This is a genomic window from Amycolatopsis sp. NPDC114503 (assembly GCF_055633655.1).
Genome location: NZ_JBVKDT010000003.1, coordinates 1 through 55,257, shown reverse-complemented (window position 1 = coordinate 55,257; position 55,257 = coordinate 1). Strand labels below are relative to the sequence as shown.

56 protein-coding genes and 1 pseudogene (1 of these 57 only partly in view) are annotated in these 55,257 nt (G+C 69.2%); 33 read left to right on the top strand and 24 right to left on the bottom strand.

Annotation, left to right across the window (positions count from 1 at the left end):
• The 4 genes from ACZ7OI_RS12930 to ACZ7OI_RS12915 form a co-directional block, all read left to right on the top strand.
• A protein-coding gene (locus tag ACZ7OI_RS12930; RefSeq protein WP_470264374.1) for a CocE/NonD family hydrolase crosses the window boundary here: on the top strand, positions 1-221 show its 3' portion. 1,291 nt of this gene lie to the left of the window's left edge; only the last 221 of its 1,512 coding nucleotides appear in the window; the start codon falls outside the window, past its left edge; it ends in the stop codon at positions 219-221.
• 16 nt (positions 222-237) lie between these two features.
• Positions 238-1,020: a cyclase family protein gene (locus ACZ7OI_RS12925; protein ID WP_470264373.1), complete on the top strand. Its 783-nt coding sequence runs from the start codon at positions 238-240 to the stop codon at positions 1,018-1,020.
• Positions 1,017-1,955 (top strand): fumarylacetoacetate hydrolase family protein, encoded by a 939-nt coding sequence (locus ACZ7OI_RS12920; protein WP_470264372.1) that lies wholly within the window; start codon positions 1,017-1,019, stop codon positions 1,953-1,955. Before ACZ7OI_RS12925 ends, ACZ7OI_RS12920 begins: the two co-directional genes overlap by 4 nt.
• A gap of 190 nt (positions 1,956-2,145) precedes the next feature.
• On the top strand, positions 2,146-2,919 hold the full coding sequence (locus ACZ7OI_RS12915) for a PE-PPE domain-containing protein (protein ID WP_470264371.1): 774 nt from the start codon (positions 2,146-2,148) through the stop codon (positions 2,917-2,919).
• A gap of 69 nt (positions 2,920-2,988) precedes the next feature.
• On the opposite strand, the gene rox is transcribed toward ACZ7OI_RS12915, so the two are convergent.
• The 4 genes from rox to ACZ7OI_RS12895 all read right to left on the bottom strand — a co-directional run bounded on the left by rox (position 2,989) and on the right by ACZ7OI_RS12895 (position 7,493).
• Entirely contained in the window at positions 2,989-4,416 is a 1,428-nt protein-coding gene (rox, locus tag ACZ7OI_RS12910; RefSeq protein WP_470264370.1) for a rifampin monooxygenase, read from the bottom strand.
• Positions 4,417-4,590: 174 nt separating this feature from the next.
• Entirely contained in the window at positions 4,591-5,235 is a 645-nt protein-coding gene (locus tag ACZ7OI_RS12905; protein ID WP_470264369.1) for a class I SAM-dependent DNA methyltransferase, read from the bottom strand.
• A 52-nt stretch (positions 5,236-5,287) separates the two neighbouring features.
• The gene (locus tag ACZ7OI_RS12900; protein WP_470264368.1) at positions 5,288-6,904 is read right to left on the bottom strand and encodes an acyl-CoA dehydrogenase family protein; all 1,617 of its coding nucleotides are present in this window, start codon (positions 6,902-6,904) and stop codon (positions 5,288-5,290) included.
• Positions 6,888-7,493, bottom strand: coding sequence for a TetR/AcrR family transcriptional regulator (locus ACZ7OI_RS12895; RefSeq protein ID WP_470264367.1), 606 nt, complete (start codon positions 7,491-7,493; stop codon positions 6,888-6,890). The genes ACZ7OI_RS12900 and ACZ7OI_RS12895 overlap by 17 nt, the downstream gene beginning before the upstream one ends.
• Positions 7,494-7,698: 205 nt before the next feature.
• Here ACZ7OI_RS12895 and ACZ7OI_RS12890 point away from each other — a divergent pair, with 205 nt between their 5' ends.
• Together ACZ7OI_RS12890 and ACZ7OI_RS12885 are read left to right on the top strand one after the other, a co-directional pair.
• A complete protein-coding gene (locus ACZ7OI_RS12890) occupies positions 7,699-8,679 on the top strand; it encodes an EamA family transporter (RefSeq protein WP_470264366.1) in 981 nt (326 codons plus the stop codon).
• 54 nt (positions 8,680-8,733) lie between these two features.
• Positions 8,734-9,600 (top strand): LLM class flavin-dependent oxidoreductase, encoded by an 867-nt coding sequence (locus tag ACZ7OI_RS12885; RefSeq protein ID WP_470264365.1) that lies wholly within the window; start codon positions 8,734-8,736, stop codon positions 9,598-9,600.
• Here ACZ7OI_RS12885 and ACZ7OI_RS12880 read toward each other — a convergent pair.
• Entirely contained in the window at positions 9,597-10,190 is a 594-nt protein-coding gene (locus ACZ7OI_RS12880; RefSeq protein WP_470264364.1) for a hypothetical protein, read from the bottom strand. The genes ACZ7OI_RS12885 and ACZ7OI_RS12880 overlap by 4 nt on opposite strands.
• A 59-nt stretch (positions 10,191-10,249) precedes the next feature.
• Here ACZ7OI_RS12880 and ACZ7OI_RS12875 point away from each other — a divergent pair, with 59 nt between their 5' ends.
• From ACZ7OI_RS12875 to ACZ7OI_RS12865, 3 genes are all read left to right on the top strand, one after another.
• Positions 10,250-10,960: an SDR family NAD(P)-dependent oxidoreductase gene (locus ACZ7OI_RS12875; protein WP_470264363.1), complete on the top strand. Its 711-nt coding sequence runs from the start codon at positions 10,250-10,252 to the stop codon at positions 10,958-10,960.
• Between the two features lie 657 nt (positions 10,961-11,617).
• Complete coding sequence (locus tag ACZ7OI_RS12870; protein ID WP_470264362.1) at positions 11,618-12,643, top strand: tyrosine-type recombinase/integrase; 1,026 nt, start codon at positions 11,618-11,620, stop codon at positions 12,641-12,643.
• A 4-nt stretch (positions 12,644-12,647) separates the two neighbouring features.
• The gene (locus ACZ7OI_RS12865) at positions 12,648-13,112 is read left to right on the top strand and encodes an SRPBCC family protein (protein WP_470264361.1); all 465 of its coding nucleotides are present in this window, start codon (positions 12,648-12,650) and stop codon (positions 13,110-13,112) included.
• Positions 13,113-13,346: 234 nt separating this feature from the next.
• Here the strand turns inward: ACZ7OI_RS12865 and ACZ7OI_RS12860 are convergent, their stop codons facing one another.
• Both ACZ7OI_RS12860 and ACZ7OI_RS12855 read right to left on the bottom strand, forming a co-directional pair.
• The gene (locus ACZ7OI_RS12860; RefSeq protein WP_470264360.1) at positions 13,347-14,249 is read right to left on the bottom strand and encodes a helix-turn-helix domain-containing protein; all 903 of its coding nucleotides are present in this window, start codon (positions 14,247-14,249) and stop codon (positions 13,347-13,349) included.
• Positions 14,250-14,321: 72 nt separating this feature from the next.
• Entirely contained in the window at positions 14,322-14,702 is a 381-nt protein-coding gene (locus tag ACZ7OI_RS12855; protein WP_101440048.1) for a hypothetical protein, read from the bottom strand.
• A gap of 66 nt (positions 14,703-14,768) precedes the next feature.
• On the opposite strand from ACZ7OI_RS12855, the gene ACZ7OI_RS12850 reads away from it, so the two are divergent.
• Both ACZ7OI_RS12850 and ACZ7OI_RS12845 read left to right on the top strand, forming a co-directional pair.
• A complete protein-coding gene (locus tag ACZ7OI_RS12850) occupies positions 14,769-15,545 on the top strand; it encodes a glycerophosphodiester phosphodiesterase (RefSeq protein WP_470264359.1) in 777 nt (258 codons plus the stop codon).
• A gap of 40 nt (positions 15,546-15,585) precedes the next feature.
• Positions 15,586-16,584 (top strand): helix-turn-helix transcriptional regulator, encoded by a 999-nt coding sequence (locus ACZ7OI_RS12845; RefSeq protein WP_470264358.1) that lies wholly within the window; start codon positions 15,586-15,588, stop codon positions 16,582-16,584.
• On the opposite strand, the gene ACZ7OI_RS12840 is transcribed toward ACZ7OI_RS12845, so the two are convergent.
• Positions 16,517-17,221 carry a transglycosylase family protein gene (locus ACZ7OI_RS12840; protein WP_470264357.1) on the bottom strand — a complete coding sequence of 235 codons (705 nt, stop codon included), beginning with the start codon at positions 17,219-17,221 and terminating at the stop codon, positions 16,517-16,519. The genes ACZ7OI_RS12845 and ACZ7OI_RS12840 overlap by 68 nt on opposite strands.
• Positions 17,222-17,471: 250 nt before the next feature.
• Between ACZ7OI_RS12840 and ACZ7OI_RS12835 the strand changes: the two genes are divergently transcribed.
• The 3 genes from ACZ7OI_RS12835 (at position 17,472) to ACZ7OI_RS12825 (ending at position 20,230) form a co-directional block, all read left to right on the top strand.
• On the top strand, positions 17,472-18,872 hold the full coding sequence (locus tag ACZ7OI_RS12835) for an MFS transporter (RefSeq protein WP_470264356.1): 1,401 nt from the start codon (positions 17,472-17,474) through the stop codon (positions 18,870-18,872).
• A gap of 22 nt (positions 18,873-18,894) precedes the next feature.
• A complete protein-coding gene (locus tag ACZ7OI_RS12830) occupies positions 18,895-19,656 on the top strand; it encodes a thymidine kinase (protein WP_470264355.1) in 762 nt (253 codons plus the stop codon).
• A 226-nt stretch (positions 19,657-19,882) separates the two neighbouring features.
• Complete coding sequence (locus ACZ7OI_RS12825; protein WP_009078445.1) at positions 19,883-20,230, top strand: RNA polymerase-binding protein RbpA; 348 nt, start codon at positions 19,883-19,885, stop codon at positions 20,228-20,230.
• A 234-nt stretch (positions 20,231-20,464) separates the two neighbouring features.
• Here the strand turns inward: ACZ7OI_RS12825 and ACZ7OI_RS12820 are convergent, their stop codons facing one another.
• Entirely contained in the window at positions 20,465-20,953 is a 489-nt protein-coding gene (locus ACZ7OI_RS12820) for a cupin domain-containing protein (RefSeq protein ID WP_470264354.1), read from the bottom strand.
• A gap of 110 nt (positions 20,954-21,063) precedes the next feature.
• Between ACZ7OI_RS12820 and ACZ7OI_RS12815 the strand changes: the two genes are divergently transcribed.
• On the top strand, positions 21,064-21,948 hold the full coding sequence (locus ACZ7OI_RS12815) for a LysR family transcriptional regulator (RefSeq protein WP_470264353.1): 885 nt from the start codon (positions 21,064-21,066) through the stop codon (positions 21,946-21,948).
• Here the strand turns inward: ACZ7OI_RS12815 and ACZ7OI_RS12810 are convergent.
• Positions 21,908-23,080 carry an MFS transporter gene (locus ACZ7OI_RS12810; protein ID WP_470264352.1) on the bottom strand — a complete coding sequence of 391 codons (1,173 nt, stop codon included), beginning with the start codon at positions 23,078-23,080 and terminating at the stop codon, positions 21,908-21,910. The genes ACZ7OI_RS12815 and ACZ7OI_RS12810 overlap by 41 nt on opposite strands.
• Before the next feature lie 49 nt (positions 23,081-23,129).
• On the opposite strand from ACZ7OI_RS12810, the gene ACZ7OI_RS12805 reads away from it, so the two are divergent.
• The 3 genes from ACZ7OI_RS12805 (at position 23,130) to ACZ7OI_RS12795 (ending at position 25,109) form a co-directional block, all read left to right on the top strand.
• A complete protein-coding gene (locus ACZ7OI_RS12805) occupies positions 23,130-23,606 on the top strand; it encodes a winged helix-turn-helix transcriptional regulator (protein ID WP_470264351.1) in 477 nt (158 codons plus the stop codon).
• Positions 23,607-23,685: 79 nt separating this feature from the next.
• Positions 23,686-24,030, top strand: coding sequence for an ArsR/SmtB family transcription factor (locus ACZ7OI_RS12800; RefSeq protein ID WP_470264350.1), 345 nt, complete (start codon positions 23,686-23,688; stop codon positions 24,028-24,030).
• A complete protein-coding gene (locus ACZ7OI_RS12795) occupies positions 24,027-25,109 on the top strand; it encodes an SRPBCC domain-containing protein (RefSeq protein ID WP_470264349.1) in 1,083 nt (360 codons plus the stop codon). The genes ACZ7OI_RS12800 and ACZ7OI_RS12795 overlap by 4 nt, the downstream gene beginning before the upstream one ends.
• A gap of 7 nt (positions 25,110-25,116) precedes the next feature.
• Here ACZ7OI_RS12795 and ACZ7OI_RS12790 read toward each other — a convergent pair whose 3' ends face one another.
• From ACZ7OI_RS12790 to ACZ7OI_RS12780, 3 genes are read right to left on the bottom strand one after another with little or no spacing between them, the layout of a single operon-like run.
• Positions 25,117-25,884, bottom strand: a complete 768-nt coding sequence (locus ACZ7OI_RS12790) for a polyprenol monophosphomannose synthase (RefSeq protein WP_370937058.1) — start codon at positions 25,882-25,884, stop codon at positions 25,117-25,119.
• A 23-nt stretch (positions 25,885-25,907) separates the two neighbouring features.
• Positions 25,908-27,536, bottom strand: a complete 1,629-nt coding sequence (gene lnt, locus ACZ7OI_RS12785; RefSeq protein WP_470264348.1) for an apolipoprotein N-acyltransferase — start codon at positions 27,534-27,536, stop codon at positions 25,908-25,910.
• A 10-nt stretch (positions 27,537-27,546) separates the two neighbouring features.
• On the bottom strand, positions 27,547-29,148 hold the full coding sequence (locus tag ACZ7OI_RS12780; RefSeq protein ID WP_470264347.1) for an amidohydrolase: 1,602 nt from the start codon (positions 29,146-29,148) through the stop codon (positions 27,547-27,549).
• Positions 29,149-29,269: 121 nt separating this feature from the next.
• Between ACZ7OI_RS12780 and ACZ7OI_RS12775 the strand changes: the two genes are divergently transcribed.
• The 9 genes and pseudogenes from ACZ7OI_RS12775 (at position 29,270) to ACZ7OI_RS12735 (ending at position 37,157) form a co-directional block, all read left to right on the top strand.
• Positions 29,270-30,661 carry a KamA family radical SAM protein gene (locus ACZ7OI_RS12775; protein WP_470264346.1) on the top strand — a complete coding sequence of 464 codons (1,392 nt, stop codon included), beginning with the start codon at positions 29,270-29,272 and terminating at the stop codon, positions 30,659-30,661.
• Between the two features lie 159 nt (positions 30,662-30,820).
• Positions 30,821-30,976, top strand: coding sequence for a hypothetical protein (locus ACZ7OI_RS12770; RefSeq protein WP_470264345.1), 156 nt, complete (start codon positions 30,821-30,823; stop codon positions 30,974-30,976).
• A 194-nt stretch (positions 30,977-31,170) separates the two neighbouring features.
• Positions 31,171-31,956 carry a polyprenyl diphosphate synthase gene (uppS, locus tag ACZ7OI_RS12765; protein WP_470265167.1) on the top strand — a complete coding sequence of 262 codons (786 nt, stop codon included), beginning with the start codon at positions 31,171-31,173 and terminating at the stop codon, positions 31,954-31,956.
• A 74-nt stretch (positions 31,957-32,030) separates the two neighbouring features.
• Positions 32,031-32,327, top strand: a complete 297-nt coding sequence (locus tag ACZ7OI_RS12760; RefSeq protein WP_470264344.1) for a DUF1905 domain-containing protein — start codon at positions 32,031-32,033, stop codon at positions 32,325-32,327.
• Positions 32,328-33,442: 1,115 nt separating this feature from the next.
• A complete protein-coding gene (locus ACZ7OI_RS12755; RefSeq protein ID WP_470264343.1) occupies positions 33,443-35,227 on the top strand; it encodes a hypothetical protein in 1,785 nt (594 codons plus the stop codon).
• Positions 35,228-35,606: 379 nt separating this feature from the next.
• Positions 35,607-35,774 (top strand): hypothetical protein, encoded by a 168-nt coding sequence (locus ACZ7OI_RS12750; protein ID WP_470264342.1) that lies wholly within the window; start codon positions 35,607-35,609, stop codon positions 35,772-35,774.
• Positions 35,767-36,386, top strand: a pseudogene (locus tag ACZ7OI_RS12745) (putative T7SS-secreted protein). Before ACZ7OI_RS12750 ends, ACZ7OI_RS12745 begins: the two are co-directional and overlap by 8 nt.
• Positions 36,383-36,841: a hypothetical protein gene (locus tag ACZ7OI_RS12740; RefSeq protein WP_470264341.1), complete on the top strand. Its 459-nt coding sequence runs from the start codon at positions 36,383-36,385 to the stop codon at positions 36,839-36,841. Before ACZ7OI_RS12745 ends, ACZ7OI_RS12740 begins: the two are co-directional and overlap by 4 nt.
• Positions 36,842-36,887: 46 nt before the next feature.
• Complete coding sequence (locus ACZ7OI_RS12735) at positions 36,888-37,157, top strand: hypothetical protein (protein ID WP_470264340.1); 270 nt, start codon at positions 36,888-36,890, stop codon at positions 37,155-37,157.
• A 445-nt stretch (positions 37,158-37,602) separates the two neighbouring features.
• Here the strand turns inward: ACZ7OI_RS12735 and ACZ7OI_RS12730 are convergent, their stop codons facing one another.
• From ACZ7OI_RS12730 to ACZ7OI_RS12690, 9 genes are all read right to left on the bottom strand, one after another.
• Positions 37,603-38,013: a VOC family protein gene (locus ACZ7OI_RS12730; protein WP_470264339.1), complete on the bottom strand. Its 411-nt coding sequence runs from the start codon at positions 38,011-38,013 to the stop codon at positions 37,603-37,605.
• A gap of 47 nt (positions 38,014-38,060) precedes the next feature.
• Entirely contained in the window at positions 38,061-38,825 is a 765-nt protein-coding gene (locus tag ACZ7OI_RS12725; protein ID WP_470264338.1) for a helix-turn-helix domain-containing protein, read from the bottom strand.
• A gap of 559 nt (positions 38,826-39,384) precedes the next feature.
• Positions 39,385-39,696 carry a hypothetical protein gene (locus ACZ7OI_RS12720; protein WP_470264337.1) on the bottom strand — a complete coding sequence of 104 codons (312 nt, stop codon included), beginning with the start codon at positions 39,694-39,696 and terminating at the stop codon, positions 39,385-39,387.
• A 239-nt stretch (positions 39,697-39,935) separates the two neighbouring features.
• On the bottom strand, positions 39,936-40,490 hold the full coding sequence (locus tag ACZ7OI_RS12715) for a VanZ family protein (RefSeq protein WP_470264336.1): 555 nt from the start codon (positions 40,488-40,490) through the stop codon (positions 39,936-39,938).
• Positions 40,491-40,751: 261 nt separating this feature from the next.
• A complete protein-coding gene (locus tag ACZ7OI_RS12710; RefSeq protein WP_470264335.1) occupies positions 40,752-41,249 on the bottom strand; it encodes a type 1 periplasmic-binding domain-containing protein in 498 nt (165 codons plus the stop codon).
• Complete coding sequence (locus ACZ7OI_RS12705; RefSeq protein ID WP_470264334.1) at positions 41,237-41,518, bottom strand: Ada metal-binding domain-containing protein; 282 nt, start codon at positions 41,516-41,518, stop codon at positions 41,237-41,239. Before ACZ7OI_RS12705 ends, ACZ7OI_RS12710 begins: the two co-directional genes overlap by 13 nt.
• Positions 41,515-42,246 carry a 2OG-Fe(II) oxygenase gene (locus ACZ7OI_RS12700; protein ID WP_470264333.1) on the bottom strand — a complete coding sequence of 244 codons (732 nt, stop codon included), beginning with the start codon at positions 42,244-42,246 and terminating at the stop codon, positions 41,515-41,517. Before ACZ7OI_RS12700 ends, ACZ7OI_RS12705 begins: the two co-directional genes overlap by 4 nt.
• Positions 42,243-42,854, bottom strand: coding sequence for a methylated-DNA--[protein]-cysteine S-methyltransferase (locus ACZ7OI_RS12695; RefSeq protein ID WP_470264332.1), 612 nt, complete (start codon positions 42,852-42,854; stop codon positions 42,243-42,245). The genes ACZ7OI_RS12700 and ACZ7OI_RS12695 overlap by 4 nt, the downstream gene beginning before the upstream one ends.
• The gene (locus ACZ7OI_RS12690) at positions 42,851-45,028 is read right to left on the bottom strand and encodes a sigma-70 family RNA polymerase sigma factor (RefSeq protein WP_470264331.1); all 2,178 of its coding nucleotides are present in this window, start codon (positions 45,026-45,028) and stop codon (positions 42,851-42,853) included. Before ACZ7OI_RS12690 ends, ACZ7OI_RS12695 begins: the two co-directional genes overlap by 4 nt.
• 297 nt (positions 45,029-45,325) lie before the next feature.
• Here ACZ7OI_RS12690 and ACZ7OI_RS12685 point away from each other — a divergent pair, with 297 nt between their 5' ends.
• From ACZ7OI_RS12685 to ACZ7OI_RS12665, 5 genes are all read left to right on the top strand, one after another.
• Positions 45,326-46,150 (top strand): DUF4097 family beta strand repeat-containing protein, encoded by an 825-nt coding sequence (locus tag ACZ7OI_RS12685; protein WP_470264330.1) that lies wholly within the window; start codon positions 45,326-45,328, stop codon positions 46,148-46,150.
• A 29-nt stretch (positions 46,151-46,179) separates the two neighbouring features.
• A complete protein-coding gene (locus ACZ7OI_RS12680) occupies positions 46,180-49,245 on the top strand; it encodes an AfsR/SARP family transcriptional regulator (RefSeq protein ID WP_470264329.1) in 3,066 nt (1,021 codons plus the stop codon).
• 92 nt (positions 49,246-49,337) lie between these two features.
• On the top strand, positions 49,338-50,552 hold the full coding sequence (locus tag ACZ7OI_RS12675; protein ID WP_470264328.1) for a cytochrome P450: 1,215 nt from the start codon (positions 49,338-49,340) through the stop codon (positions 50,550-50,552).
• 21 nt (positions 50,553-50,573) lie between these two features.
• On the top strand, positions 50,574-51,242 hold the full coding sequence (locus ACZ7OI_RS12670) for a DUF6461 domain-containing protein (RefSeq protein ID WP_470264327.1): 669 nt from the start codon (positions 50,574-50,576) through the stop codon (positions 51,240-51,242).
• Between the two features lie 63 nt (positions 51,243-51,305).
• Positions 51,306-52,418, top strand: coding sequence for an NADAR family protein (locus tag ACZ7OI_RS12665; RefSeq protein ID WP_470264326.1), 1,113 nt, complete (start codon positions 51,306-51,308; stop codon positions 52,416-52,418).
• 55 nt (positions 52,419-52,473) lie between these two features.
• Here the strand turns inward: ACZ7OI_RS12665 and ACZ7OI_RS12660 are convergent, their stop codons facing one another.
• Entirely contained in the window at positions 52,474-53,925 is a 1,452-nt protein-coding gene (locus tag ACZ7OI_RS12660) for an amidase (protein ID WP_470264325.1), read from the bottom strand.
• Positions 53,926-54,122: 197 nt separating this feature from the next.
• Positions 54,123-54,839, bottom strand: coding sequence for a GntR family transcriptional regulator (locus ACZ7OI_RS12655; protein WP_470264324.1), 717 nt, complete (start codon positions 54,837-54,839; stop codon positions 54,123-54,125).
• A gap of 193 nt (positions 54,840-55,032) precedes the next feature.
• Between ACZ7OI_RS12655 and ACZ7OI_RS12650 the strand changes: the two genes are divergently transcribed.
• On the top strand, positions 55,033-55,257 hold a 225-nt coding region (locus ACZ7OI_RS12650), incomplete at its 3' end, for an acyl-CoA dehydrogenase family protein (RefSeq protein WP_470264323.1).

The window sequence follows — 55,257 nt, the reverse complement described above, 5'->3', positions numbered from 1 at the left end:
TCGTGCCCGGCGAGCCGACTCTGCTCGAGGTCGAGATCTGGCCCACCAGCATCACCCTCGCGCCGGGCGAGCGGCTGCGCCTCGAATTGGTCACCGGGGACAGCGACCTCGGCTTCATGACCCACGACCATCCCGGTCTCGCCCGCCCGGCGGCCGACGCCGTCATCCACCTCGGCGGCGACCACGCCTCCCATCTGCTCGTCCCCGTCATCCCGCGCTGAGAGGCAAGGAGTCGCCATGCGACAGCTCGTGGACATTTCGGTCCCGCTGCGGGGCGGGATCGCCTCCGACCCGCCCGGCCACCGTCCTTCGATCACCTACATCGACCACCGGCAGTCGGTCCCGGACCTGCTCCGCTTCTTCCCGGGCGCGACGGCCGCGGACCTGCCCGACGGCGAAGGCTGGGCGATCGAGCGGATCGAGGCCACCACGCACACCGGCACTCATCTCGACGCCCCGTACCACTACGCGTCCACTATGGACGGAGGCCGCCGGGCCATGACGATCGACGAGGTGCCGCTGCACTGGTGCTTCCAGAAGGGAGTCAAGCTGGACTTCCGGCGCCTGCCCGACGGGCACGTCGTCACGCCCGCCGACATCGACGCCGAACTCGACCGGATCGGCCACCGGCTGCGCCCGCTCGACATCGTGGTGGTCAACACCCGGGCAGGCACCCGCTACAGCCAGGACGATTACGTCGATTCCGGCTGCGGAGTCGGCCGCGCCGCCACCCTGCACCTGCTCGAACAAGGGGTGCGGGTGACCGGAACCGACGCCTGGAGCTGGGACGCCCCGTTCCGCTTCACCGCCGAGCGCTACGCCCGCGACCACGACGCCTCGGTGATCTGGGAGGGCCACCGGGCCGGCCGCGAGATCGGCTACTGCCACCTCGAGAAGCTGCACAACCTGGAGAGCCTCCCGGCCACCGGATTCCAGATCGCCTGCTTCCCGGTCAAGATCCACGCGGCGTCGGCAGGCTGGACCCGCGCGGTGGCGATCTTCGACGAGGAGACGGAATGAGAATCGGCTCCTTGGTCGTCGACGGCGTGCAGCGCTACGGCGTCGTCAACGGCGACTACATCGATCTGCTCCCCGAGACCGCGGACGTCTTCGAGATGCTCGCCACCGGGGATGCCGCAGCGGCGACCCAGCGGTCGGCCTGGGATGAAACCGCGTCGATCGCCGTCCCGGCGCCGGTCGCCACCATCCGCGACTTCATCACCTTCGAACAGCACACGGCCGGCTCGCTCCGCGCGATCACCGGAAACAGCGAAGTCCCGGACGCCTGGTACGAAGCGCCCGCCTTCTACTTCACCAACCCGCACGCGGCGATCGGCTCCGGCGCCCCGGTCCCGATGCCGCCCGGATGCGACGTGCTGGACTTCGAACTCGAAGTCGCGGCCGTGATCGGCACGGCGGGTTTCAACCTGTCCGTCGCCGAGGCCGCGGACCACATCGCCGGGTTCACCATCCTCAACGACTGGTCGGCGCGCGATCTGCAGAGCCGCGAAATGCGCGTCGGACTCGGACCGGCCAAGGGCAAGGACACCGCCACCACCCTCGGCCCCGTGCTGGTCACCCCGGACGAACTGGCCGACTGCGAGAGCGGCGGCCGGTACGACCTCGCCATGGAGGTCTTCGTCAACGACACCCGCGTCGGCGGTGACACCCTCGCGAACATGGCCTGGACGTTCGCCGAGCTGATCGCCTACGCCAGCCGAGGCACCTGGGTCCGGCCCGGCGACGTGCTCGGCTCCGGCACCTGCGGCAGCGGCTGCCTCGCCGAACTGTGGGGTTGGCGAGGCGAACGGCAACCGCCGCCGCTGCGCATCGGCGACACCGTCCGCATGACCGTGCAAGGGATCGGCACTGTCCACAACACCGTGGTCGCCGGCCCGCCCCTGCACGACGTTCCCCCTGCCCGCCGCACAGGTCGGGGGAGAGGCCCGGCTTGACCGGCAGCGGGCGGCGGATCACTCGATCCGGTGGACTCGAATCGAGTGTCTGTGCGGCCTGACCAGCGGCACCGGCTCGTCGGGCAGCGCGCAGGGCGATCATGCTTTCAGCAGGATTTCATAGGTTCTCCGTAATTTTCCGAATGCGCTCAGTAACGTTCTGACCATTCGACGCGGAGGGGACCCGATTGTGAAGAAAGCCAGGAGGATCGCGCTGATCGGCGCTGTCGTCGCGACGCTCGGCGCGGGATTCGCCAGCGCGCCGCCGGCGTCCGCCGACGGCGCGCACTACTACATCCTGATCGGCGGCACCTGCGACGGGAAGGCGTCGGTCTACCGGCCGGAGTGGCTGCAGGGCGGCATCGCACGGGTCGTGGACTACCCCGCCGGAGCGGCCGGCGCGCCGAACTGCGACCAGACCCCGATGGACCAGAGCGTCGCGATCGGACACGACCGGGGCCGCCAGGTCGTCCAGGACGCCTACCGCGAGAACCCCGACGCCGAGTTCACCGTCGTCGGCTACTCGCAGGGCGCGATCGTGGCGAACATGGTGCTCAACGACATCGCCGACGACCAGCTCGGCGTCGACAAGGCGAAATTCAGCGCGAAGCTGTTCGCCGACCCGATGCAGCCGCCCGGCCCGGCCGGAACCGGGATCAGCGCGACGCTCCCGCCGGGCACCGGCCTGCCGTCGCCGTTCGGCGGCTACGTGTCGTTCGGCGCGGGCCGTCCGGACTTCGCCGGCGTCCGGTCCATCCGCTACTGCATCCAGACCGACGGCATCTGCGATTTCGACCCGATCCAGGCGGCGGGCGGCTACTTCGCCCAGCACTGGTGCTACCAGTGGCCGCGCCCGGCCGACCAACGGTCGATCATGGGGGACACCATCGCCGACGGCGTGTACACCAACACGTCCGTGCGGCTGGGCAAGCAGGACTGCTGGGGCGGTCCGGTCCATCCCTGACCGCGGCCCGAGCGGGTTTCCCGGCACCCCCAGGGCAGCCGGGAAACCCGCTCGGGCCCCGCTACGTCCTCATCGCCCGGCGCCGAACCATTGCAACATCCGCATGTCCAGTTCCCGCTGATCTTCGCCCACCCAGACCACGTGCCCGTCCGGACGGAGCAACGCGGCCGGGACGTCGAGGTCCTCGCTCACGTCCACGACGCGGTCGACCCGGTCCGCCCAGCCTTCCGCCGACAGCTGCCCGTTCTGGTCCAGCAGCAGCCCGCGGCCCTGGTGCATCAGCTCGTACAGCCGTCCTCGCTTGAGCGCCAGGTCCGGCATCCGCCGCCCGAGCAGCCGGTGCCCGTCGCCGAAGTCGTAGCGGATGTCGAGCGCGAGCACCTTCTCCAGCAGCAGCCGGTTGACCTCCTGGAAGCCCATCAGCTCGGTCATCAGCCGCCGCATCGCGCGCCCGTCCGGATCGGGCGACATCACCACCGCCTGGGCCCGGACGTTGTCCAGCACGGCGTCCGCGACCGGATGCCGTTCGGCCTCGTAGGTGTCCAGCAGGCCCTCCGGAGCCCAGCCGTTGACCTCGGCGGCGAGTTTCCAGCCGAGGTTGAACGCGTCCTGGAGGCCGAGGTTGAGCCCCTGCCCGCCCAGCGGCGGGTGGACGTGCGCCGCGTCGCCTGCCAGCAGCACCCGGCCGACGCGGTAGTGCTCGGCCTGCCGGGTCGCGTCCCCGAACCGCGAAAGCCAGCGAGGGGAGTGGACGCCGAAGTCCGTCCCGGCGTATTCCCGCAGCTGGTGTTTGACCTCCTCCAGCGTCGGCGTCCGCGACTCCCGGTCCTCGACCACGCCGGCCGCGGGCACGACCACGCGGAACATGCCGTCGCGGAGCGGCCCGACCCCGAACCACAGCTGCGTCTTGCGGATTTCCATCACCAGCGCGGCAACTTCGGCGGGATCCGCCGTCGCCTCCATCTCGCCCAGCAGAATCTCGCGCCGCGCGGGCTCGCCCGGGAACGCGACGCCGAGCGCCTTGCGCACCGTGCTCCGTCCGCCGTCGCAGCCGACGAGGTAGCGCGCCCGCAGTTCGCTGCCGTCGGCGAGAGAGACGCTCACCCCGTCGTCGTCCTGGCTCAGCCCGACGACCTCGCATCCGCGCCGGATCTCCGCACCGGCCTTGACCGCGTGCTCGGCCAGCAGCCGGTCGGTGATGGGCTGCGGGAGCCCCAGCACGTACGGGTGCGAGGTGTCCAGCCGCTCCGGCGCGGGACGCGGGATGCCCGCGAAGAACCCGCCGACCGGATGCGTCGAGCCCTCGGCGAGGAACGGCTCCAGCATTCCCCGCTGGTCCAGCACCTCCATGCTGCGCGAATGCATCCCCAGCGCGCGCACGAACTTCGGCGGTTCCGCCTCTTTCTCCAGCACGACCACGCGCACCCCGTGCAGCCGCAGCTCCGCGGCCAGCATCACGCCCGCCGGCCCGGCCCCCACCACGATCACGTCCGTCATGAACTTCTCGTCCCCTGTACCGAAGCCGAGTTCCGCCCGCGGTCTTTCCGCAGGCAGCGGCTCCGGCGGACGATTGTGGAGCACCACCCGGGCCTTGCCGCAAGCCCCGGGGTCCGCTATATGTTGAAGGGGGCAGGGAAAACTCCCGCCCCCTTCTCTGCCCAGCGGAGCTCCTCAGCCCTCCTTGCGGGCCATCAAGTACGCCTGCTGCGTCGCTTCGTAGCTCGGGCCCGGTTCGCGCACCAGACGCGCGTCGACCACGAAACCGGCGTCGGCGAGCAGTCCCGCGACGAAGTCCGGGTCCAGCCGGTACGCGTTGGCCGTGATGTCATGGCCGTAGGCGTTCTCGATGCGGCGGCGCTCGTTGTCGCCCACCTGGAACGCGGTCAGCAGCCAGCCGCCGGGCCGCAGCACCCGCGCGAGTTCCTTGGCCAGCACCGGAAGCTCCTCGGGCGGCGTGTGGATCAGCGAATACCACGCCAGCGCCCCGGCGAGCGAGCCGTCGGCAAGGTCGAGCGCGGCCAGCGAGCCCACCTCGAAACGCAGGTGCGGATGCGTCCGGCGGGCGACCTCGACCATCGTGGGGGACAGGTCGACGCCGAAGACGTCCAGTCCCAGCGAGGCGACGTACCCGGTGAGACGGCCGGGGCCGCAGCCCAGATCGCCCACCGGGCCCTCGCCGGTCAGCTCCGCGAACGCGCCGAGCATGGTCCGGTCCCAGGTGCTCGACTCGAGGAAATCCTTCAGCATTTCGGCGTACGACTCGGCGACGGTGTCGTACGCGGTCCGCGTCTCGGTTACGTAAACAGGTTCGGTCACGGGCAGGGACAGTAGCGCCGCCCGCCGCGCCCTGTCCGGCGAAACACGCGGACTAGACGCGCGCGCGGGCGATGATCGCGGAAGTGTCGGTTCCAGCGGGCAAAGTGCCGAAAGCCAAGCCCCAGTCGCCGCCGAACCGCGTGCCGCAGAACGCGTCCGCCACCGCGCGCGGCGCATGCCGCACGAGCAGCGAACCCTGCAGCACCAACGCCATCGACTCGACCACCCGGCGCGCCCTGAACTCCAGATCGTCCACATCGGACAGATCCTTCTTGAGCCGGTCGACCGCGTCGTCGAGCCGCGCGTCCCCGCCCGCCGCGAGCTCCACCTCGGCGAAGAACGCCGCCACCGACTCCGGCTGCCTTCCCATCGCACGCAACGCGTCGAGCGCGGCGACGTTGCCGGAGCCCTCCCAGATCGACATCAGCGGAGCTTCCCGGTACAGCCGCGGCATGCCCGATTCCTCGACATACCCGTTGCCGCCAAAGCATTCCAGCGCCTCGGCCGCGTGCATCGGCGCACGCTTGCACACCCAGTACTTGGTCACCGCGAGCCCGAGACGCCGGAACGCCTGCTCCTGCTCGTCGCCGGGCCGGTCGCCCGCGGCCGCGAGCCGCATCGACGCCGCCACCGCCGCTTCCGCCTCGATCACCAGGTCCGCCAGCACGTTCGCCATCAGCGGCTGGTCCACGAGCGCCTTGCCGAACGCGTACCGGTGCGTCGCGTGATGCACCGCCCGCACCGCGCCCAGCCGCATGCCCGACGAACTGCCGAGCGCGCAGTCGAGCCGCGTGTTGTTGACCATCTCGATGATCGTGCGGACCCCGCGGCCCTCCTCGCCGACGAGCCACCCCACCGCGTCGTCGTACTCGATCTCCGACGACGCGTTCGACCGGTTCCCGAGCTTGTCCTTCAAGCGCTGCAACCGGATCGGGTTCCGGCCGCCGTCCGGGAGCACCCGGGGGAGCAGGAAGCACGAAAGCCCGCCGGGCGCCTGCGCGAGGGTGAGGAACATGTCCGACATCGGCGCGCTCGTGAACCACTTGTGCCCGACCAGCCGGTAGCTGCCGTCGCCCGCCGGCCGCGCTGCGGTGGTGTTCGCGCGGACGTCCGACCCGCCCTGCTTCTCGGTCATCGACATGCCCGCGATCAGGCCGCGTTTCGTGCTCGGCTCGCGCAACCCGAAGTCGTACTCGGTCGACGCCAGCAGCGGCTCGTACTTCTCGGTCAGCTCGGCATTCGCGCGCAACGCCGGAACCGCCGCGTACGTCATGGAAATCGGACAGGTGTGCCCGGCCTCGGACTGGCTCCAGACATAGAACTTCGCCGCCCGCGCCGCATGCGCCCCCGGCCGCTCGTCCCGCCACGGCGCGCCCTGCAACCCGTGCGACACCGCGATGTTCATCAGGTCGTGCCAATGCGGATGGAACTCGACCTCGTCGATCCGGTGGCCGAACCGGTCGTGCGTGCGCAGCACCGGCTCGTTCTCGTTGACCAGCCGGCTCCACTCCTGCACCTGCGCGCTGCCGGCGAGGCGCCCCAGCTCGTGCATCTCGTCGACGACCCACGTCGCCTCGGTGCGCCCGACCGCCTCCGCCAGCGCCGGATCGGCGGCGACATCGTGCTCCAGCGGCGGAACCTGATTGACGACCTCATGCGTTGCGGGCATCCGAACCTCCCAGTGACCGCACGACGAACGTGCTCAACTCGCTGACTTCCGCCGACCCGCCGCTGGTCAGCGGGCCGATCAAGACTTCTGCCGCGGCACCGACCAACGCCGCCGCGCTCACCGCCGCGTCCTGCGCGGGCAACATGCCCGTCCGCACCCCTTCGGCGACATGCTCCGCCACGACGTCCCGGAACACCCGCCGGAACTCGAGCCGCTCCGCGTCGATCACCGCGTCCACCGGCTCGGCCAGGAGGGCATACGCGAGCCGCGGCGCCTTCAACGCCCGCACCGCGAACGTCTCGAACACCGCCACGACGCGCGCGACCGGATCGACCGGCCCCGTCGCCGCCGACCGCACGGCCTCGACCTCGCGCGAGACGACCTGCCGGAAGACCCGCACGACCAGGTCGGCCTTGGTGGGGAAGTGCCGGTACACCGTGCCGACCGCGACGCCCGCCCGCTCGGCGACAGCGGCTACCGAGCAGCCGGAATAGCCGTGCTCGGCCAGCTGCTGCACGGTGGCGTCCAGGATCGTCTCCCGGAGCGCGTCGAGGCGCTCCTGGACTTTGGGCGTTCTGCGGTAGGCCACGGCAAGAAGTGAACCATCGATTCACAACTTGCGTCAACGGGCTGCGCGGGCCCTTCGCCAAGCGGGGCGCGCCGTTCGCCTCTTATCCGCTTGCCCGGCCAGGGACACTTTGACCAGACCGCGTACGACGACTTCTTCGCGGGCCAGCGCGAAGACGAGGTTGTCAGGACCGGGCGGCCGCGAACATCCCCGAGGTGACTCTCCTGTGGCCGATACCCCCAGAACCCGGCTGGCGCAGGGCCTTGTGCCTCTGACCGGCTTCGCGTTCCTCACCGCGGCACTCGACGTCTTCGCAGGCAACCAGCTTCAGGCGCACGACCCGGCGACAGTCGCCGCCATCTCGTTCACGCTCGCCGCCGTGTTCTTCCTCGGCAGCGACATGGTCAGGCGCGGGCCGGCGGCCGCGCTGCGGCCACTGCGGGACCACCGCTACGACGTAATCATGATCAACGTGACGACAGCCGTGACGTGGCTGTCGATGCTGTACGCGCTGAAATTCCTCGAACCGGCGATCGTGAACGTAGTCGGGCTCGCGCTCGGCCCGCTGCTGACCGTGCTGGTCGGCCCCGTGCTGCGCCCTGGGACGAAGGTGCTGCGCACCGAGGTCGTCGTCTCGCTGTTCATCGGCGTGATGATCGCGATGCTGGTCTGGGGATCGTTCACCGGGCACAGCGCGCTGGGCGAACGGTCCGCCGCGGACACCGCGATCGGCATCGCGCTCACCCTGCTCACCGGCTTGGGCTCGGTGACGAACGTGATCTACTCCAAACGGCTCAGCGAGGCGGACCTGAAACCGCAATCGGTGCTGGCGGTGCGGTTCTTCCTGATGCTGGCCGTGACCTGGACGCTGGTCGCGGTCAACGACCATCCGGGCGTGGCGACAGCCTTCCTCCCGTCCCTGACGATCGCGGTCGTCGGCGTCGCGGCGCCGCTGTACCTGCTGCAGGTCGGCATCAAGCACACCGAGCCGATCACCGCGTCGGTCCTGCTCACGCTCTCGCCGCTGTTCGCGTTCTTCCTGCAACTGCCCGACCAGCGGCTCACCCCGTCGGCGATCACCTTCGCAGGCGTGGCGGGGATCGTCGCCCTCGTGGCGATCAGCACGGCGGCACGGACCAAGCACGACGCGAAGGCCGCGGCTCAAGCCTCGGAAGAAGCGGGGACCAGCAAGACGAAACGAACCTGATCAAGCCGCTTATTCGCTTGCCGCACCAGCCCTCGCGCCGGGACCATGCCCGGTATGCGCTTCTCGATCAACATCCCGAACTTCGGCGAGTTCGCCGATGCCCGGACAGTGGCGAGAGTGGCCGCAGCCGCCGAACAAGAAGGCTGGGACGCGCTGTTCCTCTGGGACCACGTCGTCCACGACAAGGAAACCCGCCGCGGCCAACCCTTCGGCGATCCCTGGATGCTCCTGACCGCAGCCGCGCTCGCGACCTCCACGCTCAAGATCGGCACACTGGTCACCGCGGTGCCCCGCCGCCGTCCCGAGCACCTCGCCCGCCAGGTCGCCACCCTCGACGCCCTCAGCGGCGGACGAGTCATCTTCGGCGCCGGCCTCGGCGGACCGATCCAGGACGAATTCGGCAGCTTCGGCGAACCCACCGACCCGGTCGTCCTGGCCGAACATCTCGACGAAAGCCTCGGCCTCCTCGACCGGTACTGGTCCGGAAACCCCGTCAACCACGACGGCAAGCACTACCAAGCCCGCGACGTCACCCTCCTGCCCGCCACGGTCCAGCAGCCCCGGCCGCCCGTCTGGCTCGCCGCCGTATGGCCCAACCGCCGGCCGGTCCGCCGCGCCGCACGCTGGGACGGCATCGCCCCGCTGTTCAAAAACGCCACGCACGGCGTCGTCCCGGCAGCGGAAGACGTCCGCGATCTCGTGTCCTACGCCCGAAAACACGGCGCGGGGGAGAAGTTCGAATTCGTCGTCGGCGGCCGCACCCCAGGCGACCCCGCCCGAGCCCGCGACCTGATCGCCCCGCTCGCCGACGCCGGCGCGACCTGGTGGGACGAACGACAGCTGATCACCACCAGCGACCTCGACCGCCTCGAACCCACCCTGCGCCGCATCAGCCAAGGCCCGCCCAGGGGAGTGGACTAGACCTCGACCACCAACACCCCGCTCAACCGCTCCGCGAGCGGCCGCACCGACTCGGCGGAGACGCCGTCGCCGAGACCGGCGGCCGGAAGGAAACGAACGGTCGTCCCGGTAGTGCCGTCCGCCGGCACCGCAACCAGATCGTCAGCCGGGACGCCGTGGCGATACCGCTGCGTCCACGCGCCCTCCGCACGGCGATTCGTGTGCACCAACCACTCGCTCAACGCCGCGACCACCGACATCCCGTACCGAGGATGCCCGTCCGGGAGGGGAGTGGCAGGCGGAGAATCGAAGTACCGGAAGTCCTTCGTCGCCATCACCGGCTTCCGCACCGGCCGCCCGTCGTCGCCGACCGCCATCTGCGTCCCGCGACCGTCGTCCGAGATGGAAACCGAACCGTCCGGGTGAAACTCGACGACCGCCCGGCCCGCACCAAGATCCTCGGCCTCGTCCGCGGCGTAGGCGAGCACCTCGAGAATCAGATGCCTCGCCCCAGACGGCGCATACTGATCCGGGTTCTCGCGGATCAACCGCAGGTGCTCAGGATCGTGATCACGCGACCAGTCGTGCGTCGTCGGCTCAGGCAGCGGCATCCGCCCATTCTGCCACCGATCTTGACCTGGTCCGCGCTCCAGCACCTACCTTCGCGGCCATGACCACAACGCTCATTACCGGTGCCACCAAAGGACTCGGCTACGAAACCGCCCGCCGCTTGGTTGCCGCCGGACACACCGTCTACCTCGGCGCACGCGACGCCGCCCGAGGCCAACGGGCCGCGGAGGAACTCGGCGCACGAACCGTCCAGCTCGACGTCACCGACGACGCGTCAGTCCTCGCCGCGGCGAAAACCGTCGAGGCTGACGGGGGACTGGACGTTCTCGTCAACAACGCAGGCATCGCCATCGAACTGGACAACGACGGAGAACCGGTCGGCGCACCGGAGGTGACGGCCGACCTGATGCGGGAAACGTTCGAGACCAACGTTTTCGGCGTCGTGCGCGTGCTCCACGCGTTTCTGCCGCTCCTGCGACGTTCCTCCGCGCCGGTCGTGGTGAACGTCAGCAGTGCACTGGGGTCGCTGGGCAGGATGACGGACGAGGCGACACATCAACACGCGTACCGCGGCGTGGCGTACCCGGCGTCGAAGGCGGCGGTGAACATGGTGACCGTGCAGTACGCCAAAGCGTTCCCGGAGATCCGGATCAACGCCGTCGAACCTGGCTACACGAGCACGGACATCAACGGACGCCGCGGCGGACAGCCGGTTGAGCAAGGCGCGGAGATCATCGTCCGGATGGCCCAGGTGGGAACGGACGGACCGACTGGCACCTACGCGGACATCAACGGTCCGCTGGCGTGGTGAGCGGCGTCGGCGCACGGGGCAGCGCGTCACGTCGCTTACTTGACATAATGTACATTATCGGCGTTTTGCTGACCTGCTGATCAGCATGCCGAGGAGGGGTTTCTCCAGAGCTTCCGAGGACTGTGTTGCACGACTTTGTCTCTGCACGCGTCCGCCTGGGACGCTCCTGGCTCGCCGGGCATCGACTGACGCGTCTCTCGTCGTGCGTGGACGCCTGAGCCTCAGGTGCAGTCTCGGCGAAAGAGCCTGGAATCCCCGACGGGATCGACCGACTCCAGTCGTGCTTAATTCGTCACCGTGACGAATTAAGCACGACTGGCTGGACGTTGAGGTTGGAGCACAACAACTTTCTCCAACGCGCTGAGGCTGATTCAGGCGGCTTGTAGATCCACTCGACCAGATGAACGCGTCAAAGATCCAGTCTGACGTCAGGCCAGCTCGCGGCACTGAAGCACGTGCGATCACTGACTTTTCACGCCAAACAGGGAGCATTCAGCCGCGAGAGGGTTGATCGAAAAGCGCTGTCCCCCAAGGGGATCCAGCCCCTTCTCCAGCCCCGTCGAACCCCTTCCGCAGCCATGTTTCATGCATAATCGCTATTATGCATCATATATCAGACAACGGCCAGCAATGGGCAGCGTCGAAATTGTCGGTGCTGTGCGGTACAAGATCACTATGCTCGTTTCCGAGGCACAGCAAGCGTTCTTCGCGGCACGGCGGCCGCGCAAGGACTCGCCGCACACCACTGCCGCCTATCGGCGCGATCTCGCCGGGATCACCGCTCTCCTGCTGGCGGAGCTGGGTCGCGACGAGGTGGACGTCGAAGAGCTGACGGCGCCGGTGCTGCGGGCTGCCTTCGGCGCGTTCGCCGACAACCACGCGAAAAGTTCGGTGTTGCGGGCGTGGTCGACGTGGAACCAGTTCCTCACCTTCTGCGTGTCCGACGGACTGCTCCCGGGCAATCCGATGGGCGCCGTCGCGCGGCCCAAGACTCCCCCGCTCACGCCGAAACCGTTGCGGGGCGAGGAAACTCCCGAGCAACTGCTGACCGCGGCGGCCGACGGCACCCGGCGCGCGCGGGATCCTTGGCCGGAGCGGGACGTGCTGGTTCTGGCGCTCGGACTGGTCGCGGGCCTGCGGGCGGCGGAAATGCGCGCGCTCACCCCGCGGTCGGTGGTAGGGCGAGACGGTGAGCTTCGGCTGCACGTCCACGGGAAGGGCAGCCGGGATCGCTCGATCCCGGTGCAGCCGGCGATGGCGAAGCTGATCGAGGACTATCAGGCTTCGTGCCGTCGGCGCTTTCCCCGGCACCGTTTCCCGTCAAGCGAGCCGCTGCTGCGGGACCGGGCGGGCGATCCGATCGGCCGGGGTGCGCTGGAGTATCTGGTGAAGTCGTGTTACCGGTGGGCGGGCCTGCACGACCGCGTGCCGGCGGGCGCGAATCTCCACGCACTGCGGCACACCTTCGCCACGCGTTTGGCAGAGGACGGTGCGACCGCTTCGGAGATCATGTCCTTGCTGGGCCACGCGAGCCTCGCGACGAGTCAGAACTACATCGAAGCGACCGGCCGGGAACAGCGAGCCGCGGCGGCGAGCAACCGCACTTATCGGGCGCTCAACGGGTTGGCTCGGGAGGACTCTTCTGAAGAGGGCGCTGCGCGGGAGGCCGATGTGATTGCATGAGCGGGTGACTGACGAACCTTCGCGCGTCGTGCGCGCCAGCCGTGAGATCGAGGCCCCGGCGGAGCGGATTTTCGAGCTGATCGCCGATCCGTCGCAGCAGCCCGGATGGGACGGCAACGACAATCTGGCCGAGGCGAAGCCGGGTCAGCGCGTCCACGCGGTCGGCGACGTGTTCACGACGACCCTCACGAACGGCTGGGTCCGGGAGAACCGCGTCGTGGAGTTCGAGGAGGCCCGCCGGGTGGCGTGGCGTCCGTCGGAGCCGGGCAAGGTACCGCCGGGGCATTTGTGGCGCTGGGAACTGAATCCGCTCAGCGAGACGCGCACGGCGGTGACGCACACCTACGACTGGACCGACCTGGACCCCGAGGACACGATGCGCAACACCCGGGCCCGGGCCATGACGGCGGGCAATTTGGCGGCGTCGCTGGAGAATTTGGCGAAGGCGGCGGAACTTCCGCAGTCGTAAGTCGGGATTTGCACGGCTGACGGCGAGTGCACGCTGGAAGCCACAGGCGATCCGGGCTCGGATGCCGCGACCCCGTTGGGAACTGAGTCACGCGGATGCTGGCACCCCGGCGCGTCAAGGAACCGCTGCCCGCCGCGGAGACCACCATCGGCCTCTCCCCTGTGCCGGGCGCAGCTGAACAGGAGTTTCGACCGAAGTTCTCAGTCGTCCTGTTCAGCCGCCCTGTCCCCCGCGTTATCGGTGTGCGGGCAGCGCGGCGGCGAGCCACGTGAAAGCAGGAACGCTGCGCGGACCCGGCGGGCGGTTGTCGATCAGGCTCAACAGCTCCCAGTAGCGTTCGACGCGAGGCTCCGCGACCAGATCAAGCCATGCGAGCACCTCCTGGGACTCAGCGTCGCCAAGATCGGCGGGCACGATCCGGTCGAGAATCGTGCGGCCGGTGTCTGATTCCGGTGCGATCCCCTGTTCGGCGGCGGGTCCGGCGTGCTCGAGGACCAGCGGCCGGATGGTGAGGCCGAAGTCGATGCGGTGGTCGGATGCGCCGTGGAGCACCATTTGCCGCATGGTGTGCCGGAAGTCGTCGTCGGAGACGAGTTCGGCGAGCTCGATCCAGGCGTCCACTTGCGCGGACGTCGGGTCGTCTGGCAGCTGCGGCGGCATTTCTCGCATGAACTCGGCGATGACGAGAGCGTCCGGGTCGTCCACGCCGGAGAAGATCTTGCCGACGAAGCCGTCGATGAGCTTTTGCCGTTCGCGGGCAGGCAGTCGGGCGAGTTCGTGCATCAGGGCCAGTCCTTCGGGTGTGTTCTCGCGGCGGAGGGCGTTGCGCAGGACCGCGCGGTTGACCCGCAGGATGCGGATCTGGGTTTCGAGGGCTTCGACGTGGCTCGCGGCGACCTCGGCCAGCGTGGAGTGGCGGTCGAGCACTTCTCGGACCGCGTCCAGGCCGAGGCCGAGTTCGCGCAGTGTTCTGACCAGTTGCAGGCGGCCGACCGCGTCGGCGTCGTAGAGGCGGTAGCCCGCCGCGGACCGTTCGGCGGGCGTGATTACTCCGCTGTCGGACCAGAACCGGATCGTGCGCGCGGACAGTCCGGTGCGGCGAGCGAGTTCTCCGATCGGGTAGCGGTCCTCGTTCATGCCGTCACCGTGCACCTTCCACCCGCTGGAAGGTCAAACCCATTCTCCGCGGACGGCGATCCGGGAGGAGCGTCAGCGAAGCTGTTCGAGATCCTTCGCCGCAGCCGCGATCTCCTCGGCCAGCTGCCGCAACTCCCCCGCGGACGCGCCGTCCTGGGCCGCGGTGACGATGTCCTCCGCGGCGCAGCGCAGCTGGAAGAGCCGGTCCTGCAGGGCGGCGATCTCGGTGTCCGACAGCACGACCGCGTCCTCGGGCAGGCCGCTGCGCTGCAGGGCGGTCCGGCGTTCGTACGCGCGCTGGCGGCAGGATTGCCCGCAGTAGCGGCGGCGGCGTCCGACGTTGCCCGCTTCGGGCAGGCGGCGTCCGCACCAGCCGCAGTGTTTCGGGGCGTTCGTGCGGCGCGGCACGACGCGTTCGTCGCCGGTCAGAGCGTGTTCGGCCAGTTCCCTCACCCGCCGGACTCTAGCTGTCCATCACGTTCTCGCGCCGGGGCCACACCGATGGCGCAGACTGGAAGCATGCGTCCACCGTTTCCGTACCTCGCCGACTCGCTCCCCCGTGCCTTCGCCCACCGCGGCTGGCATCTCGGCGATCTGGAGGGGCTGGAGAACTCGCTGCCCGCGTTCCAGCGCGCGGTGGCCGAGGGATATCGCTATCTGGAGACCGACGTGCACGCCACGTCGGACGGGGTGGTGGTCGTCCATCACGACGCGACGCTCGATCGGACGACCGACGGGCGCGGGGCGATCGCGACCCAGGCCTGGGCGCAGCTCAAGGACGTGAAGATCGACGGCCGGGCGCCGTTGTCCCGGCTGGAGGATCTGCTCGAAGAGCTGCCGGACGCGTTTTTCAACATCGACGTGAAGGCCGACAGCGCGGTGGTCCCGTTCGTGCGGGCGTTGCGGCGGACCGGGGCGATCGACCGGGTCGCGGCGGCGTCCTTTTCGGACTCACGGCTCGCTCGGCTGCGGCGGTTGGCGGGGCCGAAGCTGCTGACCGCGATGGGGCCGCGGTCGGCGTTCCTGGTGTGGGCGAACGGGTGGGCTCCGCTGCTGCCGGTGAGCCGGTTCGCGGCCGGCTGGCTGGCGCAGGTTCCGGTGCGGCAGGGGCCGTTGACAGTCGTCGACCGTTCGTTCGTGAAGACGGCGGTGCGGCGCGGGTTCGAGGTGCACACGTGGACGATCGACGACGCGGACCAGATGCGGACGCTGCTGGACCTCGGGGTGCACGGGATCGTCACGGACCGGCCTGATCTGCTGCGCGAGGTGCTGCGGGAGCGGGGTGCGTGGAAGTAGCGGACAGAACCTGACCGCTACTGAAGGCAGGATCGACGGCGTGCCGAAGACCTCCGCGCGGCTGTTGTCGCTGCTCTCGTTGCTTCAGGCTCGGCGGGATTGGCCGGGTGCGCTGCTGGCACAGCGGCTGGAGGTCAGTCCGCGCACGGTGCGCCGCGACGTCGACCGGTTGCGGGAGCTGGGTTATCCGATCGTCACGACGAAGGGGCCGGACGGCGGTTATCGGCTGGACGCCGGTGCGCGGCTTCCTCCGTTGCTGTTCGACGACGACCAGGCTGTCGCGCTGGCGATCGCGTTGCAGGCGGCGACCGGGGCTGGGATCGAGGAGGCGGCCAGGCGGGCGTTACGGACTGTGCGGCAGGTGATGCCCGCGCGCTTGCGGCATCGGGTGGACGCGTTGAGCTTCACCGCCGTCGAGCGTCCTGCGCCGAGCGCGGATCCGCGGACTCTCGTGGCGTTGAGCGCGGCTGTGCGTGCCCGGGAGGTGCTGCGGTTCGACTACGCCCCGACGGATACGCCGCCTCGGCGCGTGGAGCCGCATCATCTCGTCACGTGGGGCCAGCGGTGGTATCTGGTCGCGTGGGATCTCGATCGCGAGGACTGGCGCATCTTCCGCGCGGACCGGATCACGCCGCGTACGCCGACCGGGCCGCGGTTCGCCGAGCGCGGGCTGGACGACGTCGCCGCGTTCGTGGCCGCGAAGTTCCGCGGGACGGATCTGTCCGGCGAGTGGCCGTGCCGCGGCGAGGTGATCCTGCGTCTCCCGGCGACCGAGGCGGCGAGTTACCTGGCCGACGGTGTCATCGAGGCGCTCGGGCCGGACCGGTGCCGGGTGAGTCTCGGTGCTTGGTCGTGGCGCGGGCTGGCCGCTTCGTTCGGCCGGGTCGACGCTGATCTCGAAGTCGTCGGCCCGGCCGAACTGAAGGAAGCGTTCCGGCAGCTCTCCGCGCGCTACGCCGAAGCGGGGCGGGTCAGCGCGGAGCCTTGCCTTCCCACGCGGCCTTCCACGTCTTCGGACCGAGCCGGCCCGAATCGTTGATGCCGTTGGCGCGCTGCAGGTCCAGGACCGCGGTGCGGGTCTTGTCGTAGTAGCAGCCGGTGCCGCTGAAGCCGTAGCCGAAGGCGTTCATCCGCAGCTGGAACGTGCGCAGCGCGGGCGCGCAGTCGCCGTAGGCGTAGACGAGGCCGGGCCAGGCGGGTGTCGCGCCGGGCGGTCCGGGAGGCGGGGTGGGCTGCGGTTTGGGCGCGGGCGGGGTCGGCAGTCCGCCGCCGCCGATGTAGGCGGCCTCTTCCCAGGCCGGGACGCGTTTGCTGCGGGCGTCGCCGTCGTTGGACAGGCCGAGCATGCCGCCGCATTCCCACGGCTGCCAGCCGCGCATCCGGTACAGGTAGAGCGCGCGGTAGTCCTGCTCGCGGGGGCTGGCCTGGTCGGGGCGGCCCTGGCCGCCGACGCTGCGCCAGGTGGAGAGGTCGAACTGGTAGGCGCCGTAGTAGCCGTTGCCGGTGTTGATCGAGTAGCGGCCGCTCGACTCGCACATGCGGAGCTTGGCCCAGGTGTCCGAGCGGGGGTCCGCGGACGCGGCGCCGGTGACGACGAGTTCCATGCCGAGGACGGCGACCACGAGCAGCAAGGCTCTGGCGGCGGCCCGTCTGGCAGTGCGAACGCGGTTGGTCATGCCACGCACACTAAGCACGTGACCCATCGACCACAAGAGTCACACCACGCACAGCAGTCTCACATGACACGCCCGGATATCGCGGCAGCGACACGCCCGGCCCGGCGTGTCGTTTGTTCCTGCGCGCGGCGTGGCGGAAACCGGAAGCGACGAACCGGACACGGTTTGCCCCCTTCGGCGGTACCGGTTGCCCTCTCGGCAGTAATGTCCGGCGCGACCTGGAGATTCATGACCGAACGAGGAGCCGTGGATGACGCTGGCCGGGACCCGGGACACCAAGCGGGAACGGTGGGGCTGGTACTTCTACGACTGGGCCAACTCGCCGTTCTATTCGTCGGTCACGACGGTGTTCGGCGCGCTGTATATGAGCACTGTCGCGGCCGCGGACGCGAAGCAGAACATCACCCTTAACGGGGACAGGGCTTGTCTCAACGCGTCGGGAGTGGACGACAAGCTCAACCACTGCGACGTGTCGCTGTTCGGTCTCCACTTCCCCGCCGGTTCGCTGTGGGGCTACCTGCTGTCGGTGGCGACCGTGGTGCAGGTTCTGGTGCTGCCGATCGCGGGCGCGGTGGCCGACCGCAGCCGCAACAAGCGCAAGATCCTCGGCGGGTTCGCCGTGCTGGGCGCGGTGGCGTCGGCGCTGATGTTCTTCATGGCCGGTTCGGACTGGCAGCTGGGCGCGGCGCTGTTCATCGTCGCGAACATCGGGTACGGCGGTTCCCTGGTCGTCTACTACTCGTTCCTGGTGGACATCGCGACGCCGGACGAGCGCGACGACGTTTCGGCCAAGGGCTGGGCGTTCGGCTACCTCGGCGGCGGGCTCGCGCTCGCGCTGCAGCTCGCCTTCTATCTCAGCCGCGAGTCCCTGGGCATCGACACCGGCCTCGCGGTGCGGATCTGCTTCCTGACTTCGGGCATCTGGTGGGCCGTCTTCACCATCCCGACCCTGCGCCGGCTCCCCCGCATCCATGTGCCGACCGCGGCCGAACGCGGCGTCTCGGTGCTGCGGTCGGGTTTCCGCGAGCTGCGCCAGACGCTCGGCGAGGCGAAGGCGTACCCGCTCACGCTCGCCTTCCTCGGCAGTTACCTGCTCTTCGCGGACGGGATCAACACCGTCGTCACGGTCTCGGCGCAGTACGGGAAGGACGAGCTGCGGTTCTCCGACGAAGTGTTGATCGTCACGGTGCTGGTGATCCAGTTCCTCGCCTACGCGGGCGGAGTCCTGCACGGCCTGCTCGCGCGACGCCTTGGCGCGAAGCGGACGATCCTGGTCAGTCTCGTGCTCTGGGTCGTCGTGCTGGGCGGGGCGTACTTCGTGCAGCCGAGGCAGCCGCTGCAGTTCTTCGCGGTGGCGATCGGCATCGGACTGGTGCTGGGCGGGACGAACGCGCTGGCCAGGTCGCTGTTCAGCCAGATGATCCCGGCCGGGAAGGACGCGCAGTACTACTCGCTTTACGTCGTGGGCGAGAAGGGCACGTCGTGGCTCGGGCCGCTGGTGTTCGCCGGCGTCGGGCAGGCGACCGGGTCGTTCCGGCTGGCGATCATCGCGCTCGTGGTGTTCTTCGTGCTCGGGTTCGTGTTCGTCGCGCTGGTGCCGGTGCGGCGCGCGATCGGGGCCGCCGGCAACCGTCCGCCGGAGGTGCTGTGAGGCCCAGATAGGGTCGGGCGTCGTGACCGCTGCAGACGACGTTGTTCTCGAGGACCCCACCGACGCGCTTTCCGCGGCCCCGCCCGCCGGAGCCCGGCGCAACGGTCCCCCGAGGGGACGGCTGAAGTTCTGCTACGGCCCGATGGACTGCGGGAAGTCGACGCTCGCGCTGCAGATCGACCACAACCACGCGCGCCAGGGCCGCCGCGGCCTCGTGCTGGTCCGCCACGACCGGTCCGGCGCGCCGCAGATCACCAGCCGGATCGGCATCGCGCGGCGGGCGACCGAGGTCGCGACCGGCACCGACATCCGGGACCTGGTGCGCGAGCAGTGGGCGCACGGGCAGCACGTGGACTACGTGATCGTGGACGAGGCGCAGTTCCTCTCCCCCGTTCAGGTCGACCAGCTCGCGGAACTCGCCGACGAGGCGGGCATCGACGTGTACTGCTTCGGCATCGCGACCGACTTCCGCAGCAGGCTGTTCCCCGGGGCCGCCCGCCTGTTCGAACTCGCCGACGAACTGCAGCCGGTCCAGGTCGAGGTGCTCTGCTGGTGCGGGCTGCCCGGCCGGTTCAACGCGCGGGTCCGCGACGACGTGATTCTCCGTGACGGAGATACCGTTGTGGTAGCAGATACCGAACACTCCGTAGTTGAATCTTCAGCTTCACCACGGTCTGATGCCGAAACGGTCACGGTCCGTTATCAGGTACTGTGCCGTCGCCACTTCCGCTCGGGGGATCTGGGACCCGCTGCCGCCCAGTACGGTCAGTTACGGTTGTCCTAGAGCTAACCTAACTAGCCCGACTGGGGGATATCCGCACTAAGAAGGCGGTATCCGCGTCACGTCAGAGGGCGAACGGACTCCCTCTGGAGGAAGCTGAAGACCACGGGTGACGCAGCTCATCGTGAGCAGCGACATGGGGCGCCGGGAATCCCTCGGATGTCTCGTTCGTTGCATAGGGTGAGCATCACCCTGGCTCCACCCGGAGCTGACTGAAAGGAATCCCACTATGGCCGACCGTGTTCTCCGTGGAAGCCGGCTGGGAGCGGTCAGCTACGAGACCGACCGCAATCACGACCTCGCTCCGCGCCGTACCGTGCGCTACTCCTGCCCCAAGAACCACGAGTTCGAGGTGCCGTTCTCCGACGACGCCGAGATCCCGACGGTGTGGGAGTGCCGCCTGCACGGCAGCGAATCCGAGATCGTCGACGGCGGGCAGCCCGAGCAAAAAAAGGTCAAGCCCCCCAGGACCCACTGGGACATGCTGCTGGAGCGCCGCTCCATCCCCGAGCTCGAGGACCTGCTGAACGAACGTCTCGCCGAGCTCAAGGGACGCCGGACCAGCCGGTCCGCTTGAGCCTCGGCCAGTAGCTGGCTCCCACACCGAACAGGAACGGCCCCCGCGACCTCCCCCCGCGGGGGCCGTTTCGCGTCCGCAGAAGGCCGGGGGCGGCTCTCGGAAGGGTTCGCGCCTGCAGAGCGCGACCAGGCGGTCCGGTGCGGAGGTCGTGGCGGACGCTTCGACCTTGCCGAACGCGTCCGCTCGATGGACTCCATCGGCCTTCCATGCTTAGCGCACGGCTTTCGCTGGTCAGGCGGCCGCGTCGGCGCGCGCCTGCCGCCACCGCGGGCTGTCGACGTAGTGGTTGTCGTACTGCTCGGAGGACGCGGCGATCTCCTTCGGGTCCGCTTCGCCGCGTGCGACGCGGTCGAGCAGCCGGTAGTAGTCGAAGCGGTCCATGCCGGGAGTGAAGACCACCAGCACGTCGGCGGCGGAGCCCGCGGCCGGGCCGAAAGCGTGCGGGACGGTCGGCGGCACGGCGAGGAAGTCGCCGGTTTCCAGGGTGTGCAGGTCGTCGCCGGCCAGGACTTGGAGGGCGCCGCCGAGCACGTAGAAGAACTCGGTCGCGCGGGTGTGGAAGTGGGCCGGCGTGCCGAAGACGCCCTCGTTCAGGGTGGCTCGGTTGGCGGTGAACCGGTTGCCGGTGGTTCCGGAGTCGGCCAGCAGAGAGATCAGGCTGCCGGGGGCGTCGGAGAGGACTTCGGCGGCGGCGGAGCGGATCAGGGCGGTTTCGGGCATCGGTTCCTCCGTGGGGTTTGACAAGGACTACTTTTCCGCCGCTGAGCTGGGCGAACAACGGAGAAGTCCGCATCGGTTGATAAGCTCTGGGTTATCGATCGGAGGCGTGGGTGGAACACCGGGACATCGAGGTTTTCCTCGCGCTCGCCGAAGAGCTGCACTTCGGCCGGACCGCGGAACGGCTGCGCGTGTCGCAGGCGCGGGTCAGCCAGTCGGTCAAGACGATGGAGCGCCGGATCGGGGCGCGGTTGTTCGACCGCACCAGCAGGCGGGTCTCCCTGACCCCGATCGGCCGCGGGCTGGAGGCCGACATCCGGCCCGCCTACCGGCAGCTGCTGGCCGGGATCGAGCGTGCGGTCGCTGCCGGACGCGGGGTCGAAGGCACCCTGCGGCTCGCTTTCGAAGCCCCGGTGGTGGCGAACCTGATCTCCGACGTCACGGCCGCCTTCCGGGCCCGGTACCCCGGCTGCGAGATCGACCTCAGCGAGGCTCCGTTCGAGGATCCGCTCGCCACGCTGCGCTCCGGCGAGGCCGACCTGGCCGTGGTCCTGCTGCCGGTCGCCGACCCCGCGATCACGACGGGACCGGTCGTGCACACCGAGCCGATGGTGCTCGCGGTCGCGTCCGGACATCCGTTCGCCCGCCGGGAATTCGTCACTTTGGAGGATCTCGGCCGCGACACGGTCCTGCGCGCCGCGCACCCGCCGCCCGCCTACTGGCGCGAGCCGCCCGAACCGTGGACGACGCCCGCGGGTGTCCCGGTCACCCGCGGGCGCGCCTGTCGCACCTTTCAGGAACTTCTGCTGGTCATCGGCGCACGCGAAGGAATCTGCCCGCTCGCCGCGCACGCCGCGGAGTACTTTGCGCGGCCGGGCATCGCCTTCGTGCCGTTCCGCGACACGCTTCCGGCGCAGTGGGGATTGATGTGGCGCAGCGCCGGGGAGACCGCTCTGGTCAAGGCGTTCGCAACGACAGCCGCCGAGCACCGGCCCTAGCCGCCGCCCACACCACGAACGCGCACCCGGCGAACGCCGCGCCCAGGACGCTGGAGCCGGTCCAGCCCGCCGCCGCGAAGGCGGTGGTCGTCGTGGCCGCGCCCAAGGCCGAGCCGAGCGAGTAGAAGATCATGTAGCCGCCGATGACGCTGCTCGTGCGGTCCGGATGCGCCGCGGTGAGCAGGTGCTGATTGCTGACATGCACCGCCTGCACGGCGAAATCGAGCACCAGCACGCCCAGGCCCAGCAGCCACAGCGACGGCTGCCCGACCGCCAGCCACGACACCGCCAGCAGGACAAGCGCTCCGCCGGTGACGAGGCTCGCGTGTCCCCGGTCGGCCCAGCGTCCGGCGCGGGCGGCGCCCAACGCGCCTGCCAGGCCGACCAATCCGAAAAGGCCGATCTGCGCGGTGCTCAGGTTCCACGGATCCGCGGCGAGCGGGAGCGAAAGACCGCTCCACAGCGCGCCGAACGAGGCGAACAGGAAGAACGCGATCAGGCCCCGCGAGAGGAACAGCGGCTCGCGGAACAGGCTGCCGAGCGAGGCCAGCACCTGCCGGTACGTCGTGCCGTCGCGACGCGGGTCCGGCGGCATCGTCTTCAGCACGAGGCCGGCGAGCGCCACCAGCAGCACCGCGAGCGCGATGTAGACGCTGCGCCAGCCCCATAGCTCGGCCAGCGCACCGGCGGCGACGCGTGCGCCGAGGATCCCGATGACGACACCGGAGGTCACGACGCCGAGGGTCCGGCCGCGTTCGTCCGAAGTGGACAATGCGGCGGCGTAGGCGACTGTCGTCTGCACGACCACCGCGAACAGGCCCGCGAGCACTAGCCCCGTCAGCAGCAGCCAGGTTTGCGTGGCGGCCGCGGCAACCGTGGCGCCGACCGCGGTCAGCAGCAGGTGGCCGGCGATGAGCTTGCGGCGGTCGACGAGATCGCCGAGCGGGACCAGCACGGCGAGCCCGGCCAGGTAGCCGAGCTGTCCGGCGGCGACGATCCATCCCAGCCCGGCGTCCGGTACGCCGAGGTCTCCGCCGATCTCGGCCAGAACCGGCTGAGCGGCGTAAATGCTCGCGACGGCGACCGCGGCCACCGCGGCGAACACCGTCCGGCGGCCCGTGGTGAGGCCCATGACTCCCCCAATCAGTAGCGAATTGCAACTGATCGCACCGTACGGCAGAATGGTTTCAAAGAGCAACCCATCGAGGAGGCACGCGATCGTGGGCGAAACCCCGGCCTGGACCGACCCGTCGTGTCCGGTGGCCCGCACCCTGGACCTCGTCGGCGACCGGTGGAGCCTGCTGATCGTCCGCGACGCGATGGACGGCGCGCGGGCGTTCACCGACTTCCAGCAGCGCACCGGCATCGCCCGCAACATCCTGACCGACCGGCTGCGCCGCCTGGTCGAGCGCGGCGTCCTCGACCGGCAGACCGCCGAGTCCGGCAAGCGGCAGGTCTACTCGCTCACGCCCGCCGGGCGCGACCTGTTCACCGTCGTCGTCGCACTCCGGCAGTGGGGCGAGCGGCACGCCTTCTCCCCCGGCGAAGACCACTCGGTGCTCGTCGACGAGGCCGGACAGCCGGTTCCGCCGCTCAAGCCGGTCGCGGCGAGCGGCGCGGCGGTCGACGTCGGGACGACTTCAGTGCGCAAGAACTGAATCCCGCTTGCCTCTTGCCCCTGGGACGCGACGGGCATATTGTCAACGTACTGCTTGATAAAGAGATCGGTTGATAAAGATGTCCGTTGACAACGTCGAGGACCGGCTGGACCGGGCGTTCACCGCGCTGGGCGACCCGATCCGGCGTGCGCTGATCGCCCGGCTCTCGCGCGGAGAAGCGACCGTGAACGAACTGGCCGAGCCGTTCCCGGTGACGAAGCAGGCCGTGTCCCGGCACGTCCAGGTGCTGGAGGCGGCCGGCCTCATCACGCGCAGCCGCGACGGCCAGCGCCGCCCGTGCCACCTCAACGCCGCCGCTCTCGAAGAACTGACCAGCTGGATCGACACCTACCGGCTGACCCGCGAACGCGAATTCCGCCGCCTCGACAGCATCCTCGAAAAGACCAAGGAGCAGGAAAAATGAGCCCCACCACTATCACCTCCCAGCCCGGCAGCCCGTTCATCGAGGTCGTCCGCGATTTCGACGCCACCCCCGCGCAGCTCTTCCGCGCTTACACCGACCCCGACCTGATCACCCGCTGGCTCGGTCCGCGCGACGTCGAGATGCGCCTCCTGGAGTTCGACGCGCACTCCGGCGGGGCGTACCGCTACGTGCATCTCGACACCGACGGCGGCGAGCACGCGTTCCGCGGCGTCTTCCATGCCGTGGAGAGAGCCGAGCGGATCGTCCAGACCTTCGAGTACGAGGGCGCGCCCGGCCACGTCAGCCTGGAGACGCTCACCTTCGAGGAGCTGGACGGCCGGACGCGGCTGCGGACCCGGTCGGTCTTCCCGAGCGTCGAGGCACGCGACGCCATGGTCGCGAGCGGGATGGAGCGCGGGATCCGCGATTCGATGGACCGGCTCGACGAACTCGCGCGCGACGCGGACCGGCCGGCAACGAGCCGGGTGGTCGTGGACATCTCGATGTCGCTGGACGGCTACGTCACCGGCCCCGGAGCCGGTCCCGACCACGGGCTCGGCATCGGAGGAGAGCCGCTGCATGCCTGGCTTTCCGACCCGACGCCGCGCGACTCGGAGATCCTGCACCGGTCGTTCACCGACACCGGAGCGGTGGTCATGGGCCGCGCCATGTTCGACGTCGTGGACGGCCCGAAGGGCTGGGCCGACGAGGACGGGTACGGCGAGGGCGAGGACCGGATCCCCGCGCCGCCGGTGTTCGTCGTCACCCACGCCCGTCCCGAAAAAGTGCGGCTGGGCGAGCGGTTCCGGTTCGTCACCGACGGCCTCGAGCACGCCGTCGAACAGGCTCGCGCGGCCGCGGGCGGCAAGGGCGTCATGGTGATCGGCGGCGGGTCGACCGCGTCGCAGGTCCTGCACGCCGGATTGGCGGACGTGCTGCGGATCCACCTCGCGCCGATCGTCCTCGGCGACGGAACTCCGTTGTTCCCCCCGGGAAATCCCGGACCGGTGCGGCTGGAAACGCTCGGTGCGGTGTCGACGCCGGGCGCCGAACACCTCACCTACCGCGTCCTGAAGTAGAAACTCCTCAGCCTCGGCCCAGCAGCTTCTTCAGCTGGGCCAGGCGGCGCTGCACGCCCCACTCCGCGACCCGGAAGAACGCCTCGGACATGATGCCGCCGCTCATCTTCGACACGCCGATCTCCCGGTCGGTGAAGGTGATCGGCACCTCGACGATGTCGAACCCGGCGTCCGCGGTGCGGCGCGTGAGGTCGATCTGGAAGCAGTAGCCGTGCGAGGCGACCTCGTTCAGCGCCAGCTTCTCCAGCACCGGACGGCGGTACGCGCGGAACCCCGCGGTCATGTCCGCCACCTTGATCCCGAGCGCGATCCGCGAATACAGGTTCGCCCCGCGCGAGAGCAGCGTCCGGCGCAGCGGCCAGTTCACCGTGCTGCCGCCGGGCACGTACCGCGACCCGATCGACAGGTCCGCGTCGCCGACCGCGTCCAGCAGCCGGGGCAGGTCCTCCGGCGCGTGCGAACCGTCGGCGTCCATCTCCACGAACGTCGCGTAGCCGCGTTCCATCCCCCAATGGAACCCGGCGATGTAGGCCTTGCCGAGGCCCTCCTTCGCCGTGCGGTGCAGGACGTGCACCCGCTTGTCCGCGGCCGCGCGCTCGTCGGCCAGCTCGCCGGTGCCGTCCGGGCTGCCGTCGTCGACGACGAGCACGTCGACGTCCGGGAGTGCCTTGTGGAGCCGGTCCAGCACTGGGCCGAGGTTCTCCCGCTCGTTGTAGGTCGGGATCACCACCAGCACCGGTTCGATCGTTTCGGCCCCCCGCGGCGCCTGCGCCATCCGTCTCCTCCGCATCCGGCGAGTCAGCCCGCCGCTTCCCCTGCTGTGGTCCCCGTCTTCGCGGCCGTCACTGCTTTGCCGCGCCGGGTGCGAAAACGGAGCACGAACCCGCCGGCGACACCCGCGATCGCCAACGCCAGCAGTCCGTACTCCGTCCACGCACCGATTCGATCCGACAGCGTAGTCTGCGTGCGCAGCGGCACGCGCCCGACCAGGGCATCCGCCGTGAAAAGCCCGGTGGAGCTGGTGATCGTCCCGTCCGGGGCGACGAGCGCGCTCACCCCGGACACCGCCGACACCACCACCGCGCGCCCGTGCTCGACCGCGCGCAGCCGCGCCATCGCCAGCTGCTGGTAGCTCATCTCCCCCGGCCCGTACCACGCGTTGTTCGTCGGCACGACGAGCAGTTCGCCGCCCGCGTTCGTCGCGTCGCGCGCGGGACCGTCGAACGCCGACTCGTAGCAGATGAACACGCCGATCTTCGTGCCCGCGACCGACAGCGCGGCGTTGGAACCGTCGCCGGGACGCATGTCGCGGGTGTCGTCGATGAACGGCGTGACCAGCCGCGCGACGGCGCGGGCGGGCACGTACTCGCCGAAGGGCACCAGATCCTGCTTGACGTAACGCTGCCCCGGCCCGGTGTTCGGATCCCAGACGACAGCGGAGTTTTCCGCCGCCCCGTCCGGCGTGCGCACGAGCGCGCCGATGATCCCGGGCGCCCCGAAGGCCGACACCATCTGGTCGACGCCCGGGTCGTCGCCGTCGAGCGGGGTCGACGTTTCCGGCCACAGCACCAGATCCGGCTTCGGAGCCTGTCCTGATTGGACCTTCTGCAGCAGGCGGGAGCTCTCGGCGAGGGCGTTCGCGCGCAGGACTCCGCGCTGTCCCTGCAAGGCGAGACCGATGTCCGGCGCGTTGCCCTGCACGGACGCGACGGTCAGCGAACCGTTCTGCGCCTCGGTGCCGATCGTCGGCCACACCGCGAGGCCGGCCGCGGCGGGAAGAACGGTGAACACGGCAGGCCACACCAGCGCGCGGTCCCAGGCTTTGCGCGTGCGCCACAGCCTGCTTATCACTGCGGCGAGGCCGAAACCGGTGAGCACGACGGCGAAACCGACCAGCGGCGCGCCGCCGACCGACGCCAGCGGCAGGAACGCTCCCTCGGGCTGGCTGAACGCGACCCGGCCCCACGGGAACCCGCCCATCGGGAACCACGTGCGCGGCGTTTCGAACGCGATGAACACCAGAGCGCCCCAGAGCGGCGCCAGCGGCAGCCGCGCCACGACCCGGATCAGCCACCCGGCGAGTCCGAAGTAGAGCGACAGCGCGAACGACAGCGCCAGCCACGGCAGCGGCCCGAAGTCGCGGCCGAGGAAATCCTGCAGCCACACCAGCAGCGGCACGAAGAACGCCATGCCGAACACGAAGCCGTACCCGAACGCGCCGCGGAACGACCGTCCACGAAGGACCAGCGCGAACGCGGCGAACGCGATCGGGGCCAGCCACCACAGCGGGCGCGGCGCGAAGCTGAGGTAGTAGCCGTAGCCCGTCGCCGCCGTCACCGCGACGCGCGCGAGCCAGGGCTTCCACGCCCGCTTTCGCTTGGTCTTGTGCGGAACGCCCGAATCGGCGTCCGTCACGCTCACTGCCACACCCGGAACTCTAAGCGGCCGGTGTGAACTCGTCGTAGATGACCGTCCCGCCGCGGACCGTGCGCAGGCAGCGCGGCAGCGGCACGCCCGGCTCCAGCCTCGGCAGCGGCGGCACGCCTGAGCGAGGGTCGGTGGACCAGCGCTGCACGCGGCTGTCGGCCGTGGCGACGACGAGGTCGGCCGCGTCCCAGATCGCGTAGTGCGCGGGCGCGCCGGGCACGAGGCTGCCGGTGACGCCGTCGTTGACGCCCGCCGCGCGGTGTCCGGCGCGCGTGTGCGCGGTGAACGCGGCGCGGGCGGAGAGGCGCGCTTCGGGAGTGTGGTGGTGCACGGCCGCGCGTACGGCGGCCCACGGGTCGACGGCGGTCACCGGCGCGTCGCTGCCGAAGGCGAGCACGACCCCTTCAGCGGCGAGCTGCGCGAAGGGGTTCAGCGCTGTCGCGCGGGCACCGAGGCGCTCCGAGTACATGCCGGAGTCGCCGCCCCAGGCTTCGTCGAACAGCGGCTGCACGGACGCGACGACGCCCCACCCGGCGAGTTGCCGCGCCTGGTCGGCGGTGACCATCTCCAGGTGCTCCAGCCGGTGGTGCCGCGCCGCGAGCGGACGCTGGCCGACCTGCTTCTCGGCGAGCCGGAACCCCTGGACCACCTCGCCGACCGCGGCGTCGCCGATGACGTGGAAGCCCGCCTGCAGCCCGGCTTCGGTGCAGGCGACGAGATGGTCGGCGATGACCGCGGCGTCGGCGTAGAGGGAGCCGGAGGTGCCGGGCTCGTCGGAGTACGGCGCGGTGAGGGCTGCGGTGCGGGAGCCGAGGGCTCCGTCCACGAAAAGGTCTCCGGCGACGCCGTGTGCGCCGAGGCGGCGGGCGGTGTCGAGGGCGTTCAGCTCGCCCCAGTAGCCGACGACCTCGGGCAGGTTCGGGTCGGCCAGCGCCAGGAGGTCGGCGAAGTCTTCCTGGCCGGAGATGTCCGGGCCCGCGCATTCGTGCACCGACACGATCCCGCGCGCGGCGGCAGTCTGGAGGAACGCGCGCTGGGCTTCCTGGCGCTGCGGCCGGGTGACCGCGTCGCGGGCGGCTCCGCGGACGAGGTGGTGGGCGGCGCGGGTCAGCGGGCCGTCGGCGGACCATCCCGCCGCGGACTCGACGCCCGGCGCGAGTTTCGCGAGTGCGCTCGAGACCAGCGCGGAGTGGACGTCGACCCGGCTCAAGTAAACGGGCGTGTCCCCGGCGGCGGCGTCGAGTTCCGCGCGGCTCGGCAGCCGCTGGTTGGTCCAGGACGACTCGTCCCAGCCGTGCGCGAGGAGGACCTGTCCGGGAACGACGGCCCCGCGCACCGCGGCGAGCAGATCGGCGGCGCTGCGGACGGCGGTCAGGTCGAGGCCGGTCAGGTGCAGGCCGGTGGAGGTGGCGTGCACGTGCGCGTCCACGAACGCCGGCGCGACGAACGCCCCGTCCAGGTCGACCACCTCGGCGTCCGGGTGCAGCGCGCGGGCCGGAGCATCCTGGCCGACCCACACCACGGTGCCGCCGGAGACCGCCATCGCGGTGGCGTCCGGGGAGGACGGGGTGTAGACGCGGCCGCCGAGCAGGAGCGTGGTGCTGTCGTTCACTCGCCGAGTCTCCCGCCTGGCCTTCTGAGCAGGGCAGACCGGGTCATCGTGCAGAAAGATTTACGGTCGTCTAACGTTATGGCAGGATATTTTCACGCGTTCCCGACGACTTGGAGTACAGATGACTGCGATCCAGGAACCTGTGCCGACTGCCGCCGCCTTCGACCAGCCGTACGAGTACGTCCGCGCAGAGTTGGCAGAACCCGACTGGCGCCGCTTCCCCGGCTGGCACGACGTCACCGAAGCAGAGTGGCGGGACGCCCAGTGGCAGCGCGTGCACTGCGTGCGCAACGCCAAGCAGCTGCGGGCCCTGATGGGCGATCTGCTGGAGGAGCGGTTCTACGAGGACCTGCTCGCCGACCAGCGCGAGATGGCCACGATGTCGATGCTGCTGCCGCCGCAGATGATCAACACGATGGCCCCGCACGCGGGCACCGACCCGGCGAAGGTGACCGAGGCGTTCTACGCCGACCCGATCCGCCGCTACATGCTCCCCGTGCGCAGCGACCGGCACTCGGTATGGCCCAGCCATCCGCACGCCGAGCGCGACTCGCTGCACGAGGCCGAGATGTGGGTGGTCGAGGGGCTCACCCACCGCTACCCGACGAAGGTGCTGGCCGAGATGATCTCGACCTGCCCGCAGTACTGCGGGCACTGCACCCGGATGGACCTCGTCGGCAACTCGACCGAACAGGTCGAGAAGCACAAGCTCGCGCTCAAGCCGGTCGACCGCCAGGACGCGATGATCGACTACCTCAAGCGCACCCCCGGAGTCCGCGACGTGGTGGTCTCCGGCGGCGACGTGGCGAACGTGCCGTGGCCGCAGCTGGAATCGTTTCTGATGCGGCTGATGGACATCGAGACGGTGCGAGACATCCGCCTGGCCACGAAGGCGCTCGCGGCGCTCCCGCAGCACTGGCTGCAGCCGAAGGTGACCGAGGGCCTGCAGCGGGTCGCGTTGACCGCCCAGGCGCGCGGGGTGAACCTGGCCATTCACACGCACGTGAACCACGCGCAGTCGGTCACGCCGCTGGTCGCGGAGGCCGCGCGGACTGCGTTGCAGGTGGGGGTGCGGGATGTGCGGAATCAGGGCGTGTTGATGCGCGGGGTCAATGCCACTCCGGCTGCGCTTTTGGATCTTTGCTTTGCATTGCAGGGCGAGGCCAATATTCTGCCGTACTACTTTTACATGTGCGACATGATCCCGAATGCGGAGCATTGGCGGGTTTCCGTGCATGAGGCGCAGGAATTGCAGCATTCGATCATGGGGTATTTGCCGGGGTATGCGACGCCGCGGATTGTGTGCGACGTGCCGTATGTGGGGAAGCGGTGGGTGCACCAGCTGGCGGAGTACGACCGGGAGCTGGGGATTTCGTACTGGACGAAGAACTACCGGACCGGGATCGAGCACGAGGACCCGGAGGCTTTGCAGCGGAAGTACCCGTACTACGACCCGATTCAGACCCTTCCTGATGCTGGGCAGAAGTGGTGGGCTGAAGAGAAGGGTCGCTGACCTGAGCGCATGATCTCGCGTGCTTTCCGGTGCGAGGGAATCGCTGACCGCGGCTAGCTGTCACGGGATCCCCGCCTTTGTCGCAGGCGGAATGCGCGGCGGCAGACTGCAATGCGGTGCCTGACCAGCGGAGATAATGCTGGTCAGGCACCTGCGGACGTGCAGGAGAAACCCGCGCTCGATCAGCAAGAGGCGATGATCGACGTTCTGGACGACGCCTTCACCGAGCACTTCGGCCCAGGAACGGACGCTGATCCGCCGCTCGACGAAGAGATGGCCTGTCTTCTCCTCGCCGACGCACGGATTCCGCTGTAACGCTAAAGCCGCCTTTCGACCATTTCCCGAGAATCCGGCGGCCACAGCACGCGGGCCGGTCGGACGGTCGAAAACCGACCTCGGCCGACAATTCTGACATCGTTCCCACAGCGGCGAACCGTGTCCGCGGAAGGGACACAGGGTTGGATACGATGGGCAGGAACCCGCGCGACACAACGGCGAACGGAGTGCGCATCGTGCTGCCCAGTCTGGTCCAGCGAATCGTCTACGGCATTTATACGCAGCGGTTGCGAAAGCAGCTCGTGGGCGCCGAATTGCCGGGGCACATCGGGATCATCATGGACGGCAACCGGCGCTGGGCTCGCCAGATGGGCATGGCCGACCTCAGCATCGGGCACAAGCGCGGCGCCGAACATGTCGAAACGGTGCTGTCCTGGTGCGAGCGCGCGGGCGTGCAGCACGTGACGATCTACCTGTGCTCGACCGAAAACCTCGCGCGCCGCGACGACGCCGAAGTGTCCTACCTGATGCACCTGATCGAGCAGGTCATCACCGACAAGCTCGCTCAACCCGGCGCGGGCTGGCAGGTTCACGTCGCCGGTCTTCTCGATGCCCTGCCGGACACCACCGCGCACGCGCTGAAGAACGCCGTCGAAGTCACCCGCGACTGCGACACCGGCCACCACATCACGCTGGCCATCGGCTATGGCGGCCGCCAGGAGGTCGTCGACGCGCTGCGCGCCCTGCTGACCGAACACGCCGCCGCCGGGACGCTGGACGAACTCGCCGACACCATCACCATGGAAGACGTGTCCCGGCACCTCTACACCGCCGGGCAACCCGATCCCGACCTGGTCATCCGCACCAGCGGGGAACAACGGCTGTCCAACTTCCTGGTCTGGCAGAGCGCCTATTCCGAGCTCTACTTCTGCGACACCTTCTGGCCCGCTTTCCGCGAAGTCGACTTCCTCCGGGCCCTCCGCAGCTACGCGCGACGGAACCGCCGCTACGGCCGCTGAGCATTTTCGTCGCATCGCGAGCCGGGTGCGGGTTCGCCCCGGAAATTGTCGGTGTCGCGTGCGATGCTGATCTCGTGGAAGTGCACTTCGACGCCGAACTGTGGATCTGGGAAGCGCGGCGGACCGACACCTGGACCTTCGTCAGCCTGCCCGGCGACATCTCGGACGAAATCCGCGAACTGGGCGGGCCGCGCCGCGGGTTCGGATCGATGCGCGTGCAGGTCCGGGTCGGCGCCACCACCTGGCGAACCTCGATCTTCCCGGACAGCACGCGCGGCTACGTGCTGCCGGTCAAACGCGCGGTACGCAAAGCCGAGAAGCTCGATCCCGGCGACGTAGCCCAAGTGACCGTGACGGTTCTCGATCTCTGATCTCGGCGAAGCCGGTCTGAGCTGATCACCGCCGAAACCACGGCTCGCCGACAGGGCAGTTCTCGCGTAAATGCGGCATCAACCGCAGAGAACGTGGCCTCGCACCGAACGCGACGCTGAAGATCTCCTCCGTCACATGAGTTCGTCCGACAAACCGCGCGCCTCGACACACCTTGAACGCGGCGGTCGAGGATCTCGCGGCCCGTCGAGCACCGACAACAGAAATCGTCCGCACACTTCCCCTGCCTGGCACCGACATCACCGGGCACCGCGACCCGCTGAACCTCGGAGCGGGTCCGGTCGGATCTCCGCCCGCACACTGCTCCACGAACTCTGCTAGACCACGGACGACTGGTTGAGTATCAGCGCGTTCGCCGACACCTCGTCCTAACCAGAAACCCGAACGGAACATATTCCGCCTGAAACGTCTACTTCATCCTGCTGCCGCACTCGGCCAGGCAGGCGGGCGGCATCGAGACCGGCGGTGCGTTCCCCTGGCCGACGCATCCCGACGGCCACCCACTTGCCTCCGGCATCTCGACGAAGCCGGAAGGAGCCCCGCCTTGTGCGCCCTCCAGATACCTTGTGCCTTCGCCGCGATCCCGCTGGAGGGCCGCGCGTACAGCCGCTCTGCGCCGGCTAGCAGCTTTCAACGGCGATCCGAACGGGCTGCTCCAGACTCTTCCTCGAAGGCAACGCGGTGGATCACGACATCATGCCGTCACTTGCGACCGAACGGTTGTGCGCCACCGGGCATCAAGGCACCGCGAGCAGCGCTTCTGCCTACCCGCTGGAATAAGGCCTGGTCAAGAGAAGGTTACCATTCAGCACAATCGGCAAACGCTTGTAACGGCAGACGGACCCGCCGCGACGAATGACGTAATTATTCGGGTAAAGCTGTGGCCACGACTTACATTTTAAGGCCGTGATTCGTGTTCGGTACGGCTTATTTCGTCAACAGATAACTGAAGCGTCTGCCAACGAGAAAGAGGATGCCAGTGCCGAGCGGGACGGTTGCGGGGACAGCGGCAGCAAATCATGCGACAGCCCGAATCAGCAGAGTGCGCCGCGGCGACTACGCGGCGTATGTCCGCTGCGAGTCAGGAGACTTCTGGTTGCCCGAGGCAGAGGCGCAGGCGTCCGCGTGGCTCCGAAGCCGGAAAGGCTACGACGTTCCATTGAGCGTCTCCGCAGACTACGCGCAGCACAATTCGACTCTCTCAGTCCGCCGTCTCGCGGACAACGGCCGCCACGACCTTCGCATCCGGCTGGTTGAAGACCAGGGAACAAGCGGTACCTGGACGACTGACCTCATCGCGCACGACGAGCCCGGCGACCGCGACTGGATAAGCTTAACTGTCCGCAACGACCAGGGACGTTTCGTCAATGTACCCGGGCTGGCCAAGTTCTTGGTAGAAGCGCTGCCCCTCCGGGACGGCAGCATCGAATTCTCCGGGAGACCCGAGGTATATCGCGAACAGGACGTCGACCGGCTCGTGTCGCTGCTCGCCGACGAACGTCGGCATGGCCTGGTGCTTGTCGCAGGGAGCGGGTCCACCGACGGACTGCCGTTCGACCCGTACGTCCGGAAAGTCGGGGAATGGTCGCAAGAAGTCTGCGGGCTCGCCCAGGTGGCGGTCCTCGACCCCGCTGCGACGAAAGCTTTCGCTCTCAACGCCGGGGACCGGTACCGTGCACCGGCCTGGACAATCCGAACCTATCGGCCGGGCGTGGTCTTTGGAGACGAGAAAGATCATCGGCGGCACCGCATTCTCGGAACGCAGCGGCTTGCCCAACACCCCGACTCCTCAATCCGCCGGCTGCTCGGCGACATCGTCCGAGAGCAGGCCGCGGCCCGCCTAGCCAACCCCGAGGTGCTGCGAGTGCAGCGCCGGTTCGACCGGCACGAGAACCGCCGACTTGTCGAGGCAGTGGAAACTGCCGAGCTCGCGCCCGCGGTGGACGGCGCTGCGGCAATCAAAGCTTCCGCCGTCATCGACCTCCGGCCGCTCGTCGAACTGTCGTCGAAGGAGAAGCCTTCGGTGGCCGCGCTCAGGGCTCAGATCTCCGAGCAGAGTGAGCAGCTCGCGCTCGTGAGACGCGTACTCGGCATAGCTTCCGTCACCGAGCACGCGTTGTCCGAAGCGACGGCTCGGATCACCGTCCGACATGCGGACCCCCAAGCCATCCGAGCACTGGACCTGCGCGTCGACAACCTCCTGCTCGCCAACTTTGAACTTGAGGACCAGAACGAGAAGCTGCACAACGCACTCGACGAGGCCCAGACTGAAACTGAGATTGCCCAGCTGGAGCTGGACGATCGCAATGCGCGGATTCAGTGGCTCGGAGCCCGGCTCAAAGAACGCGGCGATTACGAGTCACCTTATGCCGAGGTACCAGAGGACTTCGGCGAATCCTCCCCGGAAGACTTCGAAGAACTTCTGCAGCGGCTGGACCAGATCCGCTGCCTAGTGTTCACCGGCGACCCGGCAGAAGTCGCCAAGCTCAACCAGATCGACACCAACAACGCCGCCCTGAGGACCGCGTGGGAATCGGTACTGTGTCTCAAAGACTACGTCGACGCCCGGAAAACCGGCGACTGGAACGGCGGACTCGACCAGTACCTCGCGAACCCGCCTTCCGGCTACCGTGCGATCGGCAAGAAAAAGTGGGGCCGCTCGGAAACCAGGGCCACCATGAACGCGTACGGCGAGGACCGCGTGTTCCCGGTGCCGGAGTACATCAATCCTGCCGGATGGATCGCGATGACCTCACATTTCAAGCTCGCAAGGATCGGCATGCGCAGCCCCAGAATGTACGTCTACGACGCTCACCCAGGCACGCCGTGTGTTTACATCGGCTACATCGGCGTGCACCTGACCAACACTCAGACCAACTGACGAAGCCGCGCCGCAGCGATCACGAGCCACTAGGTCGAGGGTGCCTGCTACCTTCTGAGGTGTCTTCAGCGGGCTCCGACAGCGAGCAGGCGAGTCCTGTGCCGCGTTGCGGCTCGGTGGCACTCACGACAGGCGGCCTCATCCGCGAGACGCGAGTCGAGGAAGGTTGAAGACTCCGCTTCCCCACTGCACACTGGCGTGCACGATCTGTGACCTTGGGGAGGGCTCACGCGATGGACGGACCCGGCTTTCACGTCGACCCGGAAGAAGCCGCACCGGGGATTCGGGAAAGCGTCGACGGCCAGCAGAACTTCGAGCTGCGCGGATTGTGGCGGCGACACCGACCTCTAACGGCTACACCGGCGTGCACGACGCGCTGATGGACCTATGCGTCTGCTGGAGCGACGGTCTCGACACCCTCAACAACGATGTAGGAGCCATCGCCGACACACTGGCACGAGCAGCCGTCGCCTACCGCCTCGGCGACGGAGCCGCAGCACGCACGTTCACCGCCGCCCCAGGCGAAGAGGCGGTGAACGGTGGCTGAGCTTGGGCGAACCCAAGACCCGACCGAACTGGTCAAGGGGAAACCTGCCGCCATCGACGAAAACGTCCGCGTGCTGTGTGGCCGCGCGGACAGCGCCGGCCGCGCCTCGGACGGACTCAATTCCATCGACACCGGTGCCTGGCAAGGCCCCGCCGCCGGGACTTCCACGACAAGTTCTCGTACGAACTCGCGAAGTGGTACACCGCCGCCGACTCCCTGCTGTCAGCAGCCGACGCGCCTGCCGACTACGCCAGCACGCTCCGGTGGGCTCAAAGCCAAGCCACCGAAGCCCTCGCAGCATGGAACGAGGCACAAGCAGCGACCCAGCAAGCGCAGCAACAGCACAACGAGGCCTCGGCTCAGGCAGCCGCGAATGGCCAGCTGCCACCGCCTTTCTCCGACCCGGGCGAGGCAGCACGAAGAGCAGCTCAGGCCACGCTCGACAACGCCCGCCGCCAACTCGCCGACGCGGGAGACGACGAGCCGCAGCCATCAGAGAGGCCGCTGCTGGCGCACCCGAGGATTCGAGCTGGCTCGACGACGCGGGCGACTTCCTCACCGACGCCGGAGGGCACCTGGTCAACGGCCTGGCATCGTTCGGGAACCCCATGATCAACCATCCGGGCGAAGTCGCCGCTGCCGCCGCCGGAATCGGGCTGACCGTGATTAGCTCGGCCGGGGAGGGCCTTGGCACCGCGCTGGATGCGACGGGAATCGGAGCAGCCGCCAGTGTGCCGCTCAACGTCGTCTCCGCCGCGGGCATCGCCACCGGCACTACGGTGGCCGGCACCGCAATCGGGAATCCCGCAGCCCACGCCGCAGGCGACGACCACGTCTCGCCCAAGCAGACCAACCAGAGCACCAGCGGTGCGGGAGCGGATGCCGAACCGCCGTTCTCCGCGCTGAAGGAGATCACCGGCAAGACCGACCACGGAGGCAAGCAGATGGCCGAAAGCGACGGCCACGGCGTCAACGACGCCGTCGCCAACCCGACCAAACCGCCCAAGTTCAAAATGGACAACTACGGCGGGAGCTACCGCTACGTCGGCAAAGGACGCCACCGTTAGAGATCACGACAGCGTGGGCACGAACACGAGCAGGCTGGAGGCAGGAATGAGCACGGTGATGGACAGCCTCCCCGACCGGTTCCGGCCGACCGTGATCAGTCTGCTGGAGCAACGCGACTCTGAACTACTGGCAGCGTTTCGAGTGCAGGAGAGACCCACACTCGACCAGCAAGAGGCAATGATCGACGTCTTGGGCGACGCCTTCACCGAGCACTTCGGCCCAGGACACGAACCGACCGAACAAGGCAAGCTCATCGACGACACGCTCGGCGCGTTCCTCACCCGCTGGCCCTCCGAAGACCTCACCGAGGACTGACCTGCGACCACGCTGATGATCAGCCAGGACACCGTGCTGAACGCAGCAGACATTCTCGGCAGGACGGCGGCGACACTGAAGAAGCGTTCGAAGACGCCTTGCAGCGCTGTGTGGAGCTCGTCGACGATCTCGGACCCAGACGTTTCTGGTCCTGACCGACGTCCCCGCACACCCCGTCGAGCGTTGTCCATACGGGATCGCCGTGCGAGAAGAAGCTCAGGCACTGCTCGATCGCGGCTGCCTCGGTTTGGTCGCCGCCGGAATGCACCAGCACGCCGCCGACAGTGATATGGGCGGCTCTCTGCGGTTCACGGGCAGATGGCACGCACGGTCGACGACGTCGCGCAACTGTGGGCCGTCAACCGGTTCCGCCGCGCACACCACGTCCAAACGATCTTCGGCCAGGACGGTACGGGCAGTAAAAATGGACCGCCCGCACCGTGCGTCATTCCGGCGTGCCAGGCATAGCCGACGCGTCGTACGAAAGCAGCTCCCAGCTGTGGCCGTCTGGGTCGTCCACCGCGCGGTTGTAGAGCCAGCCCATGTCCTGAGGCGGGCGCGGTTCGGACCCGCCCGCTTTGACGGCGGCGTCGGCCAGCCGGTCGACCTCCTCCTTCGACTCGACGGGCAACGCGAGGATCGACTCGATCGCACCGGAGGCGACCGGCCGCGAGGTGAACTGGCTGAACTGCTCGTGCGTCATCAGCTGCACGGTCACCGTCTCGCCGAGAGCGACCTGCGCGGAAGTCTCGTCGGTGAACTGCGGGTTGAGCTCGCCGCCCAGCGCCGTGTAGAACGCCGTGCTCGCGTCCAGGTCGGTGACCGGCAGGTTGACATAGATCTGGGTGAAAGGCATTGGCGCTCCTCGGTTCCGGCAGCCGGGCGTTCCGGCTGACTTCGAACCTACGGCGCTACCTCGGCGTCAGTCTTGTACAGGAGCGACACCATCTCGCCGGCGTCGGGCCGTCGCAGCTGGGTCGCCGTCCGGCCGACGAACCGGGTCAGCGACCGCGCCAGATGCGGCTGATCGTGATACCCGACCAGATGCACGACCTCGCTCGCGGCCACGCCCCGGCGCAGCAGCATCGTGGCCTGCCGCACCCGCTCGATCTGCCGGATCGTGCCCTGCGTCAGTCCCGTGGCCGCGGCGACCCGGCGCTGCACCGAGCGCGGGGTGACCAGCACCGGCCGCTCCCCCGCGAGGACGTCGGCCACCAGCGGGTCCCGCACCAGCAACCCCGCCCGGACCAGGCGGTCCACGAACGTCTCCGCGTTCTCGTAGGTGGGAATCTCCCACTCGCTGCCCTGCAGCACGAACGAGCGCGGCGTCGTGTACGGGCTCGACACACTGCCGTCCACAAGCCCGCCCACGGGCAGATTCCTCAGGAACGCGCCGTGCCGGAAGATCACTCCGAAGGCGCTGCCCAGGCCGCCGCCCAACGGAACCACGGTGGGCCGCGTCTCGGGACCGCGGACCGAAACCGCGGTCACCCCGGCCGACGCCCAGACCAGCAGCTCCCAGTTCGAGTTCACGACCGACACCATGCGCTCCGGCGCGAAACCGACCCGCCCGCCGTCCGGAGCCACCCGGTACACGCCCTCGACATAGGGCGAGTCCGACACCCGGTACTCCAGCCCTGGAATCTCCTCAACCCGGTCGAGCGGCACGTCCGGCATCGTAGCGCGCAGCGACCGGGGCGCTCCGGAGCCGGACACGGGCGTCTAGCGCGCGGTCAGCTCCCGACGAGCACCCGCAGGAAGAAGAACGAGCCGACGCAGAACACAGCCATGACGACGAACGAGCACCGCCGCTGTTGGACCGGGCGCAATAGTCGCCGGTCACGTGCGCGGCGGATTCGACTACCCGCGAACTCCTCGGCTGCCCAGGAAAGCCGAAAGCAACCCTCGCGGTCTGCACAGTGGTTCTGCTGGAAGGTGGCCCGGACACGAATTACCGCCCCTGGAAAACTCGCAGCTGAGCTGATCAACGCCGCCGCCGAACTCGGATTGCTGAGCTCGGTCATCGTGCTCGGCGCCGGAACCTGCGTCGGGCGAGAACTCGCCACAGAGGCTCGCGTACTTGACTGCGTCGGGGCCGTGCAGGCTCATCAGCATGGGGTCGATCATCTTGCCGGGGCGAGCACGTCGTCTTGGATGGCGGTGCCTGACGAGATAACGCTCGCAGTCCTGCGTCGTCAGGCGACAGCGAGGACTGCCTGTGCTCCCGCTACGGGGAGTCCGCGTCCAGTACCAATACCGTCATGTCCAGGAGTCTTTGGTAGTACTCGCGACCGCCGGCGTCCAGTTCGGGGAGAACCCGAATGAGTCGCTGTTCGCATTCGGCGAGGACGTTCCATCTCCAGTCATCCAGGAGACCTTGTCGCGTCAGCCAGGTGGAGACGCAACCGGTTGGGTTTGCGTCAAGCATCACCATGTCGAAGCCTGCCACGTCGACGCCTCTCCACCGGCTCGGGAACGGCACCTTGATGTGGGCCTCGAAAATCGTCTTGACTGCTTCCAGCCGATCCGTGAGATCCAATGGCTTCCTCTCTCTGGACAAACGACGCAAGGGTACGGTCGCCCGCTCATCGGCCATGGGCGGGCGACGCCGTCGATGCGAGCGCCTGAACCGCTTTGCTTGGATTTTGCCAGCTTTGCTCTGCAGGGCGGACTATCGTCGCGTCCGCCGGTTCGGCCGGTGGCGCGAATGGCTCGGGTTCGCACGCCGGACGTCATCCTGGATGAGACAGAACAGCTGTTCGCGAAGCATCTGGCCGCTCAGAATCCAGGCCGGCCGCCGGGCGGGGTCTCGGCGTGACTATCGGCAGTCCTCCTGACGGCCGTGCGGTTGGCAAGCGCGATCGTGGCGCTGGCCAAGAGAACGGCGAGAACGGCGCCGATGGTGTTCATCGCCCAATCGTTGGTGTCACAGGCGCGTCCGATGGCCGGCATCAGGGCCTGGAGGGCCTCGATCGCAGCGGACAGGCCCGCACCGGCCGCGAGCATCAGCAACGGTCGCCGCGTGGCCAGCACAGCGAAAAAGACCGGAGGGAAGAACAGCGCCACGTTGGCCAACAGTTCCACACTGGTCAACGTGGGCGCGGAGAACTGGACCACGCAGGCCACATAGTCCACTCGGCTTGAGGTCGGAACAAGGGTCAGCGCAACGACCGGCAGCACGGACAGCGTCACGAACGCCCGCAGGATCCGGTGCCTGTACTTGATCCTGCGGGCGCGCAGGATCAAGTAGCCGACGCCGACACAGACGACGGCGATCAGTAGCGACGCCACCGGCACCAGCGCCGAGTTGTCCAGCAGGAAGTCGGTGATCATAAGGGGGCTGATCGTACGGTTGGCGGCACCGCCCGATCCTCGTGGACTGACGGTCCGCTCGTCGGCCGAAATCGTTCGGTCTGGTGACAAATACAGCTGTCCTTGGCGGCAACTGCCGCTGGCGCTTCCTGTCGAACCTCACGTCACGAGGACCGGAGGCGTTGCAGCGGAAGTACCCGTGCTGCAACTCGATTCAGACCCTGCCCGAGGACGGACAGAAGTGGTGGTCCGAACAACCTCGCCCGGCGAAAAGGTCAACGGTCACGCGACGGAACCGTGCCTGACCCGCCACGAATCGCCCCCCGCGGTGGCTCCGGCGAGGCCCTCCAGGTTGACGAGTCCGACGAGCGCGAGGGTGCGAGGGTCGCCGATCGCCGCTGTCGCCAGGGTGCGGTCCGGGCTCCAGCGGGTGGACCACAGGAGCCGTCGGGTCATCTGCGCCCAGCCGGTCGCCGGTCCGGTCATGATCCACAGATCAGGGTCCGCGGCGGCGAAACGCGAGGCGGGGCGCAGCCAGGACGCCCCGGTCTCGGGCCAAGCGAACGTGCCGAGAATCCGGCCGCCTGCCCGGTCCCAGGCGGATTCGATCGAGCGCGCGGTCTCGACGGCGCGGGCGGTGCGGCCGGAGCCGATCGCGATGTCCCTGGCGCCGCGGGCGCGGGCGAGCCGGACTAGGGCCTCGACCTCGGCCTCGGTGGCCGCCAGATCCGAGTCGTGCGACGCGGGTTCCCTCAGCAAGGGGCTGGTCAGGATTTCCATGGTTCGCCGTTCTCCCGCGCGGTTTTCCATTTCCGGTACTGGCGTTCGCAGCAGCACCCGCACGGGCGGAAACCGGCTGCGGCCGCGGTGGCCTTGTCGGCGAAGAAGACCCGCTGCCGGACGTAGCCGCCGGAAGCGATCGCGCGCAGTGCGGACGGGCAGTCGAGCCGCCCGTAGATCTTCGAAGCTCGGTGGCCGCCCCACCGTCCCTTGGTCCGGGACGCGTAGCGTCGGCCGTCCGGCCCGAGCAGCGTGTAGGTCTTCGTCATGCCGCGTCGTGGAAAACGAGCGCCAGGGTGTGCCGTTCGCCCGACCTGATGGCCGACACCCCGTGCCGGACCGGCGCGGCCGACCAGCCCCTGGCGGATTCGACCGGCCGGTCGCGAGTGGTGAACAGATAGCCGTGCCCGTGCGGCAGCAGGGTCGCCGTGCCCCGGGACTGTGCGCGGGGACGCTGTTCCAGCAACAGGAATTCCCCGCCGGTGTGGTCCACGCCCGGCTCGTTCAGGTTGATCACGACCTGCAGCGGGAACACGAGATCGCCGTACAGGTCGCGGTGGAGCGCGTTCCAGTCCTTCTCGGCGTAGCGGAGCAGGATCGCGGTTGACTTCGGCTGGCCCGCCTCGTGGCACATGCGGAGCCACTCGTCGAGCGTGTCCGGCCACGGAGCGGGGCGGCCGAGTTTCGCCCACCAGTCGCGGGCGATCGGCAGAAGACGCGGATACAGCGCCTGTTTGAGCCGTTCGACCGGCTCCGGGTACGGCGCGTGGAAGTACCGGTACTCGCCCCGGCCGAAACGGTGCCGTCCCATGTCGACCGTGCTGCGGAACAGTTCGTCCCGCTCGTACAACGCTCTGATCTCCTCGGTCTCCTCGGGCGCCAGCAACTGCGGCAGCAGCGCGCCGCCGTATTCGTTCACCTCGGCGGTGATCGCTTCCCAGTCGCCCGATTCGACGCGGTCGCGCCAGCGGTCGGGCTTTCGCCGCGCGGTGCTCATGCCGCCTCCAGATTCAACAGCGCGGTCTTGGCCTCGATCCCGCCGATGTATCCGCCGAGCGTGCCGTCGGAACGCAGCACGCGGTGGCACGGGACGACGATCGGCAGGGGATTGGTCGCGCAGGCGGTGCCGACCGCGCGGACTGCCTTCGGACTGCCGACGAGTTCGGCCACGTCCCGGTAGCTGCGGGTCTCGCCGTAGCCGATTTCGGGCAGATGGGTCTGCACGAGCCGCCGGAAGCCGCGCGACAGGGACAGGTCCAAGGGCACCTCGAACGTCCGGCGGCCCCGGGCGAAGTACTCGCCGATCTCCCGCGCGGCCTCGTCCAGCCGCTTCGGCGCGCGCAGGATGCGCGGGCTCAGTTTCCGGCCGAGGGTCTCCAGCACCAGGTCGTGGTCCTCGCTGGCGAACGCCACGCGGACCAGGCCGGCCGGCGTCGCGGCCAGCAGCAGCTTGCCGACCGGCGAGTCCACGGTGGAGTAAGCGACGTCGACCAGGCCGGATTGCTCGGCTTCCCGCTCCAGGCGGCGGTGCAGCCGTTCGAGGAGATCGGCGTCCACGCGCGGAGACAACAGCGCGACCAGGTCGTCGTCGCGGATGCTGTTCATGACGATGCTCCTCTCGCGATCGCGCCCGTACGGTTCTTTCTCAGGTTCTTGATGCCGTCCGCGACGGCTCTGCGCGCGGCCTCGGCGGTCCCGCCGACGATCTCCGCGATCTCGGCGTAGGGCAGCCCGGCGACGTAGCGGTACGCGACGGCTTGCCGCTGCTTGTCCGGCAGACCGCTCACCGCGGCCCACAGCTCGCGGTCTTCGAAGTCGGGGACCTCCCGCGGACCCGGCTCCTCCGGGATCTCGCCGACGGGCAGCGGATTCCGCTTGGCGGCACGCAGCACGTCGACGGTCTTGCGGTGCGCGATCGTCACGAGCCACGCCTCGACGTTCGCCGTCTCCGGCAGGTCGGGATAGGCGCGCAGGGCGGAGAGAAAGGTCTCCGACCACGCGTCGTCCGCGTCGTGCGGGCCGAGGACGACCCGGCAGACGCGCAGCACGGTCGCGCCGTGCCGCGCGACTATGTGCTCGAAAGGCAGTTGCATGTCCATCCCGCTGAAGACGTGTTCGTGGCAGCCGCGGTGAGATCGCCGGTCGCCACGAGCGTGCCGGAATCCCCCGCGCACGGCGACCGGCCCGGGCCTGACGGCGATGCGCTCACTTGCGTCCCCTCTCTTCCGCCTCGTAGACGCGCGCTGCCCGCGAAACGTGAGATGCGGGGACGAAAATGAGCGAAGTCGCCGTTCGGACCTCTGCGGAAGCGGTCCTCGCCCGACCCGCGCGGCCCCCTGACAGCTGGCCGGGTCGCAGTCGTCGGGATGGTTGCCGGTGATGGTGGCGTGGTCCAGCTTCACCGTGTTGCCGGAGCCGACGTGCATCCCGCCGCCCCGGACTGCGGTGTTCCCGGTGACGACGGTGTCGGCCAGAACGTGGGTCGCGGCGCCGTGGACGCTGGAGATCGCGATTCCGCCGCCGTTGCCGCCCGCGACGTTGTCGGCGATCCTCGCTCCGGTTATCCGGAACTGCGCGACCGGGCGCTTCCGAGTGCTGTGCAGCGCGACGCCTCCGCCGTCTTGTCCGGCGCGGTTGCGGGCGAGCTGGCCGCCGGTGACGGTCAGCTCGCCGATGTGGTCGTAGACCCCGCCGCCGGAGCCGGGGGTTCCCGGCCGGACGGCGCCGGGCGAGCCGGTGCGATTGTCGGCGACTGTCGTGCCGTCGAGGGTCGCCGCGCCCGAGCCGGTCCAGATGCCGCCTCCGTCGCCCGCGTTTCCGTCGTAGCCGCGGGTCGCCCCGGTGCCTCCAGGGCCCGCGTCGCCGGAGGTGTTGCGGCAGACCGTGCTGCGGGCGAACGTGGTCTCGCCGGCGATGTAAACCCCGCCGCCGTTTCCGCCGGGACCGCCATGGCCGGCGGATCCGCTGGGCGAGCCACCGACCGGCCCGCCGATCCCGCCGGTCCCGGCCTTGTTGTCGCACACGGCGCTGTCGGTGACAGTGGTGTGCTGGGTGCTCCAGATCCCGCCGCCGTTTCCGCCGTGCGCCCAGCTGTCCCCCTCTGCGCCGGGAGCCGTCGAACTGTCTCCGCCGCCCCCGGTCCGGTTCCCGCCGACCGAACTGTGCTCGACCCGCAAGACGCCCTGACGGACCCCGATTCCGCCTCCGTTGCCTCCCGAACCGGGGAAACCGCCCGTGCCGACCCTGGCCCAGGGTCCGCCGTTGCCCGTGGCGTTGCCGGTGACCGTGCTGTCGGCGATCGACAGCGTGCCGCCCGAGCTGAACACGCCGCCCCCGGACCCGCCGTCCGCGGCGGGCGGGCCGTCGCCGGTGGAGTTGTCGCGGATCGTCACCCGGATCAGTGCCAGCGAGCCGCTGTTGAGGATGCCGCCGCCGTCTTCGCCCGGCGCGGTTCGGCCGCCGGCGACTGAAAGGTCGGAAATCGACACCCCTGCCGCGTCGGTGCGCAGAATTCGGAAGGGCGCGGCCGTCTGCGTGCGGGCGAGAGTGGCGTGATGGCCGTGGAAGGTCGTCGGCGCGGTAATCGGGGGCAGTGCCGCGGTGAGCTGGTAAGTGCAATTCTCCGTCAAGTCTATCGAGCTGCCCGGATGCGCGTTGGCGACCGTGATGGCGGAATTCAGGCTGGCCGCGTCGCAAGGGACCGGCGCGACGGCCGTCCCGGACGTCGACAGCACCCCGGCCGCCAGCACGCTCGAACCCAGCAAGGAAAGAATCACCACGACTTATCCCCTTTGATCGCGAAGACTTTCTGGCGGCCCGAGTTCACCACAACCGGGGATCGGCAAAAGAGATTCCGCGCCGAATTGGGCCGAGTGGCTCAGGAAATCCGTTCCTTTTCGCTGGCGTTCGCATTGTTCTCGATCACCATTTCTTATCGTCGGCCGGTCGCGGGGCCGAGCCGCTGACACCGGCCCTGACACCGGCCCTCCCCCATGTCTGAGCCGTGACAGCCGCGTGTCCGCCCGGCAGGCGAATGTGGTCACAACGAACCACCGACCCAGCCAGGGAGACCGAAAATGTCCACGTTCACCACCCCCAACCCCATCACCGCGGCCCTCACCACCGCCGGCGCCCGCGTCCGGATCGCCGCCAGCGAGCGCACCGACACCGTCGTGCGGGTGCAGCCCGTCAACGCGGCGAACTCCACCGACGTGAAGGTCGCCGAGAAGACCAAGGTCGAGTTCGCCGACGGCGTGCTGTCGGTCAAGACCACCAAGTCCGGCGGCCAGACCGGCTCCGTCGAGATCGCGATCGAACTGCCCGCCGGGTCCGCGTTGATCCTGAACACGGCCTGGACCGAGGTGCAGGCGGACGGCGTCCTCGGCGAGTGCGAGGTCAACATCGGCTCGGGCCAGGTTCAGCTCGACCGCGTCGCCGCCCTGCGCGGCAACCTCGGCGCGGGCGGGCTCGCCGTCGGCCACGTCTCCGGCGAAGCGGTCATCGAGGGCAGCACGGCAGGCCTGCGCATCGGCGAGGCCGAAGGCGAGATCCGCTACCAGGGCACGAGCGGCAAGGTCTGGATCGGCCACGCCCGGTCCGACGTCGACCTGGGCGGTTCGAACGGCAGCTTCGACATCGGGACGGCCGACGGCAGCGTCGTCGCCAAGGCGGCCAACTGCCCGATCCGGATCGGTCGGGTCACGCGCGGCCAGGTGGAGCTGTCGAACGCGGCAGGCGGCATCGAGGTCGGCGTCAGCGCGGGCATCGCCGCGGACGTGGACGCGAAGAGCACGAAAGGCCTGGTCCGCAGCACGCTCGGCACGTCGGACAGCTCGGGCGCCTCGCTCAAGGTCCACGCCCGGACACGGCTCGACGACATCGTTCTCTATCCCGCTGCCTGACCACCCGATCGGATGGCAGGATCGACCAGGTGCAGATCAAGATCCTGGGTCCGTTCGAGGTCCTCGACGGCGCCGTGGCCGACGTTCCGGGCGCGCGGCTGCGCGGACTGCTCGTCGCCCTCGCGCTCCGGCCGGGCCAGGTCGTCCCGAAGGCGACGCTGATCGACTGGATCTGGGGCGAGCACCCGCCCGCCGACGCCGCGAATGCCTTGCAACGCCTGGTTTCGCGGCTGCGCAAGGCCTTGCCGGGGGCCGTCGTCGAAGGGCTGACCGACGGCTACCGGCTCGCGCTCGACCCGGACGAGGTCGACGCGGTGCGCTTCGAGCGGCTCGTCGCCCAGGCCCGGGAAGACCACGGGCCTGGGCGGCTGCGCGAAGCGCTGGAGTTGTGGCGCGGTCCGGCGATGCAGGACGTCGGCTTGCAGGACAGCGAGGCGTTCGACGCGGCGGCCACCCGGCTCGAGGCCCTGCGCCTGGCGGCCATGGAAGACCGGTTCGAGGCAGAACTCGATCTCGGCCGCGGCGCGGACCTCGTCGCGGAACTGACCGACCTGGTGGCCGCGCACCCGGTGCGGGAGAAGCTCGTCGCCGCGCTGATGCGCGCGCTCGCCGCCGCAGGCCGCAACACCGAAGCGTTGCAGGCTTTTCAGCGCCTCCGGGAAACGCTCGTCGACGAGCTGGGCGCGGACCCGTCGCCCGAGCTGTCCGCGTTGCACGTCGCGTTGCTGCGAGGCGAGGTGGGACGGCGCGAGGAAAGCCGCAAGACCAACCTGCGCGCCGAGTTCACCAGCTACGTCGGCAAAGAAGCCGATGTCGCGGCGGTCCGCGACCTGGTGTCGCGACACCGGCTCACCACCCTGACCGGCCCCGGCGGTTCGGGAAAAACCAGACTGGCGACGGAAACTGCCCGCACGTTTGTCGAAGGCCTGCACCACGGCGCCTGGCTGGTGGAGCTGGCCGCCGTCGGGACCGGCGACGACGTCGCGCAGGCCACGCTGTCCGGGCTCGGCCTGCGCGACGCGCTGCTCGGCGAAGCGTCCTCCGCGGATCCGGTGGACCGGCTGGTCTCCGCGATCCGCGACCGCGAAACGCTGCTGGTGCTCGACAACTGCGAGCACGTCATCGAGTCCGCGGCCGCCCTCGCGCACCGGCTGCTCGGCGAGTGCCGCGGGTTGCGGATCCTCGCGACGAGCCGGGAACCGCTGGGCATCACCGGCGAGGCGTTGTGGCCGGTCGAACCGCTCGCACAGGCCGAAGCCGTCCAGCTGCTGCGGGACCGGGCGACGACGCGCCGCCACGATCTCGCCGACGACCGGACGCTGTCGCGCATCTGCACCGCATTGGACGGGATGCCGCTCGCGATCGAACTGGCGGCGGTCCGGCTGCGCACGCTGTCTGCCGAACAGCTCGCGGACCGCCTCGACGACCGGTTCCGGCTCCTGACCGGCGGCAGCCGCACCGCCCTCCCCCGGCACCGGACGCTTCGCGCGATGGTCGACTGGAGCTGGGAGCTGCTCAGCGACGGCGAACGTCTCGTGCTGAGCAGGCTGTCGGTGTTCGCCGGCGGCGCGAGCCTGGAGGCAGCTGAACGGGTCTGCGCGGGAGACCTGGTCGACGAGTACGAGGTGCTGGACCTGCTCACCGCGCTCAGCGACAAGTCCTTGCTCGTCGCGTTCGGCGAAGGCGAGCCGCGGTACCGGATGCTCGGCACGATCAAGGAGTACAGCGCGGCACGGCTCGCCGAGGCCGGGGAGACCGAGCTGGCCCGGCAGGCGCATCTCGCGTACTTCACCGAGCTGGCCGAGACCGCGGAACCCCGGCTGCGCCGCGGCGAGCAGCTGGAATGGCTCACGGTTCTCAAGGCAGAGCACGACAATCTCGTCTCGGCGATGCGCGGCGCGCTCGCCGCCCGCGATGCCCACGCGTCGATGCGGCTCGCGGCCGCCTGCGGCTGGTACTGGTGGCTCGTGGGCCGCAAGGCCGAGGGCATGGAACTGATCAGCGCCGCGATCGCGATTCCCGGCGAGGTCCCCGACGAGATCAAGGCCGTGGTGTACGCCCTGACCTCGATGTTCGTCAACTCCGGACCCGGCGACGTGCCGGAAGCCGCGGAGTGGATCCACCAGGCGTACGAGCTCGGCAAGCACGGCAGGCACTATCACGCGGCGCTGCGGCTGGCGGTGCCGCTGGAAATGATGCTGAGCGACCTGGACGCGCTCCTGCCGGCCTGGGAGTCGCTGCTGGACGACGAGGACCCGTGGGTGCGCGCGTTGTCCCGGCTGCACATCGGCAAGCTGCGGATGATGCTCGGCCAGGACTGCGAATCCTGGTTCGACGAATCCCTGGTCGAGTTCCGGGTGCTCGGCGAACGGTTCGGCATTTCCTTCGCACAGAACGAACTCGCCGAGTGCGTCGCCATGCGCGGCGAATTCGCCGAGGCCAGCGAACACCTCGAGCAGGCGATCGCCGTCGTCACCGAGCTGGACGCGCTGGACGACGTCGCCCAAATGCGGATGCGGCAGGCCCGGCTGCACTGGCTGGCGGGCGACAAAGACGCCAGCGCCGCCGCGGCGGCCGAGGCGGAAAGCCTCGCGGAAGGCATCACGTGGCCGGGAACGCTGGCCGCGCTCGCCCTGGTCCGGACGGAGCTCGCCCGGTGGAACGGCAACGCGAAGGACGCCTTCGACCAGTTCGGCCAGGCCATGAGCCTGCTGGGAGAGGAATCGCGGCAACCGCATCTGCGGGCCGCGAGCCACGACCTGCACGCCTGGTTCGCCGCCGATCTCGACGAGGCGCGCGAACACCGTGCCGCAGCCTGCGACGCGGCAGCGGAAACCGGGCGCGCGCCCGTGATCGCGCAGATGGTCGTCGGCGTCGCTGACCTGGCCGCGCGGCGCGCGCAGTACGACCACGCCGCGCGGCTGCTGGCAGCGAGCGCCAAGGTGCTCGGCCGGAAAGACCTGTCGAACCCGGACGCGACGCGGATCGAACAGGAGACGCGCGGCCACCTCGGCGACGAAGCGTTCGACCAGGCCACAAGGGAGGGCGCAGCCGGCGAGTGGACCGAACTGACCGCGGTGCCGCTCGCGCGCTGACGCGGGTCCCGGCCCGTGTCAGCGCCGTGACGGCTCGGTGTCTGGGCTCTCCGCGATCGTGGTGACACCAAGCCACCACGAGAGGATTTCCGATGAGCCAGCAGCTTTCCCCGGTCGACGGCCTGCCGATGGACCGCGACGCCGGCCCGTTCGACCCGCCCGCCGCGATCACCGCGCTGCGCGAAACCCGCCCGGTCAGCCCGATGCGCTTCCCGGACGGCCACGAAGGCTGGCTGGTCACCGGGTACGACGCGGTCCGCCAGGTGATGTCCGACGCCCGGTTCAGCAGCCGCCAGGACCTCGGCGTGGTCCACGTGCCGTACGAGACGCCGGGCATGCCGGTCGCCACCGAGCCGTCCCCGCAGATCCCCGGCCTGTTCGTCAGCATGGACGCCCCCGACCACACCCGGTTGCGGCGCAAGCTCACCGGCGCGTTCACCGTCAAGCGGATGAAGCAGCTCGAAGACGGCATCGTCGCGATCACCGAACAGCAACTCGACGCGGTCGCGCAGCTGGCGCCGCCGGTCGATCTCGTGCGGGAGTTCGCGCTCCCGGTGCCGTCGCTGGTGATCTGCGAGCTGCTCGGCGTTCCCTACGCCGACCGCGAGACCTTCCAGGCGAACTCGTCGAAGTTCATGGAACGGGACGTGAACCTCGACGACAAGATGGCCGCGTTCGGCGCGATGATGGGCTACCTCGGCCAGCTGTGCACGAACAAGCGCGCCGAGCCTGGCGACGACATCCTCTCCGACCTCGCCCGCGACGAGGACATCAGCATCGAAGAACTGACCGGCATGTCGTTCCTCCTGTTGCTCGCCGGGCACGAGACCACCGCGAACATGCTGTCGCTGGGCGCGTTCGCGCTGCTCGAGAACCCAGCGCAGCTGGACGAACTGCGTGCCGACCCGGCGCTGTTCCCCAACGCGGTGGAAGAGCTGATGCGCTACCTGTCGGTGGCCGACATCTTCTACCGCTATGCGACCGAGGACATCGAGCTTGGCGGCGAGACCATTCCGGCCGGTTCGACTGTGGTCGTCTCGCTGCTCGCCGCCAACCGCGATCCGGGTCGCTTCGAGAACCCCGACACGCTTGACGTGCACCGGAAAGTTCGGGGGCAGGTGGCGTTCGGGCACGGGATCCATCAGTGTCTCGGGCAGCAGCTGGCCCGGATCGAGATGCGGGCCGGGTTCGAGGGGCTGGTGCGCCGCTTCCCGGACCTGCGGCTCGCGGTTCCGGCGGCCGAGGTGCCGTTGCGGACGAACATGAACATCTACGGTGTCCACGAACTTCCGGTCACCTGGTCTTGACTGTCCGCGGAGGAGCGAACGATGAACGGGACGTCACCGGTCGACGCGCGATACCGCCTCGATCCCGACTGGGCGTGGCTCGCCGCCCCGGCCGGTGTCGTCCTCGACGGCGGAGCCCTGACCTTCGTGCGCGGCACGGCCCCGGCCGAGGTGTTCCGCACGTTCGACCTCGACCCCGGCTCGGCACGCGTGATGACCGCGGAGCAAGCACTCGCCGACCCGGTGCTGAGCACGGCCGGGTTCTTCGACGGGCCGCAATGGATCCGCGTCGCCGAGTCGGGCGAGTGGACCGTCGTCGTGGAGTACATCCAGCAGAAAACCCACGTCGACGGCATCGCCGGCGACCTGGCCCGGAACACCGACGTCGTCTTCATCGCGGCGAACGAAGACGATCCGGCGGTGGTCAGCTACCTTTCGCACGGCGATCTCGTCTTCACCTTCACCTGCGGAGGCGGGTACGACTCCCGCGGCGGCACGCATCCGCACTTGTTCGACGACGAGATGGTCGATTCCGGCCTCATCGACTTCGCGTCGGACGCGACGATCGCCGACAGTTCGATCGCGATGATGGCGATCCTGGGACGGCGCCTCGGCTTCGCCATCACCCCGGAAACGGTCACCGGCCCGCTCCCCACCGCCTACCGCAGGTACCGCTACGCACCCCTCCGGCCCGGCGGCAAGCTCCGTTGATCTCTCCGGCGGCCAGCGAAATCGAGTTCTTCCCGAGAACAGGTTTTCCCTAGGCTGTGGGCCATGGCGATGCGACGGCGGACTTGGCGCGAGGCGGACGGCGGGCGCGTCGAGGGAACCTGGCGGCCGGCGTTCATCCGCAACTCGGACACGTACTACCTGACCGACCTGATGATCTACGCCGACGGAATGATCGACTGCTGGGGCCTCGTGACCGTCGACGAGTTCGCCGCCAAACTCGCGTCGGGCTGGGTGGCCACCGAACTGGCCGAGGGAGCCCGCGCCTCGGTCCACGACGTCGCGTCGTGGACGTTCGCGAAGCCGCACGTCTGGCTGACCCCGGACATGCTGCTCGGCGAAGTCCGCGACCTCATCGACCAGCTCAACGACCGCCCGGATTCGACGGATCGGTGCCTGGCCGTGCTCGACGTCTTCCTCGGCCAGCCGACCGAGGACAACCGCGCGGCGCTGCGCGAGGCCTACGAGGCGATCCCCGAACACCGGCGGACCTACGCGCTCGGCGACCAGGACCGCCAGGACCACCCGCTCCGGGTGCTGGTCGCCGGGCCGGGAAACCTCCTCGACGACGAGATGGTCACCGAAGAGGATCACGCAGAGGCGCTGGCCTACTTCGCCGAGCGGGAGAAAGAACGTCGGCAATACGCCGACAAGGCGCCCGCGGACGGCCCGGCCGAGCCGGTCGAGACCAGCATTGTTCTCAACCAGGTGGCCTTCCCGCGCGGCTGGCCGCGAAATCCCGGCATCCTGGTGCTGCGCAACGACTTTCCCGCGCCCATCGCCGTCGGCGGCAAGACCTATCCGACTGTCACGCACGCCTACTGGGCGCTCGCGGTCGCCGACGACGGGCAGCAGGAAGCGATCCTTCGGGCCGCCACCACTTTCTCCGCGCAGGAGATCGCCGAGAACTCCGGTCTGCGCGACGGCTGGCCGACGACACGGGCCGCGGTCATGGGGTACTTGCTGCGCATGAAGTTCAGCCAGCATCCGGAACTCGCGGCCGTTCTCGTGGCGACCGGCGCGACCCGTCTCCTCTACACCGAGGTGTTCTCGCCGTTCTGGGGCCAGCACGGAACAGAAGGCCGGAACTGGATGGGACGGCTGCTGGAGCTGATCCGCTCCGAGATCGCCTTCGCCAACGCGGGAATCCTGCCGTAGCGGACCTTCGGTGTTCGCCTCGAACCCCGAGCCTTCGAGGCGAACACCGATCCCCCTACTCCGGAGCCTGGAACCCGCCGATCCGCTCCTCCAGCAGCTCGGCCAGCTTCAACGGCGTCCGGTCCTCGAACATCGGCCCGACGACCTGCACCCCCACCGGCAGCCCCTCCGGAGACAGGCCGGTCGGCATCGCGGTGGCGGGCAACCCGGGCATGGTGGCCACACCGGCCCAGACAAGCTGATCGAAGAACGGGTATTCGACTCCGTCGATGTCGAGACGGCAGGCCAGCAGATCGGGATTGTGGTCGTGCGGGAACGCGGGCGTCGGCGTCACCGGGCACACCACCGCGTCGAACTCGGCGAAGAGTTGCCGCCAGCCGTGGCGGTGCAGTTCCCGGCGGTTGTTGACCTCCATCCAATCGCGGTGGGTGAGCACCATTCCGCGCAGGCGCGAGGCGTCGAGGGACTGGTCCTCGGCGCTCAGTCCGGCAGCGCGGGCCTGCAGCTGTTCGTACGCGTCGACGGGGAAACGCGCTACGGAACCGGAGAACAGCAGCTGCGTGTAGAGGGTCGCGGCTTCGGTCAGGTCGGGCAGCAGCGCGCTGTGGCGTTCGACGCGGGCCCCGCCCTCGGCCAGGGCGTCGGCTACCCGGTTCACGCCCGCTCGGACTGCGACGCCGGTCGGGATGAGCGGATGGTCTTCGAGGATCAGGACCTTGAAGTCGCGCAGCTGGTCATGGCGTGCGGGCGGCAGGGCCAACTCGTGTGCCACACCGTACGTCAGCGGGTCCGGTCCGGCCATGACGTCCAGCAGGAGCGCGAGGTCACGGGCAGTGCGCGCCATCGGGCCGACGACGGCGAGGTCCAGGTCGACCGGCAACGCCGGCCCGGGCGGCGCGACCATGCCGCGGTTCGCCACCAGTCCGAGGGACGGCTTGTGTCCGTACACGCCGCAGAAATGCGCGGGCGTGCGCAGCGAACCGCCGATGTCGGAGCCGATCGACAGCGCGCCGAAGCCGGCCGCGAGGGCCGCTGACGAACCGCCGGAGGAGCCGCCGGGGGTTCGGTCGTGGTTCCACGGGTTGTTGGTGGTGCCGTAGACCGGGTTGAAACTCTGCAAACCTTGCAAGCCCAACGGCACATTGGTTTTGCCGAGGATTACCGCGCCCGCAGCCTTGAGCCGCGACACCTGGACCGCGTCCTCCGCCGGCATGAAGTCCCGGTGTTGCGGCATGCCCCAGGTCGTGGGCAGCCCGGTGACGTTGTAGCACTCCTTGACCGTGACCGGGATGCCCAGCAGCGGCCGGTCCTCGCCGCGGGCGCGCGCCTGGTCGGCGTCGCGGGCAGCGGCGCGGGCACGGTCGAAGTCCGGCACGCAGATCGCGTTGAGCGCCTTGTCTTCCCGCTCGATGCGGGCGATCGCCTCGTCGGTCAGTTCCGCTGACGTCACTTCGCCGGCGTGCAAGGCGGCCGTGAGTTCTTCGGCCGAGTGAAAGTTCCGCTCCATGAATTTGACCGTAACGGGTACCCGGAGAAGCCATAAAATGCGAATTTGCACAACGGGGCGAACGCTCGTGGCGAGTGATCGTCCACACTGGACGGGCGAAGGTGCTCACGGTCGCCCGCGGAGCGCAGATCGTCGACGGCGGGGTGCGACCGCCGCCGAACTCGCGCTCCGCACCCAGCTCACCACCGCGCAGCCGGTCAGCGGTCCCAGAATCCTTGCGCCTCAAGCAAAGCGACCGCGCGCTCGCCCGCGTCGGCGAGGTGTTTCTCCACGAGCGAGCGCGCCCGGGCGGCCGAGCGCGCGGACAGCGCGTCGAGGATCAGCCGGTGGTCGGCCCGCGCCTTGTCCGGCCAGTCCTCGTGTGCCTCGTAGAACCCGTGCGACACCGTCTTGCCCAGGATGCCGAGGAGCGAGAGGAGCCGGCGGGAATCGGCGGCGTAGTTGATCCTCCGGTGGAACTCGAAGTTCAGCCGTTCCTGTTCGGCACGGTCCGCTGCGGACTCCATCCGGTCCGCGAGATCGTGCATCGCCTGAAGGCTTTCCGGGGACAGGTTCTTCGCCGCGCGCTCCGCGGCCAATCCGGACACGACGCCGAACACGCGGAAATGGTCCCGGATGTCGTCGCGCGTCATCCGGGCCACGAACGCGCCTCGCCGGGCGATGTGCTCGACCACTCCCTCGTGGTCGAGGGTGATCAACGCTTCGCGGACGGGCAGTTTGCTGATGCCGAGTTCGTCGGCGAGCGCTTCCTGGTCGATCTTCGCCCCGGCGCGGAGCTGGCCGGAGAAGACCCGCCGCCGGATCTCCTGCGCGGCCATCGCGTTGAGGTTCGCCGGGCCGGTGCGGCGCGGTCCGGCACTCGCGGTTTCGGGCATCGCCACGACCTTCTCCCATCCCTGCGCCGACGGCTGCATCGGATGAAGTATTACACGACCGTGGCACTCTCAGACTGCCACTTCCACCCTCGTGAGCCGCGTCTGCCGCCGCCAAAATCCCCTGTTCACCTGCTGGTTCACCGCCACCAGGCGGCCGGTCGGCAGTGTGAGCCATTCGATGATTTCTGATAAAGTATTTTCTGTGCGGGGCGGCTGGGTCATAGTGGGAGGCATGGCAGCAGCGGTGACTCCCGAGGACTTCCGGCCGATTCTGGAGCTGGTGCGCGACTTCGTCCGGGCGAAGGTCGTTCCGCGCGAGCAGGAGATCATGGACGGCAACGCCATCCCCGACGACCTGCGCACGCAGGCGGCGGAGATGGGCCTGTTCGGCTACGCGATCCCCCAGGAATGGGGCGGGCTCGGGCTCGACCTGACCCAGGACGTCGAGCTGGCGATG

What these genes read in the sequence shown, in the direction of transcription:
- ACZ7OI_RS12710 (WP_470264335.1), bottom strand. Translation starts at nt 41,249, where the DNA reads ATGGAAATCCTGACCAGCCCCTTGCTGAGGGAACCCGCGTCGCACGAC.
- ACZ7OI_RS12705 (WP_470264334.1), bottom strand. Translation starts at nt 41,518, where the DNA reads ATGACGAAGACCTACACGCTGCTCGGGCCGGACGGCCGACGCTACGCG.
- ACZ7OI_RS12900 (WP_470264368.1), bottom strand. Translation starts at nt 6,904, where the DNA reads ATGCCCGCAACGCATGAGGTCGTCAATCAGGTTCCGCCGCTGGAGCAC.
- ACZ7OI_RS12835 (WP_470264356.1), top strand. Translation starts at nt 17,472, where the DNA reads ATGACGCTGGCCGGGACCCGGGACACCAAGCGGGAACGGTGGGGCTGG.
- ACZ7OI_RS12775 (WP_470264346.1), top strand. Translation starts at nt 29,270, where the DNA reads ATGACTGCGATCCAGGAACCTGTGCCGACTGCCGCCGCCTTCGACCAG.
- ACZ7OI_RS12740 (WP_470264341.1), top strand. Translation starts at nt 36,383, where the DNA reads ATGATCAACCATCCGGGCGAAGTCGCCGCTGCCGCCGCCGGAATCGGG.
- ACZ7OI_RS12670 (WP_470264327.1), top strand. Translation starts at nt 50,574, where the DNA reads ATGAACGGGACGTCACCGGTCGACGCGCGATACCGCCTCGATCCCGAC.
- ACZ7OI_RS12820 (WP_470264354.1), bottom strand. Translation starts at nt 20,953, where the DNA reads ATGCCCGAAACCGCCCTGATCCGCTCCGCCGCCGCCGAAGTCCTCTCC.
- ACZ7OI_RS12850 (WP_470264359.1), top strand. Translation starts at nt 14,769, where the DNA reads ATGCGTCCACCGTTTCCGTACCTCGCCGACTCGCTCCCCCGTGCCTTC.
- ACZ7OI_RS12805 (WP_470264351.1), top strand. Translation starts at nt 23,130, where the DNA reads ATGGTTTCAAAGAGCAACCCATCGAGGAGGCACGCGATCGTGGGCGAA.
- ACZ7OI_RS12675 (WP_470264328.1), top strand. Translation starts at nt 49,338, where the DNA reads ATGAGCCAGCAGCTTTCCCCGGTCGACGGCCTGCCGATGGACCGCGAC.
- ACZ7OI_RS12840 (WP_470264357.1), bottom strand. Translation starts at nt 17,221, where the DNA reads ATGACCAACCGCGTTCGCACTGCCAGACGGGCCGCCGCCAGAGCCTTG.
- ACZ7OI_RS12730 (WP_470264339.1), bottom strand. Translation starts at nt 38,013, where the DNA reads ATGCCTTTCACCCAGATCTATGTCAACCTGCCGGTCACCGACCTGGAC.
- ACZ7OI_RS12655 (WP_470264324.1), bottom strand. Translation starts at nt 54,839, where the DNA reads ATGCAGCCGTCGGCGCAGGGATGGGAGAAGGTCGTGGCGATGCCCGAA.
- rox (WP_470264370.1), bottom strand. Translation starts at nt 4,416, where the DNA reads ATGACGGACGTGATCGTGGTGGGGGCCGGGCCGGCGGGCGTGATGCTG.
- ACZ7OI_RS12665 (WP_470264326.1), top strand. Translation starts at nt 51,306, where the DNA reads ATGGCGATGCGACGGCGGACTTGGCGCGAGGCGGACGGCGGGCGCGTC.
- ACZ7OI_RS12715 (WP_470264336.1), bottom strand. Translation starts at nt 40,490, where the DNA reads ATGATCACCGACTTCCTGCTGGACAACTCGGCGCTGGTGCCGGTGGCG.
- ACZ7OI_RS12880 (WP_470264364.1), bottom strand. Translation starts at nt 10,190, where the DNA reads ATGCCGCTGCCTGAGCCGACGACGCACGACTGGTCGCGTGATCACGAT.
- ACZ7OI_RS12810 (WP_470264352.1), bottom strand. Translation starts at nt 23,080, where the DNA reads ATGGGCCTCACCACGGGCCGCCGGACGGTGTTCGCCGCGGTGGCCGCG.
- ACZ7OI_RS12825 (WP_009078445.1), top strand. Translation starts at nt 19,883, where the DNA reads ATGGCCGACCGTGTTCTCCGTGGAAGCCGGCTGGGAGCGGTCAGCTAC.
- ACZ7OI_RS12790 (WP_370937058.1), bottom strand. Translation starts at nt 25,884, where the DNA reads ATGGCGCAGGCGCCGCGGGGGGCCGAAACGATCGAACCGGTGCTGGTG.
- ACZ7OI_RS12925 (WP_470264373.1), top strand. Translation starts at nt 238, where the DNA reads ATGCGACAGCTCGTGGACATTTCGGTCCCGCTGCGGGGCGGGATCGCC.
- ACZ7OI_RS12735 (WP_470264340.1), top strand. Translation starts at nt 36,888, where the DNA reads ATGAGCACGGTGATGGACAGCCTCCCCGACCGGTTCCGGCCGACCGTG.
- ACZ7OI_RS12700 (WP_470264333.1), bottom strand. Translation starts at nt 42,246, where the DNA reads ATGAGCACCGCGCGGCGAAAGCCCGACCGCTGGCGCGACCGCGTCGAA.
- ACZ7OI_RS12685 (WP_470264330.1), top strand. Translation starts at nt 45,326, where the DNA reads ATGTCCACGTTCACCACCCCCAACCCCATCACCGCGGCCCTCACCACC.
- ACZ7OI_RS12860 (WP_470264360.1), bottom strand. Translation starts at nt 14,249, where the DNA reads ATGAACGAGGACCGCTACCCGATCGGAGAACTCGCTCGCCGCACCGGA.
- ACZ7OI_RS12920 (WP_470264372.1), top strand. Translation starts at nt 1,017, where the DNA reads ATGAGAATCGGCTCCTTGGTCGTCGACGGCGTGCAGCGCTACGGCGTC.
- ACZ7OI_RS12660 (WP_470264325.1), bottom strand. Translation starts at nt 53,925, where the DNA reads ATGGAGCGGAACTTTCACTCGGCCGAAGAACTCACGGCCGCCTTGCAC.
- ACZ7OI_RS12795 (WP_470264349.1), top strand. Translation starts at nt 24,027, where the DNA reads ATGAGCCCCACCACTATCACCTCCCAGCCCGGCAGCCCGTTCATCGAG.
- ACZ7OI_RS12875 (WP_470264363.1), top strand. Translation starts at nt 10,250, where the DNA reads ATGACCACAACGCTCATTACCGGTGCCACCAAAGGACTCGGCTACGAA.
- ACZ7OI_RS12695 (WP_470264332.1), bottom strand. Translation starts at nt 42,854, where the DNA reads ATGAACAGCATCCGCGACGACGACCTGGTCGCGCTGTTGTCTCCGCGC.
- ACZ7OI_RS12885 (WP_470264365.1), top strand. Translation starts at nt 8,734, where the DNA reads ATGCGCTTCTCGATCAACATCCCGAACTTCGGCGAGTTCGCCGATGCC.
- ACZ7OI_RS12750 (WP_470264342.1), top strand. Translation starts at nt 35,607, where the DNA reads ATGGACCTATGCGTCTGCTGGAGCGACGGTCTCGACACCCTCAACAAC.
- ACZ7OI_RS12800 (WP_470264350.1), top strand. Translation starts at nt 23,686, where the DNA reads ATGTCCGTTGACAACGTCGAGGACCGGCTGGACCGGGCGTTCACCGCG.